This is a genomic window from Kitasatospora sp. NPDC048722, assembly GCF_040650235.1.
Lineage (GTDB): Bacteria > Actinomycetota > Actinomycetes > Streptomycetales > Streptomycetaceae > Kitasatospora.
The window spans coordinates 1-57,671 of sequence record NZ_JBEZGX010000030.1 but is presented as its reverse complement, the minus strand read 5'-3'; the positions used below and the strand labels follow the sequence as shown (position 1 = coordinate 57,671).

48 protein-coding genes and 2 tRNA genes are annotated in these 57,671 nt (G+C 72.4%); 17 read left to right on the top strand and 33 right to left on the bottom strand.

Annotated features, from left to right (window positions below):
* Positions 1–100: 100 nt before the first annotated feature.
* The gene (locus tag AB0C76_RS22425) at positions 101–598 is read left to right on the top strand and encodes a MarR family transcriptional regulator (protein ID WP_359968124.1); all 498 of its coding nucleotides are present in this window, start codon (positions 101–103) and stop codon (positions 596–598) included.
* 34 nt (positions 599–632) lie between these two features.
* On the opposite strand, the gene AB0C76_RS22420 is transcribed toward AB0C76_RS22425, so the two are convergent.
* The 5 genes from AB0C76_RS22420 to AB0C76_RS22400 form a co-directional block, all read right to left on the bottom strand.
* Positions 633–1,565, bottom strand: coding sequence for a response regulator transcription factor (locus tag AB0C76_RS22420; protein WP_359968122.1), 933 nt, complete (start codon positions 1,563–1,565; stop codon positions 633–635).
* Between the two features lie 327 nt (positions 1,566–1,892).
* On the bottom strand, positions 1,893–2,855 hold the full coding sequence (galE, locus tag AB0C76_RS22415; protein WP_359968119.1) for a UDP-glucose 4-epimerase GalE: 963 nt from the start codon (positions 2,853–2,855) through the stop codon (positions 1,893–1,895).
* A 172-nt stretch (positions 2,856–3,027) separates the two neighbouring features.
* Entirely contained in the window at positions 3,028–3,696 is a 669-nt protein-coding gene (locus AB0C76_RS22410; protein WP_359968116.1) for a LuxR C-terminal-related transcriptional regulator, read from the bottom strand.
* Between the two features lie 168 nt (positions 3,697–3,864).
* Positions 3,865–3,940, bottom strand: a tRNA-Thr gene (locus AB0C76_RS22405).
* 108 nt (positions 3,941–4,048) lie between these two features.
* Entirely contained in the window at positions 4,049–4,510 is a 462-nt protein-coding gene (locus tag AB0C76_RS22400; protein ID WP_359968114.1) for a helix-turn-helix domain-containing protein, read from the bottom strand.
* 146 nt (positions 4,511–4,656) lie between these two features.
* Between AB0C76_RS22400 and AB0C76_RS22395 the strand changes: the two genes are divergently transcribed.
* Positions 4,657–5,253, top strand: coding sequence for a flavodoxin family protein (locus AB0C76_RS22395; protein WP_359968111.1), 597 nt, complete (start codon positions 4,657–4,659; stop codon positions 5,251–5,253).
* A gap of 30 nt (positions 5,254–5,283) precedes the next feature.
* Here AB0C76_RS22395 and AB0C76_RS22390 read toward each other — a convergent pair whose 3' ends face one another.
* On the bottom strand, positions 5,284–6,600 hold the full coding sequence (locus tag AB0C76_RS22390; protein WP_359968108.1) for an MFS transporter: 1,317 nt from the start codon (positions 6,598–6,600) through the stop codon (positions 5,284–5,286).
* Between the two features lie 182 nt (positions 6,601–6,782).
* Between AB0C76_RS22390 and AB0C76_RS22385 the strand changes: the two genes are divergently transcribed.
* Genes AB0C76_RS22385 through AB0C76_RS22375 form a run of 3 tightly spaced genes read left to right on the top strand, consistent with a single transcriptional unit; the run spans position 6,783 to position 10,154 of the window.
* A complete protein-coding gene (locus AB0C76_RS22385) occupies positions 6,783–7,244 on the top strand; it encodes a type VII secretion target (protein ID WP_359968106.1) in 462 nt (153 codons plus the stop codon).
* 8 nt (positions 7,245–7,252) lie between these two features.
* Positions 7,253–9,478 (top strand): hypothetical protein, encoded by a 2,226-nt coding sequence (locus AB0C76_RS22380; protein ID WP_359968103.1) that lies wholly within the window; start codon positions 7,253–7,255, stop codon positions 9,476–9,478.
* Positions 9,471–10,154, top strand: coding sequence for a hypothetical protein (locus AB0C76_RS22375; RefSeq protein WP_359968101.1), 684 nt, complete (start codon positions 9,471–9,473; stop codon positions 10,152–10,154). The genes AB0C76_RS22380 and AB0C76_RS22375 overlap by 8 nt, the downstream gene beginning before the upstream one ends.
* 153 nt (positions 10,155–10,307) lie before the next feature.
* Here the strand turns inward: AB0C76_RS22375 and AB0C76_RS22370 are convergent, their stop codons facing one another.
* Both AB0C76_RS22370 and AB0C76_RS22365 read right to left on the bottom strand, forming a co-directional pair.
* Positions 10,308–11,468 (bottom strand): S8 family serine peptidase, encoded by a 1,161-nt coding sequence (locus AB0C76_RS22370; protein ID WP_359968098.1) that lies wholly within the window; start codon positions 11,466–11,468, stop codon positions 10,308–10,310.
* A gap of 1,907 nt (positions 11,469–13,375) precedes the next feature.
* A complete protein-coding gene (locus tag AB0C76_RS22365; RefSeq protein WP_359968095.1) occupies positions 13,376–13,867 on the bottom strand; it encodes a hypothetical protein in 492 nt (163 codons plus the stop codon).
* A gap of 375 nt (positions 13,868–14,242) precedes the next feature.
* Here AB0C76_RS22365 and AB0C76_RS22360 point away from each other — a divergent pair, with 375 nt between their 5' ends.
* Positions 14,243–15,985: an FUSC family protein gene (locus AB0C76_RS22360; protein ID WP_359968092.1), complete on the top strand. Its 1,743-nt coding sequence runs from the start codon at positions 14,243–14,245 to the stop codon at positions 15,983–15,985.
* Between the two features lie 104 nt (positions 15,986–16,089).
* On the opposite strand, the gene AB0C76_RS22355 is transcribed toward AB0C76_RS22360, so the two are convergent.
* The 7 genes from AB0C76_RS22355 to rsmI form a co-directional block, all read right to left on the bottom strand.
* A complete protein-coding gene (locus tag AB0C76_RS22355; protein ID WP_359968089.1) occupies positions 16,090–17,904 on the bottom strand; it encodes an ABC-F family ATP-binding cassette domain-containing protein in 1,815 nt (604 codons plus the stop codon).
* 309 nt (positions 17,905–18,213) lie between these two features.
* Positions 18,214–19,146 carry a 4-(cytidine 5'-diphospho)-2-C-methyl-D-erythritol kinase gene (locus tag AB0C76_RS22350; RefSeq protein ID WP_359968086.1) on the bottom strand — a complete coding sequence of 311 codons (933 nt, stop codon included), beginning with the start codon at positions 19,144–19,146 and terminating at the stop codon, positions 18,214–18,216.
* Positions 19,143–20,024, bottom strand: a complete 882-nt coding sequence (rsmA, locus tag AB0C76_RS22345; protein WP_359968083.1) for a 16S rRNA (adenine(1518)-N(6)/adenine(1519)-N(6))-dimethyltransferase RsmA — start codon at positions 20,022–20,024, stop codon at positions 19,143–19,145. The genes AB0C76_RS22350 and rsmA overlap by 4 nt, the downstream gene beginning before the upstream one ends.
* A 182-nt stretch (positions 20,025–20,206) precedes the next feature.
* Positions 20,207–21,085 carry a TatD family hydrolase gene (locus AB0C76_RS22340; protein WP_359968081.1) on the bottom strand — a complete coding sequence of 293 codons (879 nt, stop codon included), beginning with the start codon at positions 21,083–21,085 and terminating at the stop codon, positions 20,207–20,209.
* Entirely contained in the window at positions 21,085–22,704 is a 1,620-nt protein-coding gene (metG, locus tag AB0C76_RS22335; protein WP_359968078.1) for a methionine--tRNA ligase, read from the bottom strand. The genes AB0C76_RS22340 and metG overlap by 1 nt, the downstream gene beginning before the upstream one ends.
* A gap of 147 nt (positions 22,705–22,851) precedes the next feature.
* Positions 22,852–23,277: a hypothetical protein gene (locus AB0C76_RS22330; protein ID WP_359968075.1), complete on the bottom strand. Its 426-nt coding sequence runs from the start codon at positions 23,275–23,277 to the stop codon at positions 22,852–22,854.
* A gap of 314 nt (positions 23,278–23,591) precedes the next feature.
* The gene (gene rsmI, locus AB0C76_RS22325; RefSeq protein WP_359968072.1) at positions 23,592–24,461 is read right to left on the bottom strand and encodes a 16S rRNA (cytidine(1402)-2'-O)-methyltransferase; all 870 of its coding nucleotides are present in this window, start codon (positions 24,459–24,461) and stop codon (positions 23,592–23,594) included.
* A gap of 88 nt (positions 24,462–24,549) precedes the next feature.
* Between rsmI and AB0C76_RS22320 the strand changes: the two genes are divergently transcribed.
* Positions 24,550–26,364 (top strand): phospholipid carrier-dependent glycosyltransferase, encoded by a 1,815-nt coding sequence (locus AB0C76_RS22320; RefSeq protein ID WP_359968069.1) that lies wholly within the window; start codon positions 24,550–24,552, stop codon positions 26,362–26,364.
* Between the two features lie 214 nt (positions 26,365–26,578).
* A complete protein-coding gene (locus AB0C76_RS22315; RefSeq protein ID WP_359968066.1) occupies positions 26,579–28,354 on the top strand; it encodes a penicillin-binding transpeptidase domain-containing protein in 1,776 nt (591 codons plus the stop codon).
* A gap of 41 nt (positions 28,355–28,395) precedes the next feature.
* On the opposite strand, the gene AB0C76_RS22310 is transcribed toward AB0C76_RS22315, so the two are convergent.
* The 6 genes from AB0C76_RS22310 to AB0C76_RS22285 form a co-directional block, all read right to left on the bottom strand.
* On the bottom strand, positions 28,396–29,802 hold the full coding sequence (locus AB0C76_RS22310) for a glycosyltransferase 87 family protein (protein ID WP_359968063.1): 1,407 nt from the start codon (positions 29,800–29,802) through the stop codon (positions 28,396–28,398).
* Positions 29,803–29,962: 160 nt separating this feature from the next.
* Positions 29,963–31,456 (bottom strand): amino acid permease, encoded by a 1,494-nt coding sequence (locus AB0C76_RS22305; RefSeq protein ID WP_359968060.1) that lies wholly within the window; start codon positions 31,454–31,456, stop codon positions 29,963–29,965.
* Between the two features lie 246 nt (positions 31,457–31,702).
* Entirely contained in the window at positions 31,703–33,214 is a 1,512-nt protein-coding gene (locus AB0C76_RS22300; protein WP_359968057.1) for a penicillin-binding transpeptidase domain-containing protein, read from the bottom strand.
* A complete protein-coding gene (locus tag AB0C76_RS22295; RefSeq protein ID WP_359968054.1) occupies positions 33,214–34,557 on the bottom strand; it encodes an FtsW/RodA/SpoVE family cell cycle protein in 1,344 nt (447 codons plus the stop codon). The genes AB0C76_RS22300 and AB0C76_RS22295 overlap by 1 nt, the downstream gene beginning before the upstream one ends.
* 189 nt (positions 34,558–34,746) lie before the next feature.
* Positions 34,747–35,427: an ABC transporter gene (locus AB0C76_RS22290; RefSeq protein ID WP_359968051.1), complete on the bottom strand. Its 681-nt coding sequence runs from the start codon at positions 35,425–35,427 to the stop codon at positions 34,747–34,749.
* The gene (locus AB0C76_RS22285; RefSeq protein ID WP_359968048.1) at positions 35,424–36,278 is read right to left on the bottom strand and encodes an ATP-binding cassette domain-containing protein; all 855 of its coding nucleotides are present in this window, start codon (positions 36,276–36,278) and stop codon (positions 35,424–35,426) included. The genes AB0C76_RS22290 and AB0C76_RS22285 overlap by 4 nt, the downstream gene beginning before the upstream one ends.
* A gap of 211 nt (positions 36,279–36,489) precedes the next feature.
* Between AB0C76_RS22285 and AB0C76_RS22280 the strand changes: the two genes are divergently transcribed.
* From AB0C76_RS22280 to AB0C76_RS22270, 3 genes are all read left to right on the top strand, one after another.
* Positions 36,490–37,815: a VWA domain-containing protein gene (locus tag AB0C76_RS22280; RefSeq protein WP_359968045.1), complete on the top strand. Its 1,326-nt coding sequence runs from the start codon at positions 36,490–36,492 to the stop codon at positions 37,813–37,815.
* 2 nt (positions 37,816–37,817) lie between these two features.
* Positions 37,818–38,693 (top strand): peptidase, encoded by an 876-nt coding sequence (locus AB0C76_RS22275; protein WP_359968042.1) that lies wholly within the window; start codon positions 37,818–37,820, stop codon positions 38,691–38,693.
* A 68-nt stretch (positions 38,694–38,761) separates the two neighbouring features.
* Positions 38,762–39,193 (top strand): universal stress protein, encoded by a 432-nt coding sequence (locus AB0C76_RS22270; RefSeq protein WP_359968039.1) that lies wholly within the window; start codon positions 38,762–38,764, stop codon positions 39,191–39,193.
* Positions 39,194–39,196: 3 nt separating this feature from the next.
* Here AB0C76_RS22270 and AB0C76_RS22265 read toward each other — a convergent pair whose 3' ends face one another.
* The 10 genes from AB0C76_RS22265 to AB0C76_RS22220 form a co-directional block, all read right to left on the bottom strand.
* Entirely contained in the window at positions 39,197–40,807 is a 1,611-nt protein-coding gene (locus AB0C76_RS22265) for a DUF2079 domain-containing protein (protein ID WP_359968211.1), read from the bottom strand.
* Positions 40,808–40,809: 2 nt separating this feature from the next.
* Positions 40,810–42,030, bottom strand: a complete 1,221-nt coding sequence (locus AB0C76_RS22260) for a glycosyltransferase 87 family protein (RefSeq protein ID WP_359968036.1) — start codon at positions 42,028–42,030, stop codon at positions 40,810–40,812.
* 345 nt (positions 42,031–42,375) lie between these two features.
* Positions 42,376–42,449: transfer RNA gene (locus AB0C76_RS22255), tRNA-Ala, on the bottom strand.
* Positions 42,450–42,529: 80 nt separating this feature from the next.
* Positions 42,530–43,540 carry a hypothetical protein gene (locus AB0C76_RS22250; protein WP_359968033.1) on the bottom strand — a complete coding sequence of 337 codons (1,011 nt, stop codon included), beginning with the start codon at positions 43,538–43,540 and terminating at the stop codon, positions 42,530–42,532.
* A gap of 150 nt (positions 43,541–43,690) precedes the next feature.
* Positions 43,691–44,317, bottom strand: coding sequence for a GNAT family protein (locus tag AB0C76_RS22245; protein WP_359968208.1), 627 nt, complete (start codon positions 44,315–44,317; stop codon positions 43,691–43,693).
* On the bottom strand, positions 44,314–44,817 hold the full coding sequence (locus AB0C76_RS22240; RefSeq protein ID WP_359968030.1) for a MogA/MoaB family molybdenum cofactor biosynthesis protein: 504 nt from the start codon (positions 44,815–44,817) through the stop codon (positions 44,314–44,316). Before AB0C76_RS22240 ends, AB0C76_RS22245 begins: the two co-directional genes overlap by 4 nt.
* A gap of 73 nt (positions 44,818–44,890) precedes the next feature.
* Positions 44,891–45,391: a cyclic pyranopterin monophosphate synthase MoaC gene (moaC, locus tag AB0C76_RS22235; protein ID WP_359968027.1), complete on the bottom strand. Its 501-nt coding sequence runs from the start codon at positions 45,389–45,391 to the stop codon at positions 44,891–44,893.
* Positions 45,392–45,487: 96 nt separating this feature from the next.
* Entirely contained in the window at positions 45,488–46,831 is a 1,344-nt protein-coding gene (gene glp / locus AB0C76_RS22230) for a gephyrin-like molybdotransferase Glp (RefSeq protein ID WP_359968024.1), read from the bottom strand.
* Between the two features lie 25 nt (positions 46,832–46,856).
* Positions 46,857–47,777: a UTP--glucose-1-phosphate uridylyltransferase GalU gene (gene galU / locus AB0C76_RS22225; protein WP_329932114.1), complete on the bottom strand. Its 921-nt coding sequence runs from the start codon at positions 47,775–47,777 to the stop codon at positions 46,857–46,859.
* 12 nt (positions 47,778–47,789) lie between these two features.
* Positions 47,790–48,722 (bottom strand): GGDEF domain-containing protein, encoded by a 933-nt coding sequence (locus tag AB0C76_RS22220; RefSeq protein WP_359968021.1) that lies wholly within the window; start codon positions 48,720–48,722, stop codon positions 47,790–47,792.
* A 94-nt stretch (positions 48,723–48,816) separates the two neighbouring features.
* On the opposite strand from AB0C76_RS22220, the gene AB0C76_RS22215 reads away from it, so the two are divergent.
* A complete protein-coding gene (locus AB0C76_RS22215; RefSeq protein WP_359968018.1) occupies positions 48,817–49,392 on the top strand; it encodes a 5-formyltetrahydrofolate cyclo-ligase in 576 nt (191 codons plus the stop codon).
* 76 nt (positions 49,393–49,468) lie between these two features.
* Here AB0C76_RS22215 and AB0C76_RS22210 read toward each other — a convergent pair whose 3' ends face one another.
* A complete protein-coding gene (locus AB0C76_RS22210) occupies positions 49,469–52,189 on the bottom strand; it encodes a penicillin acylase family protein (RefSeq protein WP_359968015.1) in 2,721 nt (906 codons plus the stop codon).
* A 394-nt stretch (positions 52,190–52,583) separates the two neighbouring features.
* On the opposite strand from AB0C76_RS22210, the gene AB0C76_RS22205 reads away from it, so the two are divergent.
* The 5 genes from AB0C76_RS22205 to mscL all read left to right on the top strand — a co-directional run bounded on the left by AB0C76_RS22205 (position 52,584) and on the right by mscL (position 57,169).
* On the top strand, positions 52,584–54,068 hold the full coding sequence (locus AB0C76_RS22205) for a potassium/proton antiporter (RefSeq protein WP_359968013.1): 1,485 nt from the start codon (positions 52,584–52,586) through the stop codon (positions 54,066–54,068).
* A gap of 301 nt (positions 54,069–54,369) precedes the next feature.
* Positions 54,370–55,725: an MFS transporter gene (locus AB0C76_RS22200; protein ID WP_359968010.1), complete on the top strand. Its 1,356-nt coding sequence runs from the start codon at positions 54,370–54,372 to the stop codon at positions 55,723–55,725.
* 113 nt (positions 55,726–55,838) lie between these two features.
* Positions 55,839–56,141, top strand: coding sequence for an FmdB family zinc ribbon protein (locus AB0C76_RS22195; RefSeq protein WP_359968007.1), 303 nt, complete (start codon positions 55,839–55,841; stop codon positions 56,139–56,141).
* A gap of 305 nt (positions 56,142–56,446) precedes the next feature.
* Complete coding sequence (locus AB0C76_RS22190; protein ID WP_359968004.1) at positions 56,447–56,719, top strand: hypothetical protein; 273 nt, start codon at positions 56,447–56,449, stop codon at positions 56,717–56,719.
* Between the two features lie 30 nt (positions 56,720–56,749).
* Complete coding sequence (gene mscL / locus AB0C76_RS22185) at positions 56,750–57,169, top strand: large conductance mechanosensitive channel protein MscL (RefSeq protein ID WP_359968001.1); 420 nt, start codon at positions 56,750–56,752, stop codon at positions 57,167–57,169.
* Between the two features lie 48 nt (positions 57,170–57,217).
* Here mscL and AB0C76_RS22180 read toward each other — a convergent pair whose 3' ends face one another.
* Positions 57,218–57,502 (bottom strand): hypothetical protein, encoded by a 285-nt coding sequence (locus AB0C76_RS22180; RefSeq protein ID WP_359967999.1) that lies wholly within the window; start codon positions 57,500–57,502, stop codon positions 57,218–57,220.
* Positions 57,503–57,671 lie beyond the last annotated feature (169 nt).

The window sequence follows — 57,671 nt, the reverse complement described above, 5'->3', positions numbered from 1 at the left end:
AAAGTATCTCGACATCAAGATATCCGCTTTTAGCCTCGCTGGCACATTTCTCGATGTCAAGAGACTTCACATCGACACATCCACCGATACACTGATCGTCATGGAGGACGAGGTCGACAGGCTGGTCGCAGCATGGCGCCGGGAGCGCCCCGACCTCGACGTGGAGCCGCTCGAGGTGCTCAGCCGGGTCAGCCGGCTCGCCCGGCACCTGGACCGTGCGCGCCGCACCGCCTTCGCCGAGCACGGCCTGGAGCCCTGGGAGTTCGACGTCCTGACGGCCCTGCGGCGCGCCGGCTCCCCCTACCAGCTCTCCCCCGGGCAGCTGCTCACCCAGACCCTCGTCACGTCCGGCACCATGACCAACCGGATCGACCGGCTCACCGGCAAGGGCCTGGTCAAGCGCCTGCCCGACCCGGACGACCGCCGCGGCGTCCTGGTCCGCCTGACCGACGACGGCCGCGACCGCGCCGACCAGGCCCTCGCCGGACTGCTCGCCCACGAGCGCGAACTCCTCGCCCAGCTCACCGCCGCCCAGCAGGGCGAACTGGCCGGCCTGCTACGGCTGCTGGTCGCCCCCTTCGACAACATCCCGGGCTGACCGGCCGGTCGGACCGCCCCGGCCCCGGCCAGGCTCAGCTGGTGGAGGCGACGGGCGGCGGCGCGGCGGGCTCCGCGGGGCTGACTCCCGCCCTGCGGGCGACCGCGACGGCGGCCAGGGTCGAGTGCACGCCGAGCTTCCCGAGCACGTTCTGCATGTGCGTGCGGACGGTGTGCGGGGACAGGTAGAGCCGCTCCGCGACCGCCTGCCGGCCCAGGCCCGCGACCATGCAGCGCAGGATCTGCTTCTCGCGCGGGGTGAGCGTGTCCACCAGGCGCTCGCTCTCGGTGCGGTCGCGCCGGGCGGTGGTCAGCTCCCGGATCACCCCCGTGAGCAGCGCCGGCGGCAGGTGCGTCTCGTCGCGCAGCACGCCGCGCACGACGGCGAGCAGCCGCGCGAGCGAACTCTCCTTCGCCACCCAGCCGGTGGCGCCCGCGTGCAGGGCCCGGGCGGCGCGGTGCGGGTCGTCGGCGGTGGCCAGGACGATCGCGCGCAGCCCCGGGTGGCTGCGGCGGACCCTGCCGAGCAGCGTGATCCCGTCCGGCGGCGGGGCGACCGGCCGCAGCTGGTCGGTGCGCACGTGCTCGGTGCGGACGTGCTCGGCGCGCTGGGGATCGGGCCGCAGCGGATCCGCCGAGCGCCCGCCCGGGCCCGTCGGCGGCACGGCCGGGCGGCGCGGCGCCACCACGGGGGGCGGGCGCCGGCGGCCCGGGTCCAGCGGCTCGGGTCCCGCGCGAACGGGCTTGCGCGGGCCCGGCGGCACGGCCGCCTCGGAGCCCAGGTCGGCGTCGATCAGGACGACGTCGAAGGCCCGGCCCTCGACGGCGGCGCGCTCCAGGGCGCGCTCGGCGGCGGCCGCGCTGCCCGCCGCGCCCACCTCGACGTCGGGCTCGGCGGCGAGCGCCGCGGCCAGGGCCTCGGCGAAGATCCGGTGGTCGTCGACCACCAGGACGCGGATCCGCCCCATCGTCACTACCCCCCTGCTCAGACCGGCCCGAGCCCGGGGCGGGGACCGGCCCCGGCGCCCGCGGATGCGGCACTCCGTTCCGCCCGCCCACCGGTGGCCGGCGGGGCCGGACGCGCGCCGCCCCCAACCGGTACCGCATTCAGCGTACGGGCCTGGGGACGCGCTCGTGGCGGTTTGGTGAAGTTCCGTCAGGAGGTGCGCACGTGAATGGATTCGATCCGTCCGCGCCGTCTTCCGACCGGTGTCGCGGGCGCGTGCCGGAGAAGCGCCGAGGCGCCGCCCCGGGAGGCCGGGGCGGCGCCTGCGGTTCGGTCGGGCCCAGCCGGATTACAGGCCGTTCTTCTCCAGCGTGAACTTCCAGGCGTCGGCGACGATGTCGTCCAGGTTCGGACGGCGCGGCGTCCAGCCGAGGGCGTCGTGGGCGCGCTCGGCGGAGGCCACCAGCACCGCCGGGTCGCCGGCGCGGCGCCCGGAGACCTGCACCGGGATCTCGCGGCCGGTGACGCGCTTGACCGACTCGATCACCTCGCGCACCGAGAAGCCGCTGCCGTTGCCCAGGTTGCAGATCAGGTGCTCGCCCGGCTTGGCGGCGTCCAGCGCCAGCAGGTGCGCGTCGGCCAGGTCGGCGACGTGGATGTAGTCGCGGATGCAGGTGCCGTCCGGGGTCGGGTAGTCGTCGCCGTACACCGCGATGTGCGGGCGCTGGCCCAGCGCGGCCTGGAAGACCAGCGGGATCAGGTGCGACTCGGGGTCGTGCCGCTCGCCGTAGGCGCCGTAGGCGCCGGCCACGTTGAAGTAGCGCAGCGACACGGCGGCCAGGCCGTGGGCGACGGCCTCGCTGGTGATCAGGTGGTCGACGGCGAGCTTGGTGGCGCCGTAGGTGTTGGTCGGCGCGGTGCGGGCGGTCTCGGCGATCGGCACGACCTCCGGCTCACCGTAGGTGGCGGCGGTCGAGGAGAACACCAGCTTGCGCACGCCGGCCTCGCGCATCGCGCCGACCAGCTCCAGCGAGCCGGCCACGTTGTTGCGCCAGTACTTCTCCGGGTCCGCGACCGACTCGCCGACCTGCGAGGAGGCGGCGAAGTGCAGCACGCCGTCGAAGGAGCCGTCCAGCACCTTGCCGGCCTCCTGGATCCGGCCCTCGACGAACTCGGCACCGGCCGGCACGCCCTCGCGGAAACCCGTCGAGAGGTCGTCCAGGACGGTCACCTGGTGCCCCGCCTCCAGCAGGTGGGCGGCCACCACACTGCCGACGTAGCCGGCGCCACCCGTGACCAGGTACTTACTCATGATGAGACCTCCAGCGGGCGATGGGCCGCCGGATCGGCGGCGCCATCGGAAACGTGCGAACGACTGGCGCCTATTCTCCCTGCCCTCCGGGGGTGCTCCGGACCACGGTCCGCGGTCTCCGCGACCGCTCTCCGCAGCTCCCTCCGGTGACCTCCATCGCCCTCCGTCGCCGTCAGTCGGAGGCCATCCGCTCCAGCAGACCGGTCCTCGCGGCCACCGCCGCCGCCTCCAGCCGGGTCCGCGCGCCCAGCTTCATCAGCACCCGCTGGACGTGCGTCCGGGCCGTGCTCGCGGCGATCCGCATCCCGGCGGCGATCGCCGCGGTGTCCTCGCCGTCCGCGATCCGGGCCAGCACCTGCACCTCACGGCGGGTCAGCAGGCGCAGCAGCCGGACGGCTTCGTCGTCCGGTTCGGCGGCCGGCCGCAGCAGCTGGTCGAAGGCCCCCCGCAGCACGTCCACGGCCACCGCCGCCTCGCCCGCCCGGGCCCGCCCGATCGCCCGCTCGACCACTTCGATCCGCTCGTCGCTCGGCACGTAGCCCGCCGCCCCGGCCGCGAACGCCCCGGCCACACCGCGCAGTTCACCCACCGGGCCGAGCACGATGACGGCCACCTCGGGCCGCTCCCGGCGGATCCGGCGCAGCCCGTCGAACGCGCCCGGCTCGGCCGGCGCGGCCACGCCGAGCAGGCACACCTCGGGCCTGCGCCCGGCCACCAGGTCGGCGGCCACGCCCGCCGGCGTGCCGACCGCGAGCACCCGGTGACCGCGCAGCTGGAGCGCGGTCGCGAGTGCCTCGGCCAGCAGCCGGTGGTCGTCGACCACCACGAGTCGAACGCCCATGACGCCCTCCCGGTCGGGGTCCGGCTCGCGCCCGCTCCCCACGGGCGGGCGGCCGATGACGCACCATCACAGCGCATTCCGTACCCGACTCGCTAGGCCACCGCGTGTCGGCGGCCCGGCCGTGCCGGGAACGCGAAAGACCCCCGCCTTCAGGCGAGGGTCTTCGAGTGGAGCCCCCATGCGGAATCGAACCGCAGACCTTCTCCTTACCATGGAGACGCTCTACCGACTGAGCTATAGGGGCTTGCCGGACGTTTCCGCCGGGCCGGTCGAACAAGGAAGACATTACACGGCCGTCGGCCCGGAAGGGAAATCGGCTCCGACCCGCCCCCTCCACCGCCTTCCGTCGCCCTCAGGCCCCGGCGTGCGCCGCATCGAACACCTCGCGGGCCGCGAGCATCTGCTTGGCGCGCCGCTCCGTCCAGCGGCCGAGCGGGGAGACCAGTTCGGCCAGCTCCCGGCCGAGCGGCAGCAGGTCGTAGACGACGCGCGGCGGCGTCTCCGGGTGGACCGTGCGGCGCACCAGGCCGTCGCGCTCCAGCGTGCGCAGCGACTGGGTGAGCATCTTGCGGCTGACCCCGCCGATCCCCCGCTGGAGTTCGGAGAACCGCTGCGGCCCGCAGAGGGCCAGGCTCATCAGGATCAGCAGCGACCACTTGTCGGCCAGCTCGGCGAACATCTCGCGACTGGGACAGAGCTGGGCGAAGACGTCGTGCTCCAGCTCCTCCCGCTGCTCGTGCTCCTGGGAGTCCCGGGGCCCCTGGGACTCCTGGTGCCACCCGATGCCGGCGCGGGCCGTTTCCTCCGTCGTCATGACACCAAGGGTAGCCCTGCCGGTCTCCAATCCACCCTTGGTAACCATTGGAGACTTGGTCTATATTGGAGACCGAGCGAGCTCCGGCCCGCCGTCCCCCTCTTTCTTCGCCCCCGGGCCACCGCCGCCCGTACAGGAGTTCCCCCATGACCGCCATCCGCCCCACCGTCGCCATCGCCTTCCACTCCGGCTACGGCCACACCGCCGTCATCGCCGAAGCCGTCGCCCGCGGTGCCGCCGCCGGTGGTGCCGAGGTCGTCTCGATCGCCGTCGACACCATCACCGACGAGCAGTGGGCCCAGCTCGACGCCGCCGACGCGATCGTCTTCGGCTCCCCCACCTACATGGGCACCGCGTCCGGCGCCTTCCACGTCTTCGCCGAGGCCACCAGCAAGCGCTGGTTCGGCGACGTCTGGCAGGACAAGGTCGCGGCCGGCTTCACCAACTCCGCCTCCAAGAGCGGCGACAAGGCCGGCACCCTCGGCTACTTCCAGACCCTCGCCGCCCAGCACGGCATGAACTGGGTCAACCTGGGCCTCAAGCCCGGCTGGAACGCCACCACCGCCAGCGAGAACGACCTCAACCGCCTCGGCTTCTTCAGCGGCGCCGCCGCCTCCTCGCCGGCCGACGCCGGCGCCGAGGCCGTCCACAAGGCCGACATCGCGACCGCCGAGCACCTCGGCGAGCGCGTCGCCAAGCACACCGCGGTGGTCCTGGCCGGCCGCGCCGCCCTGGCCGGCTGACCGCACCGCACCGCCCGCAACGCCTGTCGGCTACGCCGCCGGATCCGTCCCCAGCAGGGGCGCCCGGCGGCGTTCGCCGTCCACCGACGCCAGCTCCGCACCGCAGGTCTCCGGCAGCAGCCGCAGGCACAGCATCGCCACGACGCCCAGCGCCGCCACGTACCAGCCGACCAGCTCGGCCGTCCCGTACGCCGCCGTCAGCCGGGTCGCCACCAGCGGCGTCAGCGCCCCGCCGACCACGCCGCCCAGGTTGTACGTCAGCGCCGCGCCCGTGTAGCGCACCCGGGTCGGGAACAGCTCCGGCAGGAATGCCGCGACCGGACCCAGCACGGCACCCAGCACCACCATCGCCCCGGCCAGCGCCACGAACATCAGCGGCCGGCGCGCCGTCTCCAGCAACGGGAACTCGACGAGCGACCAGGCCGTCGCGAACGCCGTCGCCCACAGCATCGTCCGCCGCCGCCCCCAGCCGTCACTGCGTCCCGCAGTCGTCCACCCGGCCACGCCCATGCCCACCGCGCCCACCAGCAACATCGGCAGCAGCACGGTGCTCGGCACCCCGAGACCGGTCGCCGCGTACGCCAGCGCGTACGTCGTGGTCAGGTAGAACAACGCGTACCCCACGGTGATCACGCCACAGCCCACCAGCACCGTGCGCCGGTGCCCGCGCAGCACCTCCGCCACCGGCAGCCCGGCCGGCCCCGCCTCCTGCCCGCGGAACAGCGGAGACTCCTCGACCTTCAGCCGGACGAACAGCCCGACCACGACGAGCGCGAGCGAGGCGACGAACGGGACCCTCCACCCCCACTCCCTGAACGCCCTTTCTTCCAGGCCGAGTTGCACCAGAAGGAACACCCCGTTCGCGAGCACGAACCCGACCGTCGGCCCCAGCTGAAGGAACGCCCCGTACCGCCCGCGCCGCGCGGCCGGCGCGTGCTCCGCCAACAACAGGGCAGCCCCACCCCACTCCCCGCCGAGTCCGACCCCCTGACACACCCGCAACACGACGAGCGCCACCGGCGCCCACCACCCCCACACCCCGAACCCCGGCAACACCCCCACCGCCGCCGTGGCCACCCCCATCGACAGCAGCGACACCACCAGCGTCGCCTTGCGCCCCAACCGGTCCCCGAAGTGCCCGAACAGCACGGCCCCCAACGGCCGCGCCAGGAACGCCACCGCGTACACCGAGAACGCCGCCAGCAGCGCCCCGACCGCCCCCAGCCCGGGAAAGAACACCGTCCCGAACACGAGCGCAGCCGCAGTCCCGTAAATGAAGAAGTCGTAGTACTCGATCGCCGTCCCGATCAGAGCCGCAGCCGCCGCCCGCCGCACTTGCACACCCATGCCCCCAACCCTGCCAACCCCACCCACCCCACCCCCAGCCCCCACCCGAGTGACCCCGGGGCATGGCGTGAGCACGGGTAGTGCACGCTCACCGCACGCGCCCCATGGCAGACTCGCAGCGACGAAGTGGCGACACTCCGCGCACGGCGGGGGTCGCTCAGCCCACTCCTGAGGGGGGATTGATGGTTGATCTGGACTTCGAGCGCCGAATGAACCCGTGGCTCTTCGACAGCACCGGAAAACTGACGGACGCGGCCAAGAAACAGTTTCCCGACCTGGCCGCCGTCGAGTCCGGAGTGCCGGCACCGGCCTACGCACCGAGCACCCCCGCACCCGGAGCGTCGGCGCCGACCGTAGCCGTCAGTCCGGAAGCACTGAGGCGTGCGGCAACCAACAGCGACACCCTGAAGACCAAGTTCGGGCAGGCGTGCAAGCAGCCCACCACGCACGCCTCCGCGGCCTCCGGGCAACTCCCGACCGGTTGGACGCTGCGCGCTGCGATCACCAACGCGACCGGCATCTGGACGGACCAGGTCAAGGCCCTTGAGGACGCAATCGGAAACGTGGCCGGGAACCTACGCCTCAACGCCGACCGGTATGCGCAGACGGACCAGGCGAATACCCATGCGTTCGGCAGGAGTTGAGGCACCGCATGAAGTTCGAAGAACTGAGGAACGTGCAGGTGACCGGCCTTGACACCCTGGCCGGCGAGTTCGAGGCGATGCTTCGGCAGTGGAACTTCTCCTCCGAGCTGACCGGCGACGTCATCACGCCCTTGCAGGGCTCGGGTTGGCGCGGATTCGCGGCCGAGACCGCGGCTGAGAACATCGCGAAGATACGCAACGAAATCGACGCGGCCTTCGAAGAGGCCAGCGGCATCGCCCAGACCCTCCGTGATGCCCACACCGAGATCACCGCCGCAAAGGCCGACCTGGAAGCAGCGATCCGATCGGCGACCGACCAGAAGCTGACGGTCGACGACGACGGAACCGTCCACTGGCCCCCGGCGACGACCCCGGAGGAGAAGAAGGACCCCGACTACGCCGGGGCCTACCGCCAGAAGGCCACCGACGCCGCGGACGCGATAGCCAGAGCACTGTCCCGGGCCGCCGAAGCGGACGCTGCCGCAGCAGCAGCTCTCGCAGCGGACACCGGCACTGACCGGAAGGCGTTCAACAAGAAGCCGGTGGGCGGCGTCTCCGAGCAGGAGGCAAAACAGGCAGTGGACCTGATGCGTCTCGGAGACAAGGCCACGCCCGCGCAGATCGCCCAGCTCGACGCCCTGCTGAAGGCGCACTCCAGCGATTCGCGGTTCGCCGGTCTCTTCTTCGACTCCCTGGGGCCGGACGGTTTCCTCACGTCCTTCGGCGCAATGGCCGAGTACAGCGGCTACTACGGCAACGACGCGACGAAACGGGCCCTGACCGATGTGCAGGCCAATCTCGGCCTCACCCTCGCTACGGCAACGGACGGGAACAGGCAACCGCACCTGTCCGACGCGTGGCAGGCGGGACTGCGCAAGGCGGGAGCCAGCCAGTACCAACTGCTCCCGGACCAGCTCCAAGGCGGCAACCCGTACGGCTACCAGATCCTGTCCAACATCCTCCGGACCGGCACGTACGACCCGCGCTTCCTCAACCCGGTGGTCGAGCACATCACCCAGCTCAGTGCGGCGAACCCGAGCCGTTGGGAGGACGCCGTCAGCAAGGCCAACCCGTTGGAGCAGGTACTCGTCCTAGGTAAGGACGGCTCAGGCCTCAACCCGATGGCGGGCGCCCTGGAGGCGCTCGGCCACAGGCCGGAGGCGGCGACCGCGTACTTCCACGACCTGGCAACCACCTACAACGAGGACGGAACGGTCAAGGCCACCGGTCAGCCGAACACCTACCTGAAACAACTGACCGACCCGGGCCTCAACTCCGTCCTCCAGGACTTCGAGCCGGACCACCTCACTCCGCACTACCGGGCCGCACCACATGACGCGACCGCGCTCGGCCATGCCCTGGAGGCGGCCACCACCGGGCGGGCCTACGACGCGACCGACGGTCCGATGCCTACACACTCGCGCGAAATGAGCGCAGTGATGAAGGACGTCGTCGATCGGTTCGGGAACACGGACGGCCCCGGGCTGCTCAAGAAGGACGGGATATTCGCCACCATGGACCCGAGCTTCGGCCACATGGTGGCCTCGTACATGGGCGACGTCCAGATCGCGGTCGACCACAACAACCACTCAATGCCGACCAACGGGAACCCGGCCGGCCTCGACCAAGGCGCCACCCAGAAGCTGCTGGGGGTGCTCGGCCGGAACCCGGACGCCTTCGGCACAATCGCACAGGCACAACAGGCCTACACGACGGCTCACCTGCAGGACGTCATGCTGCAGAGGGACAAGTACGGGGAACTCTTCGGCGAGGCCATCACGAACGCCGCCCGCCCGGGAGGCGAGGTGGCCGGAATCCTCAACGCTGTAGCAACCGATGAGGTCTACAACCAGAAGCTGCAGGAAATGATCGACTACAACAACAGCGTCGACGAGAAGGTCGGCTGGGCCAAGCAGGTATGGACGGCAACCGCAGGCAAGGCTATGGAGGGAATCCCCGGGGCCGATAAGCTTCTGACACTCCCCACCGACAAGATATTTGAGAACATAGCCCAGGGCTACCACATCAATAAATATCCGAGCGACGCCGCCGCGGACTGCTTCAACAGCGGGAGAAACGCCGCGTCGGACGCGGCAGAAGCAGCCATCAGGGAGACGGCGAAGGGCAAGGGAATCGACCCGACGTACCTCAACGCCTTGGCCAATACGGCCGCCAACGGGGCGAAGCAGGGACTTTCTGACGGAAGCATCCTGACAAAGGCCATCAATGCCTGACGCCCCGGAGGATCGCCTCGAGGATTCCCGCACAGAACGAAAAGCAGTCTGGTACCGGCGACGTCGATTGGTACTCGCGGTGGTGCTGGCGGTGGTCGTCGGTGGGGGCGGCGGCGTGTGGCGATGGGCCTCGCGCGACTCGCTGAACCTGCCCGAAAGTGCCTGTTGGTCGATATTGGATCAGAATGACCTGCATTCACTGGCCGGTGCGACGCAGGGGACGTACACCGTTCGTTACGGTGAGCATTCTGGGGACGAAAAAACGCTCCAGGCAGGCCTACAGAGTCAGACCTGCACAGTGGCGGACGATCACCACGTACTCATAGGGGTGACGGTCCGCCTGTGGGACAAGCTCACCTACCACGATGTCTACGAAGCGAACGCGGACCCACGGGCACAGCGGCAGTCGAACCTCGGCCCCGACGTCCAGGGACTGTGGGAGGAACACGGCAGAATTCGGCTCGCGTTTCCGTGCGACAACCCAGCGGCGGCGTTGACGCATCTCACATACCTGGAGGTCGTGGTCTGGGGAGACTCCGAAATCGTCGACCCCGAACTGCCCTCGGTTCGCCAGGCCCGTCTGGACACTGCACTGAAAACAGCCAAGACGGCGGCCAGCACGAACGAGTGCGTGAACCCGATTCACTTCCCGGCGAAGGCGCCCGAGGTGGTCTGATTCGCACGACGGTGCATTGCCCGGCGGCCTCCCGCTCATGTCGCGAACCAGAGAGGCCGCCACTGCATTCGTTCAGGCGGTGAGGTCGCTGTCGGGTCGAACTCGGCCGCCGACTACCTCCCGTACGGGTTGTCTCTCGGCGCCACCGGCGACTCACAAAGACGTCGGAGGCGGCAGCACAGGCGAACCATCAGCTGCAACCCTGCTGACCGCATTTCGCCGCCGCGCCACGAAGAACATCGCACCTGCCATCAGCACCAATCCGGTGACCACGGCAATCGCAATCGACAGCACCGCACTGCCCGAATCGGATGCCTTCTCCGTGACCGGCGCTGCTACCGGAGAACCGACATTCGTCGGCGCTGCGGGCACTGTAGCGGGTGAGGTCGCCGGAGCAGAAGCGGCAGCGGCCGAGGGCATCGGAGCCGTCTTGCTCGGAATCGGGTACACATCCGCCGGCCCCGGATCGCCCGGCGTGGTCAACGCGACGCGCGGCCGCACGATGCCATATCCGACGCCATCGTTGCGATCGGAGCCGTCCGTCGGCTTACCCGCCGTGTTGATGAGCGCCCGCAGTACTTGATTCGCCGTCCAATCGGTGTGCACAGCCCAGACTAAGGCCGCCGAGGCGGAAACCAACGCGGTCGCATCGGACGTGCCGTGAGTCTTGCAGTACCCCGTTGACGCAGTGCATGCCTCAACGATTTCTGCACCGGGTGCCACTAGATCAACCTGCGGCCCTTGCTGGGACTCTGCCGTCGTCGCCAAATTCTTGCCGATCGCTCCAACGCCGACGACATAGGGCAGGCCCCCCGGATATTCGACCAAATTCCCATCTTGTGCACTGTTCCCGACACTGGCGACGACCAACAAGCCCTTCAACGCCGCACGCGCGATCACGTTGTTCAGCTTCGCGACACTGTCAGGAGATGCCACGACTGCAGCCATTCCCTGCGAGATGCTGATGATCTTGGCGCCCTGGCCAATCGCATAGTCGACAGCCTGCCCAATCTGATCAAGAAAGACAGCCGAGGAGACGGCGCCTCCGTCGACCCCTGTCTTGATTTTCACGGGAAGGACCTTGGAACCAGGGGCCAGGCCATAAGCCCCCTTACCGCCCATACCCTTGCCAGACCCTGCAATGAGGCTAGCCATCGCTGTCCCATGACCATCAGGATCTGATCCGACCCCACCAGGACTGTCGCTGAAGTCCTTTCCAGGCAGCAACTGCCCGGCCAAGTCCGGGTGATCGAACTTGAACCCACCATCAATCACCGCAACTGTGACGCCCTGGCCGGTAGAGGTCTTCCACATCTCCGGAGCATGCATCGCGTCGAGATGCCACTGATCGTCACGGATTGAACCGTCCGCAGCCGCCGGTGCCACAGCTGGGCCGACTACAACGCTCGCCGCCAAGAGTGCTCCGGCAAATGCCCGCCCGTTCACCCGCCGCATCGCAACTCCTCATCAGTCTCCCCGCCAGCCGAGGGCTGCGCCCCGGACGGGTCTGCCCGTCTGCCAAGATGTCCCAACGACCGGGCAGTCACGCCAGATCTACTCAACCACGTTCGGGTTACTGTGCGGAGTTCCGTTGGTCCAGGTCTCTTCGTCCTCGTACAGATAGTCGACCCGTTGGCGACGGTCTCCACCGTTCCTCCCTGTTCCACCCCCAAGTGGGCCTGGAGCCATCAGACCGTTCTGGCCGCCACGAGCGGCACTCTCCATAGCTCCAGCCCGCCTGCGCAAGCCGGTCCCACCAGGGGTGAACTCGCCGCTGACGGAGGGACCTTTACGTCCTCCAACGATCCCGCCGCCGGTTGAGGTCAAACCGCGGCCTCGCGTGCCACCACCGATTCCGCCCACTCCGTGAGCAGCGGCTCCAGGGTGCATGCCGCCCATGCCAGGCTGGCCGGATGCCCCTGCACGACCCGGCTGAGCCTCGCGGGAACCGAAGACGTTTCCGGCGGGCAACTCAGGAGCACCAGTCTTCCCCGGAAGGGCATCGCCACCGAAAGGGGCTGGACGGCCGGGAACCGAATCACCGCTCCTGCCAAGGATCGAACCACAATCCCCAACCGGACCCGACCCGGCCTTCCCCGGGAAACCGCCCACCGGACCCGCACCACCGATCGGGAAACCGGGGTTGCCTCCGCCGTCCCCGGTCCCACCCGAGAGCCCGGGGAACCCTCCCAGGCCGTCGAATGGCAGGGTGCCCCCGATGGGACCGACCAGGCCGCTCGGGCTCGGCAGAGTCGGAATGGTGGGCAGGCTGTCGAGGCCTGTACCAGGACGGTCCACGGAAATCGACGGAGAGGTTGAGGCTCCGGTCTCCTGCAACGACGCCACGTACCCATCGCCGTACGAAGCATTCGGCTCGATATGAACCGGCATATCCGATACCTGCCGACCTGACACTGGCGGTCGGCTCGCCACCGAACCACCGCCGTAGCTACCGCCACGTGGGCTGTAGGTCCGGCCCCCACTTTCGACGCTCCCGCGAGGACTCCGTACAGCGCCAGCCGAACCTGTGGTGCCCCCGCCACCGGTTGAGTACTCGACCATATCGGTCCGGCGCGTCGCGTCCTGACCCGGCGTTCCCGGTAGCGCCGGTTCCTCCAGCGAGTTCAGCGTCGCAGTGGCCGCAGAGTAGGCCTGCGCCAGCTTCTCCATCTGGTGGAGAGCTTCCTGGTGCTCGTTTCTGATCGTAGTCTCTGCATAATCGACCCGAGTGTCGCTGATCCAATCCCCGTTGCCCTTCAAGCTGAAGTCAGACGGCTGGATGGTCTGCGGCTTCACGTTAACCGACAGGTCCTGCCGCTGGCTCCTGGCCGTGGCGAGCAACATGATCTCTGCGTGTGGGGGTTCGGGCACGGCGACTTTTGCAATGCTGAGAGCCTCGCCCGCCTGTTGCAGCGCATCGCCGGCCTTGCTGGAGTAGTCGCCGAGCAGAGCGGCCGACTTCTGCAGGTTACCGGCCCAGGTCTTGAAGTTCTCGGCCGCCGGTCCTTCCCATACGACGTTGTCGACATGCGACTTCAGTGCTGCGCTGAGGTCCTTCAGGACCTGACCGGCCGCCTGTAGATGTGTGCTTCGGTCCCACACCGTCGTCGCGTCCGCGGACCTGACCATGTCCCTGAGCTGGGCGTGGTCGTACTGCTCGAAGTTCGTTCCACCTGCCACCACTTGCTCCCCTGTCGGTCTCCGAATCGCCCACCGCGCCATCAGATGTCTTGGCCTGACTTGGGCGCAGGCGGCGCCCCGCCCGCCCCGCCCAGGTTCGCCGCCACGGTCTTGTGCGCGTCGGCCGTGGCCTGCTCGTTGCCCGCGTAGCTGCCGGCCGTCTTGGCCACCGCGAGTTTCATCGCCTCGATCTGGGAGGCGAAGTCCGAGTGGAGCTTGACGAGCTGGGTGTGAACCTTGTCGTAGGCGGTGGTCAGTGCGACCGCCTCCACGACGTGCTCGCTGTAGGCACCGCTGATCAGGGCCTTTCCGGCCAGCTTCTGGGCCTGCAGCTTGTCGGGTGCCGCCGCCGAGCCCTCCATCGTCTGTAGCAGTAGCTCGATCTTGTTGGCGAACGTCGTGAGCGTGTCGAGCTCCACCTTGACGTCCTGCTTGCCGAACGCGGACACGAGATCCGCGACGTTGGGCGTCTCCGGCACCGCGGCGGGCTGGTCCGGCTTCGGCCTCGGACCGGGCGGGACTTCTCCTGGCACAGCGAACACCTCTCCCCCGCTGCGGACGGCGGTCCGCAACATACCGTCAACTGCCAAGCGGTGCAGTCACTGTCGGCGACGCCACCACCCCGACGGGTTGCCGACGGGGTCATGCTAGCGATCGGCACCGTCAGCCTTGGTGCGCTTGGGTGCGATCGGTACGAACGGGCGGCCGGGCGCGGGCCGGTAGAATCGCTGCGTACGACCCGATCTGCCGCGCAATGTCGCACAGCAGCGACCCCCTGGCCGCAGAACGGACGTGACCGCATGCCTGTCGAGGAGATCCCCGCCACCGCCTGGTGGGCCCGTGCGGTGAGGCCGTCGCGAGTGGTGTTCCCGGGTGCGTTGGTGGCTCGGGCGGCTGCCGGGATGGGGGTGCCTCTCGCCGCCGGCCTCCTCACCCACCGACTGGATCTCGGGGTGTTCGCCGGGCTCGGGGCGATGCACGCGACGATGAACGACCGGGCCGAGCCGAACGGCCTGCGGGTGCGGCGGATCGGGACGGCCGTGCTGGCGTCCGCCCTCGGAATGCTGATCGGGACGGTACTGCAGCACGCCCACGTCTCGCCGCTGGTCCTCGGCGCGGCGCTCACCGCCACCGCGTTCGTGTCCGGCGCCCTCAGCGCCACCGGCCCGCGCGGTTCCGCCGCCGGCATGCTGTTGCTGGTGTCGACGGCGCTGGGGAGCGGGATGCCGTTGCCGCATCCGTGGTGGGCGGCGGCGCCGATGATGCTGACGGGTGCGGCGTTCGTCCTCGTCCTCGGGCTGCTGGCCGGTCCCGGCGGCGAGCGCAACCGGGCCCTGGCCGCCGCGTACGACGCGCTCGGCCGCATGCTGGCCGATCTCGGCACCCCGCAGGGTCCGGCCTCGCGCCGGGTCCTGACGGCCCGGCTGAACCAGGTACAGGACTTCCACCCGGACCGGAGCGATCCCCGGTACGAAGCCGCCCTGGCCGCCTCCGAGGCGGCCACCGGCCTGCTGTGGGCGCGCCGCCCCGTCCCGCCCGAGGTCGCCGACGTCCCCGTCCGCCTCGCACGCGCGATAGAACACACGGAAGCCGGATCACCGACCGTCCCCGACTGGCGCCCCGACACCCCCGCCCGCCGGGCCCTGGACGCCGCCCTGCGCTCCGCCGCGGACACGGTGGCCGGCCGCGAGGTGGTGCTCGGCACCGCGCCCGCGCCGCCGCCCGACCCGTGGCGCATCCGGGCGCGCCTGCTGTCGCGCGGCTCGGTGACGTACGGGCTGCGCGTGGCGCTGTGCATCGCGGTCGGGGCGGTCGTCACCGCCAACTACCCGCTGAGCAAGAGCTACTGGGTCCCGATGACGATCGCGTTCGTGCTCAAGCCGGACCTCGGATCGGTGTTCCTGCGCGCGGTGAGCCGCTCGGTCGGCACCGTGCTGGGCGTCGCGCTCACCGCCGCCATCGTGGGCGTGACCACCGACGAGTGGATCCTCACCGCCGTCGCCGCGCTCTGCGTGGCCCTGCTGCCGTACGCGACGGCCGCGCACTACGGGCTGACGACGGTCGCGATGACGCCGATGGCGCTGCTCCTGCTGCAGCTCGGCGGCCAGAGCAGCGCGGCCGAGTTCTGGCCGCGGGTGCTGGACACGGCCCTGGCGAGCGCGATCGTCCTGCTGCTCGGTTACCTGCTGTGGCCGGAGCGCCCGCGGCACCGGATCGAGCCGCGGGTGGTCGACGCGGCCACGACGCTCCGGTCCTACCTGGACTCCGTGACGACGGCCGGACGGGCCGAGGTATGGCTGCGCCGCACCGCGTACCGGTCGCTCGCGGACGCCCGCCTGGAGGTGCAGCAGGGCCTCGCCGAACCGCCCCCGACCGGCCGGCTCGCCGAGCAGTGGCTGCCGGCGACGGCGGCGCTGGAGCGGCTGGGCGGCGCGGTGGCGGCGTACGCGGCGCAGATCCGGTACGGCGGACGGGTCCCGGACCCCGCCGAGGTCGACCGGGTGCGCCGGGCGCTGGACGACCTGACCGCCGCCGCCCGCGAGCACCGACCGCCGACGGGCCCCGCGTCCCGCCCGACGAAGCCGCACGACCCGGCGCGCAGCGCGCTGGGCCGTGCGGCGGACGAGCTCGAAGCCCTGCTCACCACGTAGGAACCGGAAGCCACACAGGAGCCGGAAGCCACGAAGGAGCTCGAAACCACGCAGGAGCCCGAAGCCGAGCAGGAGCCCGAAGCCCTGCTCGGCACACAGGGCCGTCAGACCTGCTCGGCCAGCTCCAGCCAGCTCATCTCCAGCTCCTCCTTCTCGTCGCGGACGGCGCGCAGCTGCGCGTCCAGCTCCGCGACCTTGGAGAAGTCGGCGGCGTGCTCGGCGAGTTGGGAGTGCAGCTTGGACTCCTTCTCGTCCAGCTTGGCGATCTGCCGCTCCAGCTTCTGCATCTCCTTCTTGGCGGCGCGCAGGTCCCCGCCGGAGAGCCCGGCCGCGGCGCCGTCCTCGGCGGCAGGGGCGGCGGGGGCTGCAGGGGCGGCCGTAGCGGCCATCCTGGCCCGGCGCTCCAGGTACTCGTCGACGCCGCCCGGCAGCATCCGCATCCGCTTGTCGCCGAGCAGCGCGTGCACGACGTCGGTCGTCCGCTCGATGAAGAAGCGGTCGTGGCTGATGACGACCATCGAGCCGGGCCAGCCGTCGAGCAGGTCCTCCAGCTGGTTGAGCGTCTCGATGTCGAGGTCGTTGGTCGGCTCGTCGAGGAAGAGCACATTGGGCTCGTCCATGAGCAGGCGCAGCAGCTGCAGTCGCCGACGCTCGCCGCCGGAGAGGTCGCCGACGGGCGTCCACTGCTTGTCCTTGCCGAAGCCGAACTGCTCGCACAGCTGGCCGGCGCTCATCTCCCGGCCCTTGCCGAGGTCGACGCGCGAGCGGACCTGCTCGACGGCCTGGAGCACGCGGACCTCCGGGTCCAGCTCCGCGATCTCCTGGGACAGGTAGGCGAGCCGGACGGTCTTGCCGACCTTGATCACGCCGGAGTCCGGCTGCACGTCGCCCTCGGAGGCGTACGCGTCGCGCAGGGCGCGCAGGAGGGAGGTCTTGCCGGCACCGTTGACGCCGAGCAGACCGATCCGGTCGCCGGGGCCGAGCTGCCAGGTGAGGTTCTCCAGGAGCAGCTTGGGGCCGGCCTTGATGGTCACGCCCTCCAGCTCGAAGACCGTCCGGCCGAGGCGCGCGTTGGCGAACTTCATCAGCTCGGACTTGTCGCGCGGCTCCGGCACGTCGGCGATCAGGGCGTTGGCGGCCTCGATGCGGTAGCGCGGCTTGGAGGTGCGGGCGGGGGCGCCGCGGCGCAGCCAGGCGAGCTCCTTGCGGGCGAGGTTCTGACGCTTCTGCTCCTCGACGGCCTCGATGCGGGAGCGCTCGGCGCGCGCGAAGACGTAGTCGGAGTAGCCGCCCTCGTACTCGTGGACGGAGCCGTTCTGGACGTCCCACATCCGGGTGCAGACCTGGTCGAGGAACCAGCGGTCGTGGGTGACGCAGACGAGGGCCGAGCGGCGCTTCTGCAGGTGCTGGGCGAGCCAGTTGATGCCCTCGACGTCGAGGTGGTTGGTGGGCTCGTCGAGGATGATCAGTTCGGGCGAGCCGAGGAGCAGCTTGGCGAGGGCGATCCGGCGGCGCTCGCCGCCGGAGAGCGGGCCGATGACGGTGTCCAGGCCGTCGACGAAGCCGGGCAGGTCGAGGCCTCCGAAGAGGCCCTCGATGATGTCGCGGATGCGGGCGTCGCCGAGCCACTCGTGGTCGGCGCGGTCGGCGATGACCTCGTGCCGGATGGTGGCCTTGGGGTCGAGCGAGTCGTGCTGGGTGAGGACGGCCGGTTCGAGGCCGCCGTTCCAGGTGATGCGGCCGCCGTCGGGCTCCTCCAGCTTGGCGAGCATCCGGATCAGGGTGGTCTTGCCGTCGCCGTTGCGGCCGACGACGCCGATCCGGTCGCCCTCGCTCACGCCCAGGCTGACCGCGTCCAGCAGGGTGCGGGTGCCGTAGACCTTCGTGACGGACTCGATGGTGGCGAGGTTGACGGCCACGTGTGCTGCGCTCCTGGGGGGTTCGGCGGTGCCGGGGCGGCCCGCCGTTCCCCGGCCGGGCACCCCTCTCGGGGACGCCCCGATCTCCCCAGCCTAATGCGCCCGTCGAACCGCCTGCACCGGCGAGCTCACCGCCCGCACCGATGCACTCGGCGCCCGCACCGGCGAGCTCACCGCCCGCACCGCTGCACTCGGCGCCCGCACCGCTGCACTCGGCGCCCGCACCGCTGCACTCGGCCCCACTACAGGGGCCGGTCCACCCCAGGTGCCGGTCCACCCCGGGGTCGATCCACCCCAGGGGTCGATCCGCTACCGGGGCCGATCCACCACCGCGGCCCCCGCGACCGGCCCGTACGTGGCGTGCGCCGTCCGGCAGGTGCCGGAGGCACGCAGGGCCGCGGCGATGGCGGCGGCGCCGTCGGCGTCCTTGGCGAGGAACGCGCAGGTCGGCCCGGAGCCGGAGACGAGGGCGCCGATCGCGCCCGCCTCGGTGCCGGCCCGCAGGGTGGCGGCGAGGGCGGGGCGCAGCGAGAGGGCGGCGGCCTGGAGGTCGTTGGAGAGCGCGGCGGCGAGGGCGACGGCGTCGCCGTCCGCCAGGGCGGCGAGCAGCGCGGGGTCGGCGTCGGGGGTGGGGACGTCGACGGCGCTGGAGCCGGTGCCGGCCTCGTCGCGCAGGCGGTCGCACTCGCGGAAGACGGCGGGGGTGGAGAGGCCGCCGTCGGCGACGGCGAAGACCCAGTGGTAGGTGCCCTCGACCGGGAGCGGCTCCAGGATCTCGCCCCTGCCGCGGCCCAGGGCGACGCCTCCGACCAGGGCGAACGGCACGTCGGAGCCGAGTTCGGCGGCGAGTTCCAGCAGCACGTCGGCCGGGGTGTCCAGCTTCCACAGCGCGTCGCAGGCGACCAGTGCCGCCGCGCCGTCGGCGCTGCCGCCGGCCATGCCGCCGGCGACCGGGATGGCCTTGGCGATGTGCAGGTGCACGGCGGGGTCGGCGATGCCGTGGTGGGCGGCGAGCAGCCGGGCCGCGCGGGCGGCGAGGTTGCCCTCGTCGAGCGGGACGGCGCCGGCGTCCGGACCGGAGCAGGTCAGCGTGACGCCCGGGCCGTCGCCCGGGGTGGCCGTCACCTCGTCGCCGAGGGCGACGGCGAAGAAGACGTTGGCCAGGTCGTGGAAGCCGTCGGCGCGCAGGCCGCCGACCCCCAGCTGGACGTTGACCTTGGCCGGCACCCGTACGGTGATCACTCGTTCCCAGCCTTCGGCTTGTGCTCGGCGATGGCGGCGAACTGTTCCACCGTCAGCATCTCGCCGCGCAGCTTGTGGTCGATCCCGGCGGCGGCGAGCGCCTGTTCGGCCCCGGCGGCGGAGCCGGCCCAGCCGGCCAGGGCGGCCCGGAGGGTCTTGCGCCGCTGGGCGAACGCGGCGTCGACCACCGCGAACACCTCCTCGCGGCTCGCGGTGGTCCTGGGAGGCTCACGGCGGATCAGCGAGACGAGGCCGGAGTCGACGTTCGGGGCGGGCCAGAAGACGTTGCGCCCGATGGCACCGGCCCGCTTCACGTCGGCGTACCAGTTGGCCTTGACCGACGGGACGCCGTACACCTTGTTGCCGGGCTTGGCGGCGAGCCGGTCGGCGACCTCGCTCTGCACCATCACCAGCGTGCGCTCGATGCTGGGGAAGGTGGCCAGCATGTGCAGCAGGACGGGCACCGCCACGTTGTACGGGAGGTTGGCGACGAGCGCGGTGGGCGCCGGGCCGGGGAGCTCGGTGACCTCCATGGCGTCGCTGAACACCAGGTCGAAGGCGTCGGCCTTGCCCGGCATCCGGGCGGCGACGGTGTCCGGCAGGTGCTGCGCGAGCACCGGGTCGATCTCGACGGCGGTGACGTGCCGCGCGACCTCCAGCAGGGCGAGCGTCAGCGACCCGAGCCCGGGGCCGACCTCCACCACCGCGTCCTGCTCCGTCACGTCGGCGGCCCGGACGATCCGCCGCACGGTGTTGCCGTCGATGACGAAGTTCTGCCCGCGCTGCTTGGTCGGCTTCACGCCGAACGCGGCGGCCAGCTCCCGGATGTCGGCGGCGCCCAGCAGGTGGCTGTCAGGGGTGGGTTCGGTGGTGCTCACGCGCCAAGGATACGGGCGCGGACCCCGGCGCCCGGACGCGCCGGACCCGACGGCCGGGTTCCCGACGCCGCCCGCAGACCGGGCACACCGGCTTCGGCGCCCCCGAACCGCGCGCACCGGCTTCGCCGCCCGCAGGCCGGGCGGCACCCGGCCCCGGCACGCACGAACGGGGCGCCCCCGGCTCAGTACCCGAACGCCCGCGCGGTGTTCGCCGCGATCGCCGTCGCCAGCTCGTCCTCGTGCAGCCCCAGCGTCGCCGCCATCGACCGGACCGTGACCGGGATCAGGTACGGCGCGTTGGGCCGGCCGCGGTAGGGGTGCGGGGTGAGGAAGGGCGCGTCCGTCTCGACCAGGACGCGGTCGAGCGGGGTCGCCAGCAGGGCGTCGCGCAGCGGCTGGTTGGCCTTGAACGTGACCGGGCCCGCGAACGACAGGTACCAGCCGTGCTCGGCGCAGACCTTGGCCATCTCCGCGTCGCCCGAGTAGCAGTGGAAGACGGTCCGCTCCGGGGCGCCCTCCTCCAGCAGGACGGCGATGACGTCCTCGTGGGCGTCGCGGTCGTGGATGACCAGGGCCTTGCCGTGCCGCTTGGCGATCTCGACGTGCCGGCGGAACGACTCCTTCTGGATCTCCACGCCCTCGGGCCCGGTACGGAAGTAGTCGAGTCCGGTCTCGCCGACGGCCCGCACCTGCGGCAGCGCCGCGAGGGCGTCGATCTCGGCGAGCGCCTCGTCCAGCGCCGCCGCACCGCCGGCCGGGCGCTGCCGGCCGGACCAGCCGTCGGGGTCACCGAGGAAGATCCGCGGCGCCTCGTTGGGGTGCAGCGCGACGGCCGCGTGGACCTGCTCGAACCGGGCCGCCAGCTCGGCGGCCCAGCGCGAGCCGGGCACGTCGCAGCCGACCTGGACGACGGTGGTGACCCCGACCGAGGCCGCGCGGGCGAGGCCCTCCTCGGGCGTGCCGGACTGCATGTCCAGGTGCGTGTGCGAGTCGGCCACCGCCACCGCCAGGGGTTCCGGCAGCGGCGGCGGGGTCGACCGGTCGTCGTCCTTCTTCACCATCAGGAGGCGGGCTTCTCTTCGAGGCGCGGGAAGAGGATCGCGCCCTTGGTGACGGTGGCACCGGCGGGCAGCCGGCCCCAGTCGGCCGCGCCGGCGACGGTCTGCGCGGCGAGCGCGCCCAGTCCGGCCTCGGCCCCGAGGGAGGCCCACAGCTTCTCGGCCGTGGACGGCATCACCGGGTTGAGCAGGACGGCGGTGGCGCGCAGCGACTCGGCGGCGGTGTACAGGATGGTGGCCAGGCGGGCCCGGCCCTCCGCCGAGTCGTCCTTGGCGACCTTCCAGGGCTCCTGGTCGCTGATGTAGCCGTTGACCTGCTTGACGAACTCGAAGATCGCCGCGAGGCCGCCCGCGAAGTCGAGGTCCTCGCCGATCTTCCGGTCGGCCGCGGCGACGGCGGCGGCGAGCCCGTCCTGGACGGCCTTCTCGGCCTCGCCGGACGCGGTCGCGGCGGGCAGCACGCCGTCGAAGTACTTGCCGACCATGGCGGCGACGCGGGAGGCCAGGTTGCCGAAGTCGTTGGCGAGTTCGGAGGTGTACCGGGCGGTGAAGTCCTCCCACGAGAAGGAGCCGTCGGTGCCGAACGGGATCGCACGCAGGAAGTAGTACCGGTAGGCGTCCACGCCGAAGTGCGAGGTGAGGTCGGTGGGCGCGATGCCGGTCAGGTTGGACTTGGACATCTTCTCGCCGCCGACCATCAGCCAGCCGTTGGCGACGACCCGCTTGGGCAGCGGCAGTCCGGCGGCCATCAGCATGGCGGGCCAGATCACCGCGTGGAAGCGCAGGATGTCCTTGCCGACCAGGTGGACGGAGGCGGGCCACAGCTCGGCGAAGCGCTCCGGGTCGCTGCCGTAGCCGGCGGCGGTGATGTAGTTCTGCAGCGCGTCGACCCACACGTACAGGACGTGCTTCTCGTCCCAGGGCAGCGGGACGCCCCAGTTGAAGGTGGAGCGGGAGATCGACAGGTCCTTCAGGTCCTGCTCGACGAAGCGCAGCACCTCGTTGCGGGCCGAGGCGGGCTGGATGAAGTCCGGGTTGGCGGCGTAGAACTCCAGCAGCTTCGGTCCGTAGGCGGAGAGACGGAAGAAGTAGTTCTCCTCCTCCAGCCATTCCACCGGCCGCTTGTGCACGGCGCAGAGCTTCTCGTCCGCGGTGGCGCCGTCGAGCAGTTCGGCCGGGAGCTTGAACTCCTCGCAGCCGACGCAATACGGGCCGGAGTAACCGCCCTTGTAGATCTCGCCCTTGTCGTACAGGTCCTGGACGAATTCCTGCACGCGGTCGGTGTGGCGCTGCTGGGTGGTGCGGATGAAGTCGTCGTTGGCGATCTCCAGGTGCTCCCAGAGCGGCTTCCACGCCTCCTCGACCAGCTTGTCGCACCACTCCTGCGGGGTGACGCCGTTGGCCTCGGCGGTCCGCATGATCTTCTGACCGTGCTCGTCGGTGCCGGTCAGGTACCACACCTTCTCGCCGCGCTGGCGGTGCCAGCGGGTGAGGACGTCGCCCGCCACGGTGGTGTACGCGTGGCCCAGGTGCGGGCGATCGTTGACGTAGTAGATCGGGGTGGATACGTAGTACGCCGGGGCGCTCGCCCCGGTGGTGCTGTGGTCTGCAGTGGCCGCCATGGTCGGAAAGCTTAGTCGGGCACGCGGGCGGCCCTCGACCGTGTTCCGCAGCGCGGACGCGGGGGCCGCCCCACCCACCACGGGCACCGACCGCACGGCGCCGCCCCCGGCGCTCACGCGAGGGCGGCCCCGGCGCGCGCCCCGGTGTCAGCCCAGCAGCCGCGACCAGAACCGGGCCCAGCGTCCGCGCGGCTGCGCGAGCCCGGACACCGCGGGCGGCCCGGCCGGCTCGGCGTGCGCCGGGTAGCCGGGGGCGTTCTGCCAGGGCTGGTCGGCGACGGCCACCCGGCCCTCGCGCATGATCCGGACGGTGTGTCCACCACACCCCGGGCAGGTCGGCTTGAGCAGCGGGGACGGTACCCGGACACCGTTGGCGTGGTACTCGAACACGACGTGGCCGTCCCTGGCGACGTGGTGCTCGATGTCGTACGCCTGCTCCCACCCGTACGCGCACTTCAGGCACGCGAAGGAGTAGGCCTCCCGAACGGTCTCGACGGGAGTGTGCGCCCGCCCGGCCGGGACGGGGTCGCTCAGCGCGTTGCCACCGAGGGGGCTACCGATCGTCTCGCTCATAGCCGTCTCCCAGCGCCCGCCGGGCGCTCGCCCGGCTGGGTCTTTCCATTCCAGGAAATGCCCGGACCGCCCCTGGCGATGCCCTGCTTGTGAAGACTTGGATGCGGGTTGGGGATCCCTAGACGAAAGGTCGGATCCTTTGCGGAAACCGCGGCCAAAGCTTCAGCTCAGTTGGCGTTTACCGGGGCCTTCACTCCAAGGTACGACGCACCGCCCGCCACGCAACCCCCGGAATTACCGGCTTGTCGAACCCGTACCCGCCGACACCCGCTTCCCTGCACCCGCGGGCGCCCGCTTCCCGTACCCGCCGGCCCCTACTTCCCGGTCCCGGAGCCGTCCCTTTTGGCCGCGACGACGGCGTCGAACACCTCCCGCTTGGGCAGCGCCAGCTCCGCCGCGACGGCGGCGATGGCCTCCTTGCGGTGCTCCCCCGCCTCCTCGCGGACGGCGACCAGACGGGCCAGCTCGGCCGGGGTGAGCTCCTGCGGCGCGGCCGGCGGGGCCCCGGCGACGACCACGGTGATCTCGCCCTTGACGCCCTCGGCCGCCCAGGCCGCCAGCTCGCCGATCGGGCCGCGCTTGACCTCCTCGTAGGTCTTGGTCAGCTCCCGGCACACCGCCGCGGGCCGCTCGGGCCCGAAGGCCTCGGCCATCGCCGCGAGCGCCTCGGCGATCCGGTGCGGCGCCTCGAAGAAGACCATCGTGCGCGGCTCGGCGGCGATCGAGGCGAGCTGGCGGGCCCGGTCGCCGGTCTTGCGCGGCAGGAAGCCCTCGAAGGTGAAGCGGTCGACGGGCAGCCCGGACAGGGCGAGCGCGGTGAGCACCGCGGACGGCCCGGGCACCGCGGTGACCTTGACGTCGGCCGCGACGGCCGCGGCGACGAGCCGGTAACCGGGGTCGGAGACGGACGGCATCCCGGCGTCCGTGACCAGCAGCACCCGGGCGCCGCCGAGCAGCGCCTCGACCAGTTCGGGGGTGCGGCCGACCTCGTTGCCCTCGAAGTAGGAGACCACCCGCCCGGCGGGGGTCACCCCGAGCGCCTGGGTCAGCCGGCGCAGCCGCCGGGTGTCCTCGGCCGCGATCACGTCCGCGGTCGAGAGTTCGGTGAGCAGCCGGGGCGGGGCGTCCGAGACGTCGCCGATGGGGGTGCCTGCGAGAACGAGTACTCCTGTCACGGACCCCATCCTTCCAGCCCGCGTGCTTATGGTGACGATTCGGGCAGCTTCCGAGGGGCCGGTCCGACGATAGGACCGCGCCCCTACGATGTGGCGGATGAACGGCGACACGGCGGCGCAGACGCCCACTGGTAGAGACCGCACCACACCGGGTGGCCTCGGCGCGACGGACCTGCCGTCCGGTTCCGTGCCCGCCGTCCCGGCCCCGCGCCCGCCGGTGGCCGACCGGCCCGCCGCCTGGCGGCAGCGCCTGGCCGGCTTCGGCTACGCGGCGCGGCCGGCCGCGCCGCTGACCGAACGCCTCGTGCCGCCGATGCCGGACGGCCCCGGGGTGACGCCGGACGACGTCCCGCCGTCCCCGCTGCTGCTGCGCCTGGGCATACCGGTGCCCCCGGCCCTGTGGGCGTTCCTGTGCCGCTGGTCGGGCTGGCTCGGCCCGGTCGCGGTCGCGGTCTTCGCCGGGATCCTGCGGTTCACCGACCTCGGGGAGCCGCACGCGATCATCTTCGACGAGACGTACTACGCCAAGGACGCGTACGCGCTCTGGCACGGCGGCTACGAGATCAACTGGCCGGACGGCGCCAACGAGCAGATCATGAAGGACGGGACGGCCCCCTACCGCCCGATGGCCGGCTACGTCGTCCACCCGCCGGTGGGCAAGTGGATCATCGGCTTCGGCGAGTGGCTGTTCGGGATGAACCCCTTCGGCTGGCGCTTCGCGGTGGCCCTGCTCGGCACGGTGTCCGTGCTGATGATCGCCCGGATCGCCCGCCGCCTGTTCCGTTCCACCCTGCTGGGCTGCGTGGCCGGCCTGCTGCTCTCGGTGGACGGCCTGCACTTCGTGCTCAGCCGCTCGGCCCTGCTGGACCTCGTGGTGATGTTCTGGATCCTCGCCGCCTTCGGCTTCCTGATCCTGGACCGGGACCGCACCAGGGCCCTGCTGGCCGCCCGGCTCGACGGGGTCGCGAACGCCGCGCTCGCCCAGCGGGTGCGCCTGGGCTGGCGCCCGTACCGGATCGCGGCCGGCGTCTGCGTCGGCCTGACCTGCGCGACCAAGTGGAGCGGCCTGTACGTCGCGGCCGCCTTCGGCCTGATGACCGTGCTCTGGGACGCGGGTGCGCGCCGCCTGGCCGGGGCCCCGCGCCCGTACCTGGCGGCGCTCACCCGGGACGCGCTGCCGGCCTTCGCCTCGATCGTCGTGGTCGCACTGGGCGTCTACGTCACCTCGTGGTGGGGCTGGTTCGCCAGCAGCGACACACCCGGCCAGGGCGGCTGGGGCCGTGACTGGGCGGCCGGCCGGAGCACCGACTACCCGTGGATCCCGGAGGGCCTGCGCGCCCTGTGGCACTACCACTCCACGATGTACGACTTCCACACCCACCTGACCGACCCGCACACCTACCAGTCGAACCCGTGGAGCTGGCTGGTCCTCGGCCGGCCGGTCTCCTTCTACTACGAGTCCCCGAAGACGGGCCAGGACGGCTGCACCGCGGCCGAGTGCGCCCGCGAGGTGCTCGGCCTCGGCACCCCGTTGCTGTGGTGGGCCGGCTGCATCGCCCTGGTGTACTGCCTGTGGCGCTGGGCGGCCCGGCGGGACTGGCGGGCCGGCGCGGTGCTGTGCGGCCTGGCGGCCGGCTACCTGCCCTGGTTCGAGTACCAGCAGCGGACGATCTTCCTCTTCTACGCGGTCGCCTTCGTCCCGTTCCTGGTGCTCGCGGTGACGATGATGCTCGGCGCGATGATCGGGCCTCCGGGTGCATCCCGGGACCGCCGGATCATCGGCGGCACGTCGGCCGGTCTGCTGGTCCTCCTGATCGTCTGGAACTTCCTGTTCTTCTTCCCGCTGTTCTCCGGACAGACGATCCCCATGGACGACTGGCGCCAGCGGATGTGGTTCAACAGCTGGATCTGAGCCGGCTCCGGTCCGGCCCGGCGTGCCCCGCCCCGGTCCGCCCGCCCCGGTCCGGCCCGGATCGGCCGAGGGTGCGGAGATCGTACGCATACGGTGTTCGACACGTACCAGAACCGTCACAACTCCCGGGCGTTTCGTCGGCGCACCGAGTCGGCCTGCCTAGGGTGGGGGATCAGTACCGCGTTAGTCGCCCGACCCTTGGGGGAGCAGCACCATGCGCAAAGGCGCGAAAATCGGCATCATCACCGGCGTGTCCCTCGCCGTGCTCGCAGGCGGCGGCTATGGCGCGTACAGCCTGGTGGGCGGCTCGGGCGACGGGTCCGGCTCGGCCAAGAAGCCCCGCACGGTGGTCGCCGAACCCCCCTCCGCGGACCAGGCGGCCAGCGGCGCCAAGGACTTCCTGGCGGCCTGGGCGGCCGGCGACGTGGCCAAGGCCGCCTCGCTGACCGACAACCCGGACGCCGCCACGGCCGCGCTGACCGCCTTCAAGGACCAGGTCAAGCCGAGCGCGCTGACACTGACCCCGTCCGGCCCGGCCACCCCGCAGGCCTTCGCCTCGGCCACCGGCACCCCCACCCCGGCCAAGCCGTCCGGCGCACCCGCCGCGTCCGCGACCCCCTCGGCCGCCGGCACGCCGGGCGCGAGCGACTCGCCGTCCGCCGCTGCCACCCCCGCGCCCACCGGCGTGCTGATGGGTTTCAAGGCGCGCGCCGAGTTCGAGGGCACCGCCCGGGTCTGGGACTACAACGGCTTCCTCAGCGTCGTGAAGATGAGCGACGACACCCCGGCCGTGCACTGGGCCCCGAGCGTGCTCCACCCGCACCTGTCCGGGAACGAGACGATCGCCACCCAGCAGGTCTTCGCCCCGCCGTCCACCGTCGTGGACCGCAACGGCAAGCCGCTGCAGGGCGCCTCGCTCACCCCGGCTCTGATGAACTCCCTGCAGGACACGGCCCGCAAGCTGCTGCCGCCGGACCCGAACAAGGACCAGGACGCGGGCAGCGCGGTCGTCATCAGCGACCCGGCCGGAAAGACCGCCCCGGACAAGCTGTTCACGATCGTCGAGCCCAAGCCGGGCAAGCCGTTCAAGGTGACGATCGACAACGCGATCCAGGCCGCGGCCGAGAAGGCGATGACCGACCTGGGCGGCAAGCAGGGCTCCATCGTCGCGATCGAGCCGAGCACCGGTCAGGTGCTGGCCTTCGCCAACGCGCCGTCCAACGGCCAGAACCGGGCCTTCTCGGGCCTGCTCGCGCCCGGCTCGACGATGAAGATCGTCACGTCGACGGCGCTGCTGGAGGCCGGGATCAACCCGGACTCGAACGTGGCCTGCCCGGAGAAGAGCAGCAACCCGGTGGCGATCCCGAACGACTTCCCGGGCGCGTTCCCGAACAACACGCTCCAGCAGGACTTCATGATGTCCTGCAACACCGCCTTCATCAACCAGGGCCTGACCAGCCTGAAGCCCGAGACGCTCGCGGCCACCGCCAAGGACGTCTACGGCGTCGGCCTGGAGTGGAAGACCGGCCTGCCGAACTCGGACGGCAAGATCCCGGCCACCCCGGGCAGCAAGGACGAGCAGGCGATGAACTACATCGGCCAGGGCAAGGTCCAGATGAACCCGCTGGCGATCGCCTCGATCACGGCGACCGTGCAGAGCGGCGCGTTCAAGCAGCCCATCCTGGTCGCCGGGCTGCCGCAGCAGCCGGCCGCCCGCCAGATCTCGCCGGACGTCGCCGGCAAGCTGCGCGCGATGATGAACGCCACCGCCACCGGCGGCACGGCCCAGGCCGTGATGGCCGGGATCACCGACAACGCGGGCGCCAAGACCGGCTCCGCCGAGGTCGCCGGCGCGTCCACCACCAACAGCTGGTTCACCGCCTACCGCGGCAACATCGCTGTCGCGGCCGAGGTGCAGGGCGGCGGCCACGGCGTCGACGCGGCCGGCCCGGCCGTCGCCTCGCTGCTCAAGTCCTTCGGCAACCGGTAGACCTCGAGGGGTCGGCCCCGGAACGCCCCCCAGGAGCCCGCTCAGCCTCTCGGCAGAGCGGGTTCCTGCCGTTCCGGGCGCCGCCGCACCACGGCGGTCGGCCGGTTGCTCCACCGCCGGGCGGCGAGCCGGGGCCAGATCACCAGGACGGCCGGGAGCGCGAGGTACCCGAAGCGCCCGGCCGGGGCCAGCATGAAGGCGATCGCGAGCCCCGCGGCCAGCAGGTCGGCTGCGCCGGTCGCGGTCACCGGCGGCCGGGCCAGCAGCCAGATCGCCACCGCGACGCCGCCGAGGGTCATCAGCGTCAGCGAGACGGTGTGCCCGGTCGGCCCGAAGCCGGCCAGCACCTTGCCGGGCAGCGGGCTGCCGGCCGGGGTGCGGATCGCGGTCATCCCGAGCGGGAAGAGCACCACCTGCTCGCGCAGCTCGGCCGCCCTGCCCAGCACGGACGGCAGGAGCACGGCCAGGCTCGTGCCGACCGCGATCAGCCCGGTCCGGGCCGCCGGGCGCCGCCCGTAGAGCCGCCACAGCAGCAGGACCGCGACGGGCAGCGCCGGCCAGGCCGTCCACTTGAGCGTGCAGGCGAGGGCGAGGACGAGCCCCGCGCCGACGGTGCGGTCGCGCTCGGCGAGCGCCATGGCCAGGCAGCAGACGCCGATCAGCGGCAGGTCGACACCGCCGACGGCGAGGGCGAGCGCTATCAGCGGCGAGGCGGTGAGCACCGCCAGCGGCAACAGCGGGGCGCGGTCCCGGGAGGGCCGCAGCAGGCGCCAGCTGGCCAGCAGGCAGGCGAAGAAGGTGAGCGCGAACCAGATCCGGGCGTCCCCGGCGACCCGGGTGAAGGCGTCGTCGCTGCCGAGCAGCTGTCGGGGCATCCCGAAGAGGGACATGGCCGGCAGGTACGGGTTGTAGTCGGTGACCACGACGGGGTGCTGCAGGTAGGCGCTGCCCGTGGTGAGCAGCAGGTGCGCCGAGCGCTCGACCACCATCACCTCGGACTGGTGGCGGCCCTGGACGGCGAGGAGCGCCAGCGGCACGACGACGGCCCCGAGGAGGGCGACCGCCGCGGCGGAACGGGCCGCGAACCGGCGCGGCAGGATCAGGCAGAGCAGCCCGGCCAGGGCATAGGCGGGGGCCGCGATGATGCCCCAGACGCGCTGGTTGGGCAGGTCGGAGACGAGCGGGAAGGCGGCCGCCCAGCCGGCCGCGACGGCGCAGCCGAGCAGTTGGACGCTGCGCAGGGAGGCGAGCCGGGCGGGGTCCGTCCTCGCGGCCGTGGGCGGAAACGTGTTCTCACGCCGCTGGCGGGGGACGGCCCTGGGGACCAGGCCGCGCAGGGGGCGGTCGGGCCGGGAGGGCGGTCCGACGGGTTGGGGGGCCGGCGTTCTGGAACGGCCGGTGAAGCGGCCGCGCGGGCGGGAGAAGCCGGGCGTGCGGGTGCTCACCATGGTGGAAGGTTATGGGTGGGGGCCCCGCGCTGTCGCCACCGGGATCGACGGAGAGTCGCGGTCTACGCGCGAAGAGCCGCCCGGCGTCCTACCAACGGGCGGCCCTTCGTGTCCGTAGCAACCGGCGGTGACCGAAGCCGGATTCGGAGCGTGAGACGGATCAGCCGGTGTGGCTGTCCAGCGGGGCGGTCTGCTGCTCCGCTCCGCGCTCCAGCTTCGAGTTCTTGATGCTGTAGCCGAAGTAGACGACCACGGCGACGGCGAGGGCGATCGCCCCGGCCCGGAAGGTGTCGGCGTGCAGGCCGGTGATCAGGTAGCCGCAGAAGCCGACGCTGAGCAGCGGCACGACCGGGTAGCCGGGCACCTTGAAGCCGCGCGGCAGGTCGGGCTGGGTGCGGCGCAGGACGATGACGCCCACCGAGACGACCGAGAAGGCGATGAGCGTCCCGAGGCTGGTGATGTCGGCCAGGATGTTGAGCGGGACGAACGCGGCGAGCGCGCCCACGCCGACGCCGACCACGATCGTGTTCCAGACCGGGGTGCCGGTGCGCGGCGAGAGCTCGGCGAAGCGCTTGGGCAGCATGCCGTCGCGGCCCATCGAGTACAGGATGCGGGTCTGGCCGTAGATCACCACGAGGGTGATGCTGAAGATCGAGAGGATCGCGCCGACCGCGAAGACCATCGCGGGCCAGCTCTGGCCGGTGATGTCCTGGAGGATCTGGGCGAGCCCGGCCTCCTGACCGTCGAACTTCTGCCACGGCTGGGCACCGATGCCGGCCAGCGCGACCAGGATGTAGAGCAGGGTCACCACGACCAGCGAGATGATGATCGCCAGCGGCAGGGTGCGGCGGGGGTTCTTGACCTCCTCGCCGGCCGTGGACACGGCGTCCAGGCCGATGAACGAGAAGAAGATGCTGGACGCCGCGACCTGCACGCCGCCGATGCCGAGCGGCATGAACGGGGTCAGGTTGCCGGAGTGGAAGCCGGTGAGCGCGACGCCGATGAACAGCACCAGGATGAGGATCTTGATCGCGACCATCGCCGCGTTGACCTTCACCGACTCGCTGACGCCGCGGATCAGCAGGAAGCAGACCATGGCGACCAGCAGCAGCGCCGGCAGGTTGAACCAGTGGGTGCTGTCCGGGGCGCCCGCCAGCTGCTCGGGGATCTTGAACCCGAAGGCCAGGTCGAGGAACTTGTTGAGGTACTCGGCCCAGCTCACCGCGATCGCGGAGGCGGAGACGCCGTACTCCATCAGCAGGCAGATGCCGACGCCGAAGGCGACGCCCTCGCCGAGGGTCGCGTAGGCGTAGGAGTAGGACGAGCCGGAGACCGGGATCGCGGAGGCCATCTCGGCGTAGCACAGCGCCGTGAGGCCCGCCGTGACGGCGGCGATGACGAAGGACAGGATGACGGCCGGTCCGGCCGACGGCACCGCGGTGTTGAGCACGAAGAAGATGCCGGTACCGATGGTGGCGCCGATGCCGATCGAGGACAGCTGCCAGAGTCCGATGGAGCGGCGGAGGTGGATGCCGGAGCGTCCGCCCTCCTCCGGTGCGCCGGCCGGGAGGCTGTCCCGGCCCTCGCTCTCGGCGATCAGTGTCGAGACGGGCTTGCGTCGCAGCAGACGCGCACCGAGGGAGTTGCTGGCCAAAACCGCGGTCTTTCTAGGCGAGGGAGGGTGTCCTAGCGGTCGGTCACTGAACGCGATACGGGGTGTCATCGGGGACCAACCGAACAAAGATGGGACAGTACCGCGCGAATGCACCAGTGTCGCAAACGAACAGTCCGAGCTTCCGCATTATACGAACTGTCGAATGAGTAGGGACAAACCGGACGCTTCGTAAACGGCGGATCCCTCTCGGGCGAGGTAAAGCCGCAGATCAGGGCGTCGACCCGGTCACCGCTCGAGGACGGCCTGCATCACCGAGCGGGCGATCGGCGCCGCGAGCCCGCCACCGGTCACGTCCGTGGCGTCACTGTCCGCGATCACCACGGCGACGGCCACCGGCGGCACCCCGTCCGATGCGGCCGGCCTGGCCCACGAGACGAACCAGGCGTACGGCGTCCCGCTGTTGTCCACGCCGTGTTCGGCGGTGCCGGTCTTGCCGCCGACCACCGCGCCCGCGATCCGGGCGTTGCGCCCGGTGCCGTTGTCCACGACGTCCGTCATGAGCCGCTGCACCTGCGCGGCCACCCCGGGCGCCATCGCCCGCCTGTAGACGGCCGGCTTCATCAACCGGACCACCGTCCCGTCGCTCTTGGTCAGCTTGTCCACAAGCTGTGGACGCATCACCGTCCCGTTGTTGGCGACCCCGGCCGCGACCATCGCCATCACCAGCGGGGTCGCGGCCGTGTCGTACTGCCCGATCGAGGAGAGCGCGAGCTGCGACTCGTTCATCGTCGTGTCGAAGTTGGAGCGCGACGGCCGCACCGGCATGTCGAGCCGGGCGTCGTTGAAGCCGAAGTTCCCGGCCATCGCCGCCATCGCGTCCAGGCCGGTGCGCACGCCGAGGTAGCCGAGGACGCTGTTGCAGCTGTAGGTCATCGCGGTGTCCAGCGACTGCCCCGCCCGGTCGCAGGCCGCGGTGTCGTTGACCAGCGGCGTGGTCGTCCCCGGCATGACGTACGGGAAGGGCGCGCCGGTGGGCGCGTTGATGTCGGTGACCACCCCGCCGGCGAGCGCGGCGGCGGCCGTCACCACCTTGAAGGCCGAGCCCGGCGGGTAGGTCTGGCGCAGTGCCCGGTTGAGCATCGGCTGGCCGCTGTCGGTCTGCAGCCGGTTCCAGGCCGTCTGGTCGGCCGAGGTGGACCCGGCGAAGCTCCCCGGGTCGTAGGAGGGCGTGCTGGCCAGCGCCAGGATCCGTCCGGTGGCGGGCTCGATCGCGGCGACCGCGCCCTTCTGCGCGCCCAGCCCGCGCATCGCCGCCGCCTGGGCGGCCCGGTCGAGGGTGGTGTAGACGTCCCCGCCGGGGTTCTGCCGGCGCGCGACCGCGTCCCAGACCGCCCAGCCGGCCAGGCGGCTGTCCGTCCCGGTCAGCAGGTCGTCCTCGATCCCCTCCAGCTGCGTGTCGCCGTACGCCTGCGAGGCGAAGCCGGTGACGGCCGCGTACGTCGGGCCGTCGGTGTAGGTGCGCTTGTAGGCGTACCGGCCGCCGGTGGGCGCCGAGCCGGTGACGGTGTCCGCGCCGACCAGGATGTTCCCGCGCGGCTGCCCGTACCGCTCGACGGCGAGCCGCTGGTTGGCGCTGTTGTGGTCGAGGTCCTTCGCCTCGAACACCTGCACCCGGGTGGCCTGGACGCACAGCGCGACGATCAGCAGCAGGCAGAACGTGCCGGCGCGGCGGCCGGTGACGGAGATCCCCGGGAGCCCCTGCGGCCCGTTCCCCCGGGCCGGCCGGAAGCGCGCCATCAGGCCTCCCCCGGCGCCGGGACCGGCGCCGGCCGACGGGCGATGTCACTCATGCGCACGAGCAGCGCGACGACGATCCAGTTGGTGACCACCGACGAGCCGCCCTGGGCGACGAACGGCAGCGTCATCCCCGTCAGCGGGATCAGCGCGAGCACCCCGCCCGCCACCACGAAGACCTGCAGGCCGACGATCGCCGCCAGCCCGATCGCCAGCAGCCGCCCGAACGGGTCGCGCAGAGCGATGCCCGTCCGGAACCCGCGCGAGACCAGCAGCGCGTACAGCAGGAACACCGCGACCAACCCGGTCAGGCCGAGCTCCTCGCCGATCGTCGCCAGGATGAAGTCGGACTTGGCGGCGAAGCCGATCAACACCGAGTGCCCGTTGCCGAGGCCCGTCCCGAGCTCCCCGCCCCACGCGAAGGCGAACAGCGACTGGGCGATCTGGTTGGCCCCCTTGCCCGCCGCGATCGAGCCGAGGGGGTCCAGCCAGTCCGCCACCCGGCTGCGCACGTGGGCCTCGAAGAAACCCACCGCCACCGCGCCGGCCGCCGCGAGGCCCAGCCCGATCGCGATCCACCCGGTGCGCGCGGTGGCGACGTAGAGCATCACGACGAACAGCCCGAAGTACAGCAACGAGGTCCCGAGGTCGGTCTCCAGCACCAGGACGCCGACGAACGCGGCCCAGATCAGCAGCACCGGCCCGAGCACCCGCCCGCGCGGCAGCTGCCAGCGCCAGACCCGCCGCCCGGTGAGCGCGAGGGCGTCCCGGTGCACGGCCAGGTAGGCGGCGAAGAAGACCGCCAGGAGGACCTTGGCGAACTCCCCCGGCTGGAAGGAGAGCGGCCCGACGACGATCCAGATCCGGGATCCGTACACCGGCGGGGAGAAGATCGGCAGCACCAGGAGGACGAGCGCCGCGAGCGCACCCACGTAGGCGTAGCGACGGAGCCGCCGGTGGTCGCGCACCAGCAGCACCACCGCGCCGAACAGCGCCACCCCGAGGGCGGACCACAGCAACTGCGTGGAGACCGCGCCCGGGCCGGAGGTCGCCCGGTCGAGCCGGTAGATCACCACCAGTCCGATCCCGTTGAGCAGCACCGCGATCGGCAGCAGCAGCGGGTCCGCGTACCGGGCCCGCCACCGGACGACGCCGTGCGCCAGCAGCGCGAGCACGCCGAGCGCGGCCCCGTACCCGGCGGTGTCGGCGGGCACCGTGCCGTCCAGGTTGACGCCGACCTCGGCGTAGCCGAACACGGCGATCAGCACCGCGGCCAGCACCAGCACGAGCTCGGTGGTGCGCCGGGTCGGCACCGGCCGGGCCGGCCGGGCGGCGGTTCTGGTCACGGCGGAGGGTGTCGCCACGGACCGTCCTGGGGGTGCTCACCGCGGGTCCTTCCCGCGCGTCGGACGTACCGGGGCGCGGTAGCGCCCGCGCCCCGATTCGCCACCCTAACGAGCACTATCCATATGTATCGTCTCTTCTTCACGGTGTGTCAGTGATTGTCCGAATCGCCGGGGTCCGTGCCCGCCGGTTCACTCCGGCCGTCGCCCCGCCAGCGCCGCCGAACCCGCCGCGACCGCCGCCAGCAGCCCGGCGGCCGCCAGCAGTTCGGGCCAGGGCGGCCCGACCCGCCCGGACCGGGCCGCGGCGACCAGGCCGCTCACCGCCGCGTTCGCCGGCGAACCGGGCGCCACCAGTACCGCCGTCGAGAGCGCCAGCGCCGACGGGATGCCGTACTGCGCCCGCGCGAGCACCGGCCGGTTGCACAGCGCCCCCACCAGCACCCCCAGCAGCACGGAGACCGCCGAGGCCAGCAGCCCGGCCAGCAACGACACCCCGACCGGCGGCTGGTCCGCCTTCGGGTTGGCGACCGGCCCGCTCACCCACCAGAGCCCGGCCACCTCGGCCACCGCCAGGACCAGGCCGACCGTCAGCGCCGCCAGCAGCCCGCCCAGCTGGACCCGGGCCGGGCCCGCCGCCGCCACCAGACACGCCCGCGAGGCCGGCGGCTCGGCGTTCAGCGCGCTGCGGACGGACCACGCGCTGACCGGCAGCAGCACGCCCGCGCCGTAGCCGAGCCCGCCCAGCAGCGGATCGCCCGCCGTCACGCCCAGCACCAGCAGCAACGCGTACGCGAGGAACGGCGGCAGCCATCCGTGCCCGCGCAGCAGCAGCTCCAGGTGGTACCGGGTCAGCGCCCCGACCTGCCTCACCGCTCCCCCTCCCGCCGCCGGACGGCCAGCACGCTCACGGCCGGACGGCCGGTCAACAGGCGGCGCAGCAGCGCGTCCGAGTGCGCCGCCGCCACCGTGAGCCGCACCGCCGTCCCCTCCAGCACGGTGACGTCCGGGGCGCCGGGCAGCCGGGCGGGCAGCGGATCACCGTCCACGACGTCCACGTCCACGTCCACGTCCACCTCCACCGGCGGGCCGTCCGCCCGTACGGCCCGCTCCTCCGCGGGCCGCAGCCCGCCGTCCTCGCCGACCCGGTAGGCGGCCGTGGTCAGTCCGGCCAGCCGCGCCGGGTCGTGGTCGACGAACAGCACCGCGCCGCCGCCCGCCGCCCGCTCGGCGGCGGCCTCGTCCAGCACCGTCCGGGCCGCCGGGTCGAGCCCGGTCCAGGCCTCGTCCAGGAGCAGCACCCGCGCTCCGGGCAGCAGCGCCTGCGCGACCGCGACCTTCTGGCAGGTGCCCTTCGAGAGCCGGCTCAGCGGCGTACCCGCCCGGTCCGCGATGCCGAACCGGTCCAGCCACTCCCCCGCCCTGCGCCGCGCCTCCGCGGCCGCCAGCCCGTGCACCCGGCCGACCCGCAGCAGGTACGAGGCCGCGTCGAACGGCAGCGCCGGCGGGAACCGTTCCGGCACGTACGCCACCGCCCCCGGCCGCACCACCCGTCCCGCGCTCGGCCGCTCGATCCCCGCGACGAGCCTGAGCAGCGTCGACTTGCCCGTCCCGTTCGCCCCCGCGATCCGCACCAACTCCCCCGGCCGGACGGCCAGGTCGACCCCGCGCAGGACCCACCGCCCGCCCCGTCCGTACCGCTTCCCGACACCCGTCAGCTCCACCGCGCCCCCTTCGCCCGCCCGCCCGGTCCGGCCCGCTCGACCGATCCGCTCGACCGGTCCGCACGGAAGGCTAACCACCGCGCATAAGCGCCGCGTGAGCCCCGCGCCCGCGAAACCCCGCCCGCGCGCGGGAGTTCGCCCGGGGGCGCACCCTCGCCATGCTGCGGACTCGTTTGGCCATGGCGAACTGATGATCCCTAGGATCGGCCGCGTGATTACCGGACGACGACGACCAACGACCAGGCTGGGCGGCCTGCTCGCCGCCGCGGCGATAACGGGAGCCTCGCTGCTCCTCGGCCTGCCAGCCCACGCCGACGAACCCTCGGGCGGCTCCGCCCCGGCCCCCAAGGAGGCCCCCAGGGTCGACCTGATCCTGGATGTCAGCGGCTCCATGAGCGCCTCCGACATCCAGGGCAAGAGCCGCATCTCGGTGGCCCAGCAGTCCATCGGCGAGGTGATCGACGCCCTGCCCGCGGAGACCGACTTCGGCATCCGCACGCTCGGCGCCACCTACCCCGGCACCGACAAGACGATCGGCTGCCAGGACACCAAGCAGCTCTTCCCGGTCGGCAAGACCAACAAGGTCGAGGCCAAGACCGCGGTCGCCACCCTGCGCCCCACCGGCTTCACCCCGATCGGTCTGGCGCTGCGCGGCGCCGCCCAGGACCTCGGCAAGGGCGACGCGACCCGCCGGATCGTCCTGATCACCGACGGCGAGGACGACTGCGCCCCGCCGGACCCGTGCGACGTGGCCCGCGAACTCGCCGCCCAGGGCATCCACCTGGTCGTCGACACCCTCGGCCTCGCCCACGACGACAAGACCCGCCAGCAGCTGCTCTGCATCGCCAACGCGACCGGCGGCACCTACACCGACGTCCGCAGCCAGGACCAGCTCACCAACAAGGTGAAGCAGCTGATCGACCGCAGCGACGACACCTACACCGTCAACCCGGTCAAGACCGCCGGCACCGACAAGTGCGAGAACGCCCCCGTCCTCGCCCCCGGCGTCTACAGCGACCGTGAGAAGTTCTCCGAGCACCGCGTCTACAAGGTCCCGGTCAAGTCCGGACAGGAGCTGCGCGCCTCGGTCAGCGTCTCCCTGGACCGGGCCGTCGCCCGGGACTACGGCGTCCTGCTCCAGGCCACCAGCGCGACCGGCCAGGAGCTGGTCCGCGGCGCCGACGCCGACAACGGCCGCAACGACGTGATCTCCACCGGCCTGCGCTGGTCCACGAACGACTCCAAGGGCTACGTCATCACCAGGCCCACGGCGTCGCCGAGCGAGCAGCCGCCGACCACGGTCTGCCTGGTCGTCAGCAACTCGCTGGCAGCGCAGCCCGGCGTCCAGGCCGACCCCGGCCTGCCGCTGGAGCTGACCGTCGACCTGGCCTCCGCCTCCCCCGCCCCCGAGGGCGCGGCGATGGGCCTCGGACGCGGCTGGATCCTGCTGCTCACCCTCACCGGCGCCGGCCTGCTGACCGGCCTGGTGGCCGGCTGGATCGCCCGCTGGCGGATCGCTGTCTGGCGGGAGAACTGACCATGCGTAGGACTCTTCGCGGCCTGCTCGCCGCCTCCGCCCTGCTGCCCGCCCTCGCACTGGCCGCCCCGGCGGCCTCCGCCGCCTCGCCGACCCCCTCGCCGAGCGCGAGCGGCACCGCGGCACCGGCGACCAAGGCCGGCACCTCCTTCCTGACCGCCGTCAACCTCTCCCCCGGCCAGGACGCCAACGTCGCCGCCTCCACCGGCGACTACCTGTACTGGGCGTTCGGGGCCTCCGAGGGCCAGACCCCGACGGTCTCGGTGACCGTCAACCTGGCCCCCGGCACCGACCGGCACGGCCCGCAGACCTGGGCCGTCGAGGTCTTCGACGGGCTGCGCCGCCGCCAGGCCTGCACCGCCGGCACCCAGAACGCCACCGGCGACCAGAACACCGCCACGCTCGCCCTGAGCTGCACCCTGCGCGAGGTCCGCACCTGGGCCGAACCGTGGTCCGGCGACCCGCTGCCCGGCACGTACTACGTGAAGCTCGCGGTCACCGACACCCCGCAGCCGGACCTCGGCCTCCCCGCCTCCGTCCAGCTGCACGTCGCCGCCAAGGGCGACGCCGACAACGCCCAGCCGGAGGGCGGCGAGCTCAAGGCGCCGCTCGTCCCGCCGGCCGGCGGCGGCGCGAGCACCGCCAAGGCGGCGGCCCCGGTGCAGCCGGAGGAACACTGGTACACCGGCTGGTTCTCCGGCTGGAACAGCCGCTGGTACTGGACGATCGGCGGCGGCGCCCTGGCCGCCGTCGCGGGCGTCCTCGGCTTCCACCTGACCCGCCACCCGCGCGGTCGCCGCCCGGGCCGCTACGGCTCGGTGCCGCCCCAGGCCGGCGCCCACCAGCACGGCGCGTACCCGGACACCCAGCGCAACTGACCCGGTCGCGCACCCGAGGGCCGGCCGGACGAGTTCCGGCCGGCCCTCGGTCGTCCTACGCTCGAAACATGGCCCGGCAGCCCGACGGCAGGATCGTGGTCGGCGTGGACGGCTCCCCGGCCTCCCGCGCCGCCGTCCGCTGGGCGGCCCGCCTGGCCGGCCTGAGCGGCGCCCCGCTGGAGGCCGTGACCGTCTGGGACTTCCCCTGCCTGTACGGCGAGCACGGGTTCGTCCCGCCCGCCCTGGACGGCTTCGGGCCCGAGCGCCGTGCCGCCGAGATCCTCGACGAGACGCTGGCCGCCTGCCCGGCCGGGCTCGCCGTCCGCCGCCACCTCGCGGCCGGAGCGCCCGGCCCCACCCTGGTGGCCGCCGCCGAGGGGGCCGCCGCCCTGGTCGTCGGCAGCCGGGGCCGCCGTGCCCCGCCGGGGGCCCTGCTCGGCACCGTCTCCCAGTACTGCGTCCACCACGCGGGGTGCACGGTCGTGGTCGTCCGGGCCTGAGCATCAGCCCCGGAAGAGGTTGTGCCCCACGTCCGACGGCACCTTGTCCTGGACGGGCTCGCTGTCCCCGCCCGGCACGTGCTCGCCCGGGATCGGCTCGGCGCCCTCCCGGTGCAGCAGCACCACGCCGTCCTCGGCCCAGATCTGCCGGTACCCGTGGGCCAGCAGCAGCCGGATCCGCTCGGCCTGCTGCTTGTCCGTCTCGAACGGGAACGAGCGCTTGTCCGACCGCGTGAGCACGTACTCGCGCCCGCGCGGGGTGCCGTCCACCAGCACCACGTCCGCCCGGGCGGTGAGCCGCGGGGCGATCTGGTTGTCCGCCTCCACCGAAGCGCCGTCGGGGATGAGCGCGGCCGCCCGGACGAGCGCCGCCTCGCTCGTCTTGGGCTGCCAGGAGGACGGCACGGCCAGCTGCGCGAGCCCGAGCGGCACGGCGGCGACCAGGGCGCAGCCCGCCGCGGCCAGGCCCAGGAGGCGGCCGCGCCGCGCCGTGCGCTCCTCGGCCATCAGCCGGCCGGTCACCTCGACGGCCGCGGTGAGCAGGACCGGCCACAGCATGGAGTCGTAGTGGCGGGCGATCGACCAGTGGTTGGGGTTGCTGGAGAGGATCCGCTCGGCCAGCAGCGGCACCGCGCACAGGACGGTCGCCGAGCGCAGCGGCAGCAGGAGCATCGTGCCGAAGAGCCAGAGCAGCAGCAGCGGCTTGAGCGGCTGGTCGAAGGCGGCCTGGACCAGCAGGAACGGGTTGCCCAGCAGGTTGTGCAGGGCGTCCCCGGCGTCGCTGCCGATCGAGCCGTAGTTCCAGTAGTAGCCCGGCTCGCCGCCCATCGCCGGGATCAGCCACTTGATCGCGACGGCCGAGGCGAGCGGTCCGCCCACCAACAGCCCGACGCCGGTGTACCGGCCGGCGCGGTCCCCGGAGCCGCGCAGGCGCAGCAGCAGGACCAGCCCGTACGCGGCCACCATCAGGCCGAGGTCCTCCTTGGTGCAGCACAGCAGGACGGCGGCCAGGGACACCGCCCAGTACTTGCGGGCCAGTCCGCGTTCCAGCATCAGCAGGATCAGCGGCACGGCGAAGGCGACCTCGTGGAAGCCCACCCGGGAGGCGACCAGCAGCGGCCACCCGAGGGCGTAGACGAGGCCCGCCAGGTCGGCGGCGCGCCGGGCGGTGGCCGGGGCGGTGTACGCGAAGGCATGGGCGGCGATCCGCCGGATCAGCGGTACGCCGGACGCGAAGAGCAGGGCCTGTCCGAGGATCAGCGAGCGCGGGTCGTCCCAGATCCAGTACAGCGGCGCGAGCAGCGCGAGGACCGGTGAGAAGTGGTCGCCGAGGAGCGAGAAGCCCGGCGGGAACTCGTGGTGGTAGCTCTTCAGCGTCGAGACGGGCAGCCCGAAGTGGGCGTAGCCGCGGATGCCCTGGTCGAAGATCCCGAGGTCGAAGCCGCCGAGCGCGACCGAGGTCCAGCCCTGCATGCCGATGGCGCACATGACGGCGAAGCACAGGACGGCGAGCAGCACGGTGCGCCGGGCCGGGCTGCCGGCCAGCGCCGAGCGCACGGCGGCGCCCGGCAGCCGCGCGGGAACCGGTGTCGCGGAGCGGGTGTCGACGGCCATGGTCACGCCTGCTTCGTCAGGGCCGCGTCCGCGCCGAGCTCGGCGCGGCGCAGCACCTCGTCAGCCTCGGCCCCGAGCTCGCCCGGGCCGCCGCGCAGGCGGTACAGCCGCAGCGCCACGACGACCAGCAGGGCGAGGCCGAACGGCGCGTAGACCGAGGACGGCAGCTGCCAGTACCAGGCGACGCCGAGCCCCCAGCGGTGCGGCACGGTCCACATCGCGTGCGAGAGGAACACCGCCAGCGCCGCCCCGAGCAGGACCTTCCGCCCGGTGGTCCTGGCCTCCACGGCCAGCAGGGCGAGCAGCGGGATGCACCACACCCAGTGGTGGGTCCAACTGATCGGCGACACCAGCAGCGCCGTGAACGCGGTGCACAAGGCGCCCCACGCGTCGGCGCGCCGCAGCGAGCGCGAGCGCCCGGCCAGGACGGCCACGGCGAGGCCGAGGACGCCGACGGCCGCGCACGCGGCCAGTCCGGCGAGGCCGGGCTCGTTGCTGCTGAGCAGTCGGCAGACGGCACCGCGCAGCGACTGGTTGTCGGCGATGACGGTGACCCCGACCCGGCTCGGGTCCCACAGGTACTTCGTCCAGAACCCGAAGGTCGCGTCGGGAAGCACGAGCCAGCCGACCAGTCCGGCCGCCAGGAAGGCGCCCCCGGAGACCAGCGCGGCCCTGATCCGGCCGGTGAGCAGCAGGTACACCGCGAACAGGCCGGGGGTGATCTTGATGGCGGTGGCCAGGCCGATGCCCACGCCCTTGGCGCGGCTGCGGTCCGGGCGGGACAGGTCCCACAGGACCAGGCACAGGATGCCGAGGTTGACCTGCCCGTACTGGAACGTGGTGAAGACCGGCTCCAGCCAGACGCCGAACCCGGTCGCGAGGAGCACGGCGGCGGTGCGGTGCCGCGCGGCCGGCCAGCCGACCAGGCGGAAGGAGAGGTGGGCGGCGAGCGCCAGCAGGCCGAGGTTCAGCAGCTGCACCAGGACGCGCAGCGTGCTCACGTCGAACCAGGTGCTCGGCACGAAGAGCATCGCGGCGAACGGCGGGTACGTGGCGGGCAGGTCCCAGCCGGGCAGCCGCATCGCGTACAGGTCCTGGCCGTGCACGACGGCCGCGCCCTCGGCCCGGTAGACGAGCATGTCGACCATCGTCTGGCCGTGGAAGTGGCGCACCACGGCGTACACCGCCAGGGAGAGCGCCGCGAGGCAGCCCGCGACGACCACGCTCGGAGCCGGTCCTCCGGGGGCTGGATCGGTGCCGCGGTCCTTCGCGTCCGTCCGTCGTGCCCACCGTGTCAGACCGAACTCGCGCACCGCGATGGCACCCCGTTGAGATAGACCAGATCGTTCCCTCGTCGCCGTCTGGGCCAACCCACCATAACCGACCCCCCTGAGGGCCGACCGTGGCTCCGGAACAGGCGGGAGCGACGTCGTGTGACCTTCTTCACAGGAAGCTTCCAGGGCCGGACCGACCGTCAGGACGCCCGCCCCCACGGGCAGTTGACGCGAACGCCGCCACAAAGCAGGAACCCCGCCCGGTCTTGTCGACCGGGCGGGGCCCTTGTTGGGTGGAGCTGAGGGGATTCGAACCCCTGACCCCCTCGATGCGAACGAGGTGCGCTACCGGACTGCGCCACAGCCCCAACGAGAAGAAACTCTAGCACCTTTCGGAGGGGGTCCGTGACCACCCCCGGTCCCGGTGCCGGCCGGGGCCCGCGGCCGCTCACTCGTTGGCGGCGCGCGGGCGGGTCTCGGGGGCCGGCGGCTCGGCGTACTGGTCGAACAGCGGGGTGTTCCGCGACTCCGCCGGACGCCCGGCGGTCCACGTCCCCGGGGCCGTCAGGTCCAGGCCGCGGGAGACCCGCGGGGCGACCGGCGCCGTCACGTACGTCGGCAGCGGGACGGGCACCGGCTCCCAGGAGTCCGGGCCGGCCGCGCCGCGCTCGCGCATGCCGTCGACCCACTCGTCGTGCTCGGTCGCCTCCACGAGCGCCGAGGCCGACGGCGCCGCGCCCCGGGCCTCCTCGGGCCCGGGGGCCAGCCGCAGGTGCGGGCGGCGGGCGACGCGCGGCTCGGCCGGGGCCGACGGCTCCGGTGGGGCGACGACCGCGGTCTGCACCTCGTCGGCCGCCCGGGCCTCGGCGCGCTGCTGCTCGCGCTTGCGCAGCCGCTCGGCGGCCTGCGCGGCCCGGACCCGGTCGAGCTTCACCTCGTAGCGCTGGCGCTCCAGCTTGCGCAGGTGACCGATGTAGAGGGTCAGGAGGACCGCCGGCACGGCCGGCACCCACAGGAAGGCCAGTCCGGCCACCGCAGCGACCACCGCGCCGAGCGCGAAGGCCAGGAAGAGGGCGGTGACCATCCGGCGCCGGCGGGCGAGCAGGCGCGCCCGGCGCTCCGTCCCGCCGGGCGGCGCGGGGACCGGGGCCGGCCGCTCGGGCCGCTCGGACCGTTCCACCGGGGGCTCGGGCTCCCGGTCCGCGGGGTCGCCGGAGACGGCCTCGTCCCGTGCGGGAGGGCCGTCGCTGCTCTGCTCGTCGTCACGCGGTTCGTCGCCCAGGGACCGGGCCGCCCGCCGCTCCAGCGCCGAACGCCCGGCCAGCAGGCGGATGGCGGTGCTGAAGCGTTCCGTCGGGCGCGCCTCGTTGAGTTCGTCCTGCCTGCGAAGCCACATGGGCACCAGATAGGCGGCCCAGGCCCCTACGATGACGGCGTAGATAAGGCCGCTACTGCTCACGATTCACACCGTACGGGCGACGGGGAAGGCCCGACAGCAATTTGACGCGGCGTGTCGTGTGATCAAGCTGATTCTCCGACTATTTTGACGGCATTTGTGACCGTCCGTCTCCGCGTCGATGCCATATCGATATTTGATTCGAACATACATTCAATTATCGCGGCCTGCAGCGGAACTGAGCGCCCGCCAGCGCTCCAGCATCCCCTCGGGGACCTCCTCGGCCGTCAGCGCGTACACGAGGTGGTCGCGCCAGTCGCCGTCGATGTGGAGATAGCGCGGGCGCATTCCCTCCGGACGGAACCCGAGCTTTTCCACCACCCGGCGGCTCGGAAGGTTCTCCGGGCGGATGCAGACCTCGATCCGGTGCAGGCCGAGGTTGCGGAAACAGTGGTTGACCGAAAGCGCCACGGCGGTGGGCATGATGCCGCGGCCGGCCACCGCCTCGTCGACCCAGTAGCCGACGTTGGCCGAGCACATCGAGCCCCAGGTGATGCCGCCGACGGTCAGCTGGCCGACCAGCCGGCCCTCGTAGAGCACGACGAAGGGCAGCATCCGCCCGGCCGAGGCCTCCCCGCGCAGGAAGCGGACCATCTGCCGGAAGGTCGGGCGCGGCCCGGCCGCCCGGCCGGCCGGGCCGGGCGGCACGGTGGCCTCCCAGCGGCGCAGCCAGTCCCGGTTGCGGCGGCTGACCTCCTGCCAGTCGCGCTGGTCGCGCACCCGGATCGGGCGCAGCGCGACCTCCCCCTCGTGGAGCTCTACCGGCCAGCCGGCGTTCAGTGCGCTCTCCCGGGTGCCGCGTCGTCGGGCCGGGGGTGGTCCCCGCCGCCGAGCTGGTCGACGGCGTGGGCGAGCAGCGGCTCCAGCACGGCGAGGCCGTCCCGGACGCCACCAGTCGATCCCGGCAGGTTGACGATCAGCGTACGTCCGGCGAGGCCGGCCAGCCCGCGGGAGAGCGCCGAGGTCGGCACCTTGTCCCGGCCGTGCGCGCGGATCGCCTCGGCGATGCCGGGGACCTGCCGGTCGATGACCCGGGCGGTCATCTCGGGGGTGAGGTCCATCGGCGAGATGCCGGTGCCGCCGGTGGTCAGCACGACGTCGTAGCCGGCCGCGACGGCCTCCCGCAGGGCCGCCTCGACGGGCTCGCCGTCCGGCACGACGCGCGGGCCGTCGGCGGTGAAGCCCATCGCGGTCAGCCCGGCGACCAGCAGCGGGCCGCCCTTGTCCTCGTAGACACCGGCCGAGGCGCGGTTGGAGACGGTGACGGCCAGCGCCTTCATGCGCCCGCCCCGCTTCGCTCGGCAGGCCCTTCGGGCAACCCGCGCCTCCCGATGGTGAGCTCGCTCCGCCCGCTCATGCGTCCACCTCCGGGGCGAACCAGTCGCCGCTCTTGCCGCCGGTCTTGCTGAGCACCCGGACGAACTCGATGGTGGCGCCCTTGTCCACCGCCTTGACCATGTCGATGACGGTCAGCGCGGCGACCGTCACGGAGGTCAGCGCCTCCATCTCGACGCCGGTGCGGTCGGCGGTCTTCACGGTGGCCGTGATCTCGACCGCGTCGTCGGCGACGGCGAGGTCGACCTTCACGCCGGAGACGGCGATCGGGTGGCAGAGCGGGATCAGGTCGGGCGTCCGCTTGGCGCCCATGATCCCGGCGATGCGGGCGACCGCGAGGGCGTCGCCCTTGGGCACGCCCTCGCCGCGCAGCAGTTCGACCACCTTCGGGGAGACCCTGACCCGACCGGCCGCGACGGCGGTGCGCGCGGTCGTGGCCTTCTCGGAGACGTCGACCATCCGGGCCGCGCCCTGGTCGTCGACGTGGGTGAGGCGGTCGCCGGGGGGAGGTGTGGTCACGGGGGCTCCAGGGGCGCGCAGATCGAATACCGCGCTACCGTACAGCTCCCCCGCCCCGCCGCGTGGGAGGGGCCGGATCACGGGACGGGACGGGCCTCAGGAGTCGAGCAGGACCACGTCGACGGAGCTGCCCGCAGGCAGCTCGGTGACGTCCTCGGGGACGGTGATCAGGCAGTTCGCCCGGGCCAGCGCGCCGACCAGGTGGGACTCGGCCCCGCCGACCGGCTCGACCGTGCCGTCCGGCGCGTACCGGCCGCGCAGGAACTGCCGCCGCCCGGCCGGGGAGCGCAGCGCCACCGGGCAGATCGCGCGGACCACCGGGCGGTGCACGTCGGGGGCGCCGAGCATGGTGCGGATGACCGGGCGGACGAACAGCTCGAAGGAGATGTAGGCGCTGACCGGGTTGCCGGGCAGGGCGAGCAGTGGCACGCCGGCCGAGCCCGCGGAGCCGCCGATCCGCCCGAAGCCCTGCGGCTTGCCGGGCTGCATCCGCAGCCGCCGGAAGTCCACGCCGCCGTAGGACTCGAAGACCTCCTTGACCACGTCGTACGCGCCGACGCTGACGCCGCCGCTGGTGACGATGAGGTCGGCGCGGCCGAGCTGGTCCTCCAGGACGGCGCGCAGCCGGGCGGCGTCGTCCGGGACCCCGCCGACCCGGTAGGCGATGGCGCCGGCGTCCTGGGCCGCGGCGGTGAGGGTGAAGCTGTTGGAGTCGGAGATCTGGCCGGGGCCGACGGGCTCGCCGGGCTGGACCAGCTCGCTGCCGGTGGACAGCACGACGACCCGGGGGCGCGGGCGGACCTTCACGGTGGCCCGGCCGGTCGCGGCGAGCAGGCCGAGCTGGGTGGGGCCGAGCCGGGTGCCGGACTCCAGGACGCGCGAACCGGCCGCGACGTCACTGCCGCGGCGACGGATGTGGGCGCCCTCGGCGACCGGGCGCAGGACCCGGACCTCCTCGTCCTCGACGGCCGCGGTCATCGCGTCGGCCGCCTCGCCGGTGCCGGTGCCGCCGTCGGTCCACTCGACCGGGGCGACGGCCTCCGCGCCGGGCGGGACGGGGGCGCCGGTCATGATCCGGGCGGCCTGGCCCGGTCCGACCCGGGGCAGTTCACCGGCGCCGGCCGCGATGTCGCCGACCACGGCGAGCACCGAGGGGTACTCGGCGGTGGCGCGGACGGTGTCGGCGGTGCGGACGGCGTACCCGTCCATCGAGCTGTTGTCGAAGGGCGGCAGGTCGCCGTCCGCGAGCACGTCCTCGTCGAGCAGGCAGCCGCGGGCGTCGAGCAGGCCCAGTTCGATGGCCGGCAGCGGGGTGACGGAGGCGAGGACGTCGGCGAGGTGCTCGTCGACGGTCCACAGGCGAGGAGCCGCCGGTGCCGGGTCCGCGGTGGCGTCGCAGCAGGCTGCGGCGGCGCTGTGGCTGTGCTCGGACCCGGTCATCGGCGGCTCGCTCTCAGTCGGTGTGTCAGTCCTGCAGCTCGGAGGCGACGAACTCCCGCAGCCAGGAGCGGAACTCCGGGCCCAGGTCCTCGCGCTCGGAGGCCAGTCGGACGATAGCGCGCAGGTAGTCGGCGCGGTCACCGGTGTCGTAGCGGCGGCCCTTGAAGAGCACGCCGTGCACCTGGCCGCCGGACTCCGCGTCACGGGTGGTCAGCTCGCGCAGGGCGTCGGTGAGCTGGATCTCGCCGCCACGGCCGGGCGGGGTCTCGCGCAGCACGTCGAAGACCGAGGGGTCGAGGACGTAGCGGCCGATGACGGCGTAGTTCGACGGGGCGTCGGCGGTGTCGGGCTTCTCGACCAGGTCGGTCACCTGGAAGACGTCCTCGCCGAAGCCGTTCGCCTTGACGGCGGCGCAGCCGTACAGGTGGATCTGGGAGGGGTCGACCTCCATGAGGGCGACGACCGAGCCGCCGAGCTCCTGCTGGACCTCGATCATGCGGGCCAGCAGCGGGTCGCGGGGGTCGATCAGGTCGTCACCGAGGAGGACGGCGAAGGGCTGGCCGGCGACGTGCTGCTCGGCGACCGAGACGGCGTGGCCGAGGCCCTTCGGGTCGCCCTGGCGGACGTAGTGCATGTTCGCCAGTTCGACGGACTCGCGGACGCGGCGCAGGCGGTCCTCGTCACCCTTGCGGGCGAGGAGCTCCTCCAGCTCGTAGGCGCGGTCGAAGTGGTCCTCCAGGGCGCGCTTGTTGCGGCCGGTGACCATCAGTATGTCGGACAGCCCCGCGGCGGCGGCCTCCTCGACGACGTACTGGATGGCCGGCTTGTCGACGACGGGCAGCATCTCCTTCGGCGTGGCCTTGGTGGCCGGGAGGAAGCGGGTGCCCAGTCCGGCCGCGGGTACCACGGCCTTGGTTACCGGAATTCGAGTGTTGGTCGTCGTCATGCGCAAACCTTACTAAGGCACGTTTTCAGCCGTCCGGGCGCGGTCGGACGGCTCGGGGTGCCCGTCGCCGGGGCCGGCCGCGGTGGCAGGCGTCTGGGAAATGACCGGCTGGGCGAGGGGGTCCCCGCCGGCACAGGGCGACAGACTACCCGCCTTTTCCGAACGGTCACGTTCGGCAGTCGGACCGCCCTCCGTACCGGAAGTGACGGGCGCGTGGTGCGCGGCCGGCAGGCTGCCGCGCCAGCAGTCGCCGCCCGCCGCGCGGGCCCCGGCGAGCGCCCGGTCGGCCGCCCGGAGCAGGACGGCCGCGTGGGTGCCGTCCTCGGGGAGCACGGCGACGCCGACGGCGGCGGTGAGGCCGTTGCCGCGTGCCGGGCGGGGCTCGCGGGGGCCGGAGGACCAGTCGAGCAGCAGGTGCCGGCGCACCGACCAGACCAGCCGCTCCGCGACGTGCGCGGCGCCCTCGGCGCCGGTGTCCGGCAGGATCACCAGGAACTCCTCGCCGCTGTAGCGGCCGAGGGTGTCGGCCCGGCGGATCTCCATCGCCAGGCGCTGGGCGAGGTCGCGCAGTATCGCGCCGGCCCGCGCGCGCCCGTGCTCGGTGACGATCGCGTCGAAGCCGGCGATCTCCAGGAGCAGCACGGCCAGTGGGCGCGGCCCCTCGTGCTGGTCGGACTGCTCGGCGCGGCGGGCGCGCTCGATCTCGCGGTCCAGGGTGAGCTGGAGGTGCCGGTAGTTCCACACGCCGGTGAGCGGGTCGCAGGAGGCGGTGCGCTCCAGTTCGGCGCAGCGGCCCTCCAGCTCGGCGACCCGCTCGTGCAGCAGCGCCTCCCGGTCGGCGGCCTCGCCGTGCGCCCGACGCAGCCGCAGGCCGAGCACGGTGGCGCCGGCCAGCGCGGGGACGCTCAGCGCGGCCAGGGCGTGGACCAGCAGCGGGGTGGGCAATCGGGGCGCCCTTTCGCGTGTCAGGCTCGGCCCGTCGGTGGCGGGGGCCATGGCGGGGTTCGGGAGGACCTCAGAGGAGAGCAGGGGAGATCCCATGCACAACGAGAAGAGCGGGCTGAGGACACGGCTGCTGGCCGATCGCCGTGCACTCACCGGTGAACAGCGCGCGGAGGCGGCGCACGCACTGGCCGTGCACGCCGGGGGGCTGGCCGCACCGGGGGCCACGGTCGCCGCGTACGTCTCGGTCGGCGCCGAGCCGGGGACGGGGCCGCTGCTGGACGGGCTGCGGGCGCGGGGCGTGCGGGTGCTGCTGCCCGTCCTGCTGGCCGACAACGACCTGGACTGGGCGGCCTACGAAGGCGTGGACGCCCTGGCCCCGGCCGGGCGCGGACTGCTGGAACCGGTCGGTCCGCGGCTGGGGCCGGAGGCCGTCGTGGGGGCGTCGGTGGTGCTGCTGCCGGGGCTGGCGGTGGACCGGCGCGGGCTGCGGCTGGGCCGCGGCGGCGGAAGCTACGACCGGGTGCTGGCCCGGCTGGAGCGGGCGGGGGCACGGCCGGTGCTGGCGGTGCTGCTGTACGAGCACGAGTTGCTGGCGGAGGTGCCTGCCGAGCCGCACGACCGTCCGGTGGACGTGGCGGTCACGCCGTCGGGGCGCCACCGGCTCGGGTGATCCCGGACCGCCCCTCGGGCCCGGAAACGGCGGTGGCCCCGCTCGCGTTCGAGCGGGGCCACCGGTCCTCCGGGCGTCAGCCGTTGGTCAGGACCAGTTTGTGCTTGGTCGCCTTCTCGACCGAGTCCGGCGTGTAGGCCCAGGTCAGCAGCTTGCCCTTGAGCCAGAGGTCGGTCTGGTCGTTGTAGTTCTCGTGGAAGGCGTGGCCGGAGGCGCCGCCGACGTTGACCCAGCGCGAGGAGTCGAAGTCGCTCAGGTCGACGACCATGCGCATCGACGGGATCCAGTCCACCTGGTAGCCGGCCGCGGCGTTCCAGCCCGCCGCGTCGACCGCCGCCGAGCTGCCGGAGAGGCGGTACGGGCCGCGGTTGAGCAGCTTGTGGACGGCGCCGGAGGCGATCGACGAGTCGTCGGTGCCGAGGGTCTGCTCGCGCAGCGTCAGCGTGTGCAGACGGCCCCAGCTCCAGGTGGAGACGTCCTTGCTGAGCAGCGAGGTCAGCTCCTGGCGGGCGTTCTTCATCGCCTCCTGGAGCAGGTTGTCCAGGCCCTTCTGCTCCTTGTGCTGCGAGTCGATGTACGTCCACCAGGTGCTGTCGGGCTTGCTCAGCTGCTGGCGCACGACCTCGGTCCAGCGGTCGCCGCCGTCGGGCTGGGCCTTGTCCGGGTCGCGGGTGCCGCACTCGGTGACGATCTTGCTGGAGCTGTCCGGCTTGGTCGGGTCGTCCTGCTGGCGGACCAGCAGGCAGTTGCCCTTGGCGCGGATGTCGGCCGGGAACTTCTGGCCGAACGCGAGGGTGAGCAGCTGGCGCCAGACCGCGTTGTAGTACGCGGCGGCGGCCGAGTCGGCGTCCTGGTGGTAGTTCCAGTCCTTCAGGAGGTCCTGCGCCTCACGCACGTACGGGTCGTCGATCTGCTGCTTGAGCAGCAGCGGGACGAGCGTCTTGGCCATGACGCTGGTGTTGTCCAGCTGCAGCGTCTGCATGTCGTCCGGCGAGATCTTGCCGTTGTTCTTGAGCAGGCCGTCGATCTGGTCGGTGATCTCCTTGGCCCGGGTGCCGTACTCCCAGTCCTTGGTGAGGCCGTACTTGTACGTCGGGTCGACCACGGCCTGGTTGGCGGTGACGATGTAGCCGGCGGACGGGTTGAAGCTGTACGGCAGGGCGGCGAAGGGGATCGAGCCCTTCCACTGGTAGGCGGAGTCCCAGCCCGGGGCCGGGAGCGTGCCGTCGCCCTTGCCGCGGATCGGGATGTCGCCCGGGGCCTGGTAGCCGATGTTCTTCGCATCGGCGTAGATCAGGTTCTGCGCGGGGACGGCGAAGTCCTTGGCGGCGTTGCGGAAGTCGTCCCAGTTCTTCGCCTTGTCCAGCTCGAAGACGGCGTCCATCGTCCTGCCGGGGTTCAGCGCCGTCCACTGCAGGGCGACGCCGTAGCCGCCGGTGCCGCGGTCGGGGGCGGCGCTGCCGTTCGGGGCGTACTTGCCGACGTTCTGCTGCTCGGTGCTCTGGTCGGAGATGAGCGGGGCGCCGGTCTGGGTGGTGCGGACGGTGATGGTGCGGTCCTCGCCGCCGGCGACCTTGATGGTCTCCTTGCGGAGGTCGAACTTCACGTCCTTGCCGTCCACCTGGTAGGTGTCCGGGCCGGTGACCTTCTCCAGGTACAGGTCGGTGACGTCGGCGCCCAGGTTGGTGAAGCCCCAGGCGATGTCCTTGTTGTGGCCGATCACCACGCCGGGCATGCCCGCGAAGGTGAAGCCGGTGACGTCGAACTGGCACGCCGGCGAGGCGGTGCGGCAGTGCAGGCCCGTCTGGTACCAGACCGAGGGCAGGCCGGGGCCGAGGTGCGGGTCGTTGGCCATCAGCGGCTGGCCGGTCGTGGTGTGCGAGCCGGCCACCACCCAGGAGTTGGAGCCGATGCCCTGGCCCGGGCGGCCGAGCAGCTGCGGCATCGCGTCGACCCGGTCGGTGAGGCCCTGCAGGAGCGCCTTGGTGGTGGCCGCACCCTGCGCGGTGGGGGCCGCGGGGTTGCCGGCGCCCGCCGCGGTGGAGCCGTCGGCCGGGCGGTAGGTGTCGCCCGAGACCGTGCCGGTCTTCACGATCGTGCCGTTGCGGGCGTACGGGTAGTCCGGGTACAGCTCGGCGATCTTGTCCGCGGTGAAGTCCTGGGACAGCAGCGAGCGGTCGATCTCCTCCTGGAGGTTCCCGGAGAGGTTCCAGGCCATCGCCTTGAGCCAGGCCACCGAGTCGACCGGGGTCCACTGCTCGGGCTTGTAGCCGCTGTTGACGACGCCGAGCATCGCGTACTCCAGCGAGGCCTTCTCCCCGCCCGGGTGCTCGGCCAGCCAGGCGTTGACGCCGTCCGCGTACGCCTGGAGGTACTTCTTGGTCTCCGGCGAGAGCTTGGTGTCGAACTCCTTCTGCGCCACCTGGCGCCAGCCCATGGTGCGGATGAAGGAGTCGGTGTCGACCTGGGAGTCGCCGAACATCTCGGAGAGGCGGCCGGCGGTGATGTGCCGGCGGACGTCCATCTCCCAGAAGCGGTCCTGCGCCTGGACGTAGCCCTGGGCGCGGTAGAGGTCCTCGGAGGTGTCGGCGTAGATCTGCGGGATGCCGTTGGCGTCGCGCTTGACGTCGACCGGCGCGCTCAGGCCCGCGATCTTCACGGTGCCGTCGACCGTCGGGAAGGACGCGCGGACCGCGGCGACCCCCCGGTAACCGCCGTAGCCGACGCCGGCCACCAGCAGCACGACCAGCACGATCACGATCAGACGGGCGCGCCGGAACTTCTTGGAGCGGGGCATCTGGGTCCTTGCGGTCCTCGACTTCGGGGCGGGCGGGCGTGTCCAGGGCCTGCGGCCGTGACAGGGCACCACATTAGGCCGAGTCCACGGCACGGCGTGCACGGGGGACGGCCCGGAACGGGGCCTGCGTGAGGAGCCCAACTAAAGATATGGCAAAATGTTAGAATGAGTAACGATCCGCAAGAGGAGTATTGACGGCTTCTTAACGCGCCCGCGGCTCGCCCCGGCACGACCTGGACCACTGCACCACCTGCACCAATGCACGACCTGGACCACTGCACCATCTGCACCACCTGCACCACCTGCACCACCTGCACCACCTGCACCACCGCGAGACACCAGCACCACCGAGAGACACCCCGCCCGCCCCCATGCCTGCACGAGGTGCCCCTGCGTGAACGTCGACCACCTGAACCAGCTGCTTCTCGAGTTCTCCGTGATCCTCCTGGTCGCGGTGGTCGCCGTGCGGATATCGACCCGATCAGGGCTACCCAGCCTCCTCATCTACCTCGGGATCGGCGTCGCCCTCGGCCAGAACGGCATCGGCGTCACCTTCAACAACGCCGAGCTCACCCAGGTGCTCGGCTACGCGGCCCTCGTGGTGATCCTCGCCGAGGGCGGCCTGAAGACCAGCTGGAGAGAGGTCAAGCCGGTGATGCCGGCGGCCACCGTGCTCGCCACCGTCGGCGTCGGGGTGAGCGTGTTCGTCACCGCCGCCGGCGCGCACTGGCTGGTCGGCCTGGACTGGCGCACCTCGATGCTGCTCGGCGCGATCGTCTCCTCCACCGACGCTGCGGCCGTCTTCTCCGTCCTGCGGATGGTCCCGCTGCCGCACCGGCTCACCGGCCTGCTGGAGGCCGAGTCCGGCTTCAACGACGCGCCCGTCGTCATCCTGGTCGTCGCCTTCGCCACCGCCGGCGAACTGGACTCCTGGTACGTCCTGCTCGGCACGATCGTCGCCGAGCTCGCGATCGGCGCGGCGATCGGCCTCGCGGTCGGCAGGCTCGGCGCGTTCGGGATCAAGCACGTCGCCCTGCCGTCCTCCGGCCTCTACCCGATCGCGGTCATGGCGCTGACCGTGCTCGCCTACGCGGGCGGCGCGCTGCTGCACGGCTCCGGCTTCCTCGCGGTCTACATCAGCGCCGTGATCCTCGGCAACGCCAAGCTGCCGCACGGCCCGGCGGTGCGCGGCTTCGCGGACGGCCTGGCCTGGATCGGACAGATCGGCATGTTCGTCCTGCTCGGCCTGCTGTGCACGCCCGAGACGATGGGCGACGCGGTGATCCCGGCGCTCGTCATCGGCGGGGTGCTGGTCTTCCTCGCGCGGCCGCTGTCGGTGGTGCTCACGCTGACGCCGTTCCGGGTGCCCGGGAAGGAGCAGGCCCTGCTGAGCTGGGCCGGGCTGCGCGGGGCGGTGCCCATCGTGCTCGCCACCATCCCGGTGGTCTCGGGCGCGCACAAGGCCGAGGACGTGTTCAACATCGTCTTCATCCTGGTCGTCGTCTTCACCCTGCTCCAGGGCCCGACCCTGCCCTGGGTGGCCAGGCAGCTGAAGATCGGCGAGGGCGCGATGGGCCAGGACCTCGACATCGAGTCCGCGCCGCTGGAGAAGCTGCACGGCCACCTGCTGTCCGTCGCGCTCTCCCCCGAGTCCCGGATGTCCGGCGTGGAGGTCGGCGAACTGCGGCTGCCCAAGGGGGCGGCGGTCACCCTGGTGGTCCGGGAGGGGAACTCCTTCGTACCGGACCGGGCGACGGTGCTGCGCGGCGGCGACGAGCTGCTCGTCGTCACGACGGACGAGGTCGGCGAGGCGGCGGAGAAGCGGCTGCGAGCCGTGGACAAGGGCGGCAAGCTCGCGGGGTGGCTGTACGGGAAGTGAGCCGTACAGTGGCGGGGTGCCGGGCCTTTCGGGGCCCGGAAGCCCGTTCTGGCTTGGATCCGTTGGGATCTAGCGCTATCTACGCGCGTAACTGTATGCTGGAAGAACACCGCTTTTGACCGACCCAGCATCTGCCTGATGCAGAGTTGGCGCGACCGCTCGGCGGCTGCGGCCCGGCTCTCGGCAACCACGCCGGAGCGGCCCGGTATCTACCCCGGTCGACGCGCGAGAGGACGACTCTCGGCGCCGTCGGGGCCACCCCATGCCCTTGCCGCGCTACCAGGCAGCAGGAAGGACGACCGTGACGGCCCGCCGAACGGTCGACGACGCCACGGACACCCCCACCGCCCCGGACGCCGCCCCCGCGCGCGTCGGGTACGGCGCGCTGCTGCGCACCCCGGGTGCCTGGACGTTCCTGGCACCCGCGTTCGTCGCGCGGCTGCCCTACGCCATGCTCAGCATGGGCATCCTGATGCTCGTCACGGGCACCGGCGGCTCGTGGGGCACGGCCGGCACCGTCACGGCGGTCGCCGCCGTCGCCCAGGCCCTGATCGGCCCGCAGACCGGCCGGCTCGCCGACCGGTACGGGCAGGCAACCGTCCTCGTCCCGACCGTCGTCGTGCACGCCGCCTCGGTCGCCGCGCTGATCGTCCTCGCGAACGGCCACGCGCCGGCCTGGAGCCTGTGCCTGGCCGCCGTCCCGGCCGGGGCCAGCGTGCCGCAGATCGGTGCGATGGTCCGCGCCCGCTGGGTGGCCAAGCTCGGCGCCGAGGGCGCCTCCGCCTCCTCCGCCGCCAAGGTCGGCACCGCGTTCGCGTTCGAGTCCGTCACGGACGAGCTCACCTTCGTCGTCGGCCCGATCCTGGCCGCCAAGATCGCCACCTCGGTCAGCCCCTCCGCGAGCCTGATCACGGAGGCCGCGCTCACCTTCGTCGGCGGCCTGGCCTTCGCCGCCCAGCGCCGCACCGCGCCGGCCCGGATCGTGCCGCAGCCCGGGGCGCAGCGCGTCTCCGCGCTCGCCTCGCCCGGCGTCCGGCTGCTGGCCGGCGTCATCCTGGGCGTCGGCGCCGTGTTCGGCGGCATGCAGGTCTCGGTCAACGCCTTCGCCGACTCGGTCGGGCAGCACGCCGCGGCCGGCACCGTGTACGGCATCTTCGCCGGCGGCTCGATGGTGGCCGGTGTGCTCTACGGCGTGATCGCCTGGCGGCGCGCGGTGCAGCAGCGCATGATCACCAGCTACACCCTGCTGGTGCTGGGCTGCTCGACGCTGTGGGCGATGCCCAACCTGGTCACCCTCTCGATCGCCGGGCTGGTCTGCGGCCTGGCCATCGCGCCGACCCTGATCAGCGGCTACACCCTGGTCGAGACGCTGGTCGCGGACGGCGCCAAGACCGAGGCCTTCACCTGGCTGACCGGCGCCATCGGCCTCGGCCTGGCGGTCGGCTCGATGGTGGCCGGGCGGCTGATCGACGGCCACGGGCCCTCGGCCGGGTTCCTGGTGCCGGCCGTCGGCGCCGGGCTGGGGCTGGCCGCGCTGGTCTCGCTGCGGCACCTGCTGGCGCCGTCGGGCGGGGCGAGCACGGTGGTCGCCGGATCCGACGGCAGCGCCGTCCCGGCCGGCGCCGAGCCGCAGCTGGTGGGCGCCGCCAAGGGCTGACGGCGGCCCGACCGGGCCCACGTCACACCGGAGTCGCTGGACTCATCCAGCGGAATGCCGCATCATTGACCATCGTTAGCACTCATCAGGCGCGAGTGCCAGGAGGAAGACAAGTGCCCACGTACCAGTACCAGTGCACCGAGTGCGGCAACGGCCTGGAGGCGGTGCAGAAGTTCACCGACGACGCGCTGACCACCTGCCCCGACTGCCAGGGGAAGCTGCGCAAGGTCTTCTCGGCCGTGGGCGTGGTCTTCAAGGGCTCGGGCTTCTACCGGACCGACAGCCGCTCCTCGTCGAGCAGCTCGGTGAGCTCCTCGTCGTCGAGCTCGTCGACGACGTCCTCGTCGTCCGCGGCCTCCTCGACCCCGGCGTCATCCACCTCGGGCTCGTCCTCCCCGGCTCCGGCCGCCGGCTGACCCCAGCACGCACCGGAAGGCCCGCTGCCCCGCTTCACGCGGTGGCGGCGGGCCTTCCGTCGTTCTCACGGCCGTTCCCGGGTCCGTTCTCACGGCCGTTCCCGGGGCCGCCCTCAGGGGCCTCATCGGGGCCTCCTCGGGGCCGGTCCGGTCAACGTTGACGGGCTCGGCCAGCTCGTTCGGGTGTACGGAATCGTCCACAGGGCCGGGGTTTTCCACAGGCTGCGGATAACGTCTTCCGGCTTTCGCCGCGGACGCTCATCGTGGGGTCACCAGAGACCGACCGACCCCGGAGGTGGTTCCCGATGAACGCCCTCAGCCACGCCGTCCCGCTGCCCGCACCCACCGTTCCGCCCCGGCGAGCCGTGCCGAGCTTCCGGCCGATCCGGCGCGGGGCGGGCGGGCGGCACCGCTGGTGGCGCGCCGTCCGGCGGCGGGCCGGGGTGCCGGCGCTGGTGCTGCTCGCGGTGGCCGCGGCGCTCGCGTTCGGACCCGCACGGGCCGGGCTGCCGCCGCCGTCCGGCGGCGCGCTGGGCCAGGCGGGTTGTCAATCCGGTGCTTCGGATGATCACCCGTAACCGGTCGACGACTTCGTCGTTCGAGGCGGCATGAAGGGCTTCAAGGAATTCCTGCTGCGTGGAAATGTCGTCGAGCTCGCCGTCGCCGTCGTCATCGGTGCGGCCTTCACCAACATCGTCAACGCCTTCGTCAAGGGCGTGATCAATCCGATCGTCGGTGTCTTCGGGACGAAGGACCTCACGTCCTACAGTTCCTGCCTCAAGGGGCCCTGCGAGGTGTCCCCCAACGGCGACGGCGTGTCCGGGATCCTCATCCTCTGGGGCTCGGTGCTCAGTGCCGCGCTCCAGTTCCTGATCACCGCCGCCGTCGTCTACTTCGTCCTGATCATTCCCATGAACCGCATGGCCGCGCGGCGCAAGCCCCTCGCCGAGGAGATGGCGGAGGCCGAGGCCAAGGAGGTGCAGCTGCTCACCGAGATCCGCGACGCACTGGTCGCCCCGCTGCGCTGAGCGCGGCCCGGCCTGACCTCGTCCCTCGCCCCTCGTCCCTCGTCCCGCTCAGTCTCCGTGGTGCGGCGGGCGCTGGCTCAGGTACCAGTCCAGCCCCCGTCCGCTCCCGGCCCCGGGGCGGTCGCCCCAGCCGGAGTCGGTGTCGTCCCGGGACTGCCGGTCCAGCGGGTCCCCGAAGACGAGGCGCGCCTTCGCCCGGACCTGCTCTTCGGCCTCCCGCTGCCGCGCGGCCTGCTCTTCGGCCTCCCGCTGCCGCGCGGCCTGCTCCGGCCGATCCGGCGTCTCCTGCTCGTGCGCCCGGCCCCCCGCCTGGCCCTGTCCCTGCTCGCTCACCCTGTTCACCCCGTTGCTCGACCCGGTCGTCCTGTCCTTCCAGCCTAAGAGCCCGAGACGGACCTCGGGCCCGGGCCCGCACCGCGCGCCAGCCCGCGTCCCCGAGGAACCGGAGCCGGCGCGGCCGGGGCGCCTCGCGCAGGATGTCGAACAGCAGGTAGCGGGCGGA

Coding starts and splice junctions, on each gene's coding strand:
- AB0C76_RS22310 (WP_359968063.1), bottom strand. CDS start 29,802: ATGGTGAGCACCCGCACGCCCGGCTTCTCCCGCCCGCGCGGCCGCTTC.
- AB0C76_RS22425 (WP_359968124.1), top strand. CDS start 101: ATGGAGGACGAGGTCGACAGGCTGGTCGCAGCATGGCGCCGGGAGCGC.
- AB0C76_RS22300 (WP_359968057.1), bottom strand. CDS start 33,214: ATGGCGCGCTTCCGGCCGGCCCGGGGGAACGGGCCGCAGGGGCTCCCG.
- AB0C76_RS22370 (WP_359968098.1), bottom strand. CDS start 11,468: ATGTGGAAGACCTCTACCGGCCAGGGCGTCACAGTTGCGGTGATTGAT.
- AB0C76_RS22375 (WP_359968101.1), top strand. CDS start 9,471: ATGCCTGACGCCCCGGAGGATCGCCTCGAGGATTCCCGCACAGAACGA.
- metG (WP_359968078.1), bottom strand. CDS start 22,704: ATGGCGGCCACTGCAGACCACAGCACCACCGGGGCGAGCGCCCCGGCG.
- AB0C76_RS22330 (WP_359968075.1), bottom strand. CDS start 23,277: ATGAGCGAGACGATCGGTAGCCCCCTCGGTGGCAACGCGCTGAGCGAC.
- AB0C76_RS22190 (WP_359968004.1), top strand. CDS start 56,447: ATGAACGCCCTCAGCCACGCCGTCCCGCTGCCCGCACCCACCGTTCCG.
- AB0C76_RS22385 (WP_359968106.1), top strand. CDS start 6,783: ATGGTTGATCTGGACTTCGAGCGCCGAATGAACCCGTGGCTCTTCGAC.
- AB0C76_RS22240 (WP_359968030.1), bottom strand. CDS start 44,817: ATGAAGGCGCTGGCCGTCACCGTCTCCAACCGCGCCTCGGCCGGTGTC.
- rsmI (WP_359968072.1), bottom strand. CDS start 24,461: ATGGGGTCCGTGACAGGAGTACTCGTTCTCGCAGGCACCCCCATCGGC.
- AB0C76_RS22420 (WP_359968122.1), bottom strand. CDS start 1,565: ATGGGGCGGATCCGCGTCCTGGTGGTCGACGACCACCGGATCTTCGCC.
- AB0C76_RS22275 (WP_359968042.1), top strand. CDS start 37,818: ATGCGTAGGACTCTTCGCGGCCTGCTCGCCGCCTCCGCCCTGCTGCCC.
- AB0C76_RS22340 (WP_359968081.1), bottom strand. CDS start 21,085: ATGGTGAAGAAGGACGACGACCGGTCGACCCCGCCGCCGCTGCCGGAA.
- galE (WP_359968119.1), bottom strand. CDS start 2,855: ATGAGTAAGTACCTGGTCACGGGTGGCGCCGGCTACGTCGGCAGTGTG.
- AB0C76_RS22410 (WP_359968116.1), bottom strand. CDS start 3,696: ATGGGCGTTCGACTCGTGGTGGTCGACGACCACCGGCTGCTGGCCGAG.
- galU (WP_329932114.1), bottom strand. CDS start 47,777: ATGACGACGACCAACACTCGAATTCCGGTAACCAAGGCCGTGGTACCC.
- glp (WP_359968024.1), bottom strand. CDS start 46,831: ATGACCGGGTCCGAGCACAGCCACAGCGCCGCCGCAGCCTGCTGCGAC.
- AB0C76_RS22315 (WP_359968066.1), top strand. CDS start 26,579: ATGCGCAAAGGCGCGAAAATCGGCATCATCACCGGCGTGTCCCTCGCC.
- AB0C76_RS22320 (WP_359968069.1), top strand. CDS start 24,550: ATGAACGGCGACACGGCGGCGCAGACGCCCACTGGTAGAGACCGCACC.
- AB0C76_RS22210 (WP_359968015.1), bottom strand. CDS start 52,189: ATGCCCCGCTCCAAGAAGTTCCGGCGCGCCCGTCTGATCGTGATCGTG.
- AB0C76_RS22215 (WP_359968018.1), top strand. CDS start 48,817: ATGCACAACGAGAAGAGCGGGCTGAGGACACGGCTGCTGGCCGATCGC.
- AB0C76_RS22395 (WP_359968111.1), top strand. CDS start 4,657: ATGACCGCCATCCGCCCCACCGTCGCCATCGCCTTCCACTCCGGCTAC.
- AB0C76_RS22390 (WP_359968108.1), bottom strand. CDS start 6,600: ATGGGTGTGCAAGTGCGGCGGGCGGCGGCTGCGGCTCTGATCGGGACG.
- mscL (WP_359968001.1), top strand. CDS start 56,750: ATGAAGGGCTTCAAGGAATTCCTGCTGCGTGGAAATGTCGTCGAGCTC.
- AB0C76_RS22270 (WP_359968039.1), top strand. CDS start 38,762: ATGGCCCGGCAGCCCGACGGCAGGATCGTGGTCGGCGTGGACGGCTCC.
- AB0C76_RS22400 (WP_359968114.1), bottom strand. CDS start 4,510: ATGACGACGGAGGAAACGGCCCGCGCCGGCATCGGGTGGCACCAGGAG.
- AB0C76_RS22380 (WP_359968103.1), top strand. CDS start 7,253: ATGAAGTTCGAAGAACTGAGGAACGTGCAGGTGACCGGCCTTGACACC.
- AB0C76_RS22265 (WP_359968211.1), bottom strand. CDS start 40,807: ATGGCCGTCGACACCCGCTCCGCGACACCGGTTCCCGCGCGGCTGCCG.